The 46,853-nt window shown below is 69.3% G+C and carries 40 protein-coding genes and 1 pseudogene; 28 read left to right on the forward strand and 13 right to left on the reverse strand.

Annotation, left to right across the window (positions count from 1 at the left end; genetic code table 11):
• Window positions 1-389 precede the first annotated feature (389 nt).
• The 4 genes from ACZ5CR_RS18465 (at window position 390) to ACZ5CR_RS18480 (ending at window position 7,455) form a co-directional block, all read left to right on the forward strand.
• Window positions 390-1,553 (forward strand): ATP-grasp domain-containing protein, encoded by a 1,164-nt coding sequence (locus ACZ5CR_RS18465; protein ID WP_468858603.1) that lies wholly within the window; start codon window positions 390-392, stop codon window positions 1,551-1,553.
• Window positions 1,554-1,752: 199 nt separating this feature from the next.
• Complete coding sequence (locus ACZ5CR_RS18470; protein ID WP_468858606.1) at window positions 1,753-4,491, forward strand: alpha/beta fold hydrolase; 2,739 nt, start codon at window positions 1,753-1,755, stop codon at window positions 4,489-4,491.
• A gap of 14 nt (window positions 4,492-4,505) precedes the next feature.
• A complete protein-coding gene (locus tag ACZ5CR_RS18475; protein ID WP_468858608.1) occupies window positions 4,506-5,480 on the forward strand; it encodes an NAD-dependent epimerase/dehydratase family protein in 975 nt (324 codons plus the stop codon).
• A 1-nt stretch (window position 5,481) separates the two neighbouring features.
• Window positions 5,482-7,455, forward strand: coding sequence for an aminotransferase class I/II-fold pyridoxal phosphate-dependent enzyme (locus ACZ5CR_RS18480; protein ID WP_468858611.1), 1,974 nt, complete (start codon window positions 5,482-5,484; stop codon window positions 7,453-7,455).
• 10 nt (window positions 7,456-7,465) lie between these two features.
• Here the strand turns inward: ACZ5CR_RS18480 and ACZ5CR_RS18485 are convergent, their stop codons facing one another.
• Entirely contained in the window at window positions 7,466-7,912 is a 447-nt protein-coding gene (locus tag ACZ5CR_RS18485; protein WP_468858614.1) for a cupin domain-containing protein, read from the reverse strand.
• Window positions 7,913-8,051: 139 nt separating this feature from the next.
• Between ACZ5CR_RS18485 and ACZ5CR_RS18490 the strand changes: the two genes are divergently transcribed.
• From ACZ5CR_RS18490 to ACZ5CR_RS18500, 3 genes are all read left to right on the forward strand, one after another.
• Window positions 8,052-9,833: a carbamoyltransferase family protein gene (locus tag ACZ5CR_RS18490; protein ID WP_468858616.1), complete on the forward strand. Its 1,782-nt coding sequence runs from the start codon at window positions 8,052-8,054 to the stop codon at window positions 9,831-9,833.
• Window positions 9,834-9,994: 161 nt separating this feature from the next.
• On the forward strand, window positions 9,995-11,473 hold the full coding sequence (locus ACZ5CR_RS18495; protein ID WP_468858619.1) for an esterase: 1,479 nt from the start codon (window positions 9,995-9,997) through the stop codon (window positions 11,471-11,473).
• A gap of 121 nt (window positions 11,474-11,594) precedes the next feature.
• Window positions 11,595-12,404, forward strand: a complete 810-nt coding sequence (locus ACZ5CR_RS18500; RefSeq protein ID WP_468858621.1) for an SDR family NAD(P)-dependent oxidoreductase — start codon at window positions 11,595-11,597, stop codon at window positions 12,402-12,404.
• Window positions 12,405-12,437: 33 nt separating this feature from the next.
• Here the strand turns inward: ACZ5CR_RS18500 and ACZ5CR_RS18505 are convergent, their stop codons facing one another.
• A complete protein-coding gene (locus tag ACZ5CR_RS18505; protein WP_468858624.1) occupies window positions 12,438-13,547 on the reverse strand; it encodes a hypothetical protein in 1,110 nt (369 codons plus the stop codon).
• A 257-nt stretch (window positions 13,548-13,804) separates the two neighbouring features.
• Between ACZ5CR_RS18505 and ACZ5CR_RS18510 the strand changes: the two genes are divergently transcribed.
• Complete coding sequence (locus ACZ5CR_RS18510; RefSeq protein WP_468858626.1) at window positions 13,805-14,158, forward strand: winged helix-turn-helix transcriptional regulator; 354 nt, start codon at window positions 13,805-13,807, stop codon at window positions 14,156-14,158.
• Window positions 14,159-14,186: 28 nt separating this feature from the next.
• Here the strand turns inward: ACZ5CR_RS18510 and ACZ5CR_RS18515 are convergent, their stop codons facing one another.
• Window positions 14,187-14,726, reverse strand: a complete 540-nt coding sequence (locus ACZ5CR_RS18515; protein ID WP_468858629.1) for a GNAT family N-acetyltransferase — start codon at window positions 14,724-14,726, stop codon at window positions 14,187-14,189.
• Window positions 14,727-14,794: 68 nt separating this feature from the next.
• Window positions 14,795-14,989: a hypothetical protein gene (locus ACZ5CR_RS18520; protein WP_468858632.1), complete on the reverse strand. Its 195-nt coding sequence runs from the start codon at window positions 14,987-14,989 to the stop codon at window positions 14,795-14,797.
• Window positions 14,990-15,174: 185 nt separating this feature from the next.
• Here ACZ5CR_RS18520 and ACZ5CR_RS18525 point away from each other — a divergent pair, with 185 nt between their 5' ends.
• Genes ACZ5CR_RS18525 through ACZ5CR_RS18535 form a run of 3 tightly spaced genes read left to right on the forward strand, consistent with a single transcriptional unit; the run spans window position 15,175 to window position 16,147 of the window.
• Window positions 15,175-15,453 (forward strand): hypothetical protein, encoded by a 279-nt coding sequence (locus ACZ5CR_RS18525; RefSeq protein WP_468858635.1) that lies wholly within the window; start codon window positions 15,175-15,177, stop codon window positions 15,451-15,453.
• Window positions 15,450-15,995 carry an MFS transporter gene (locus tag ACZ5CR_RS18530; RefSeq protein WP_468858637.1) on the forward strand — a complete coding sequence of 182 codons (546 nt, stop codon included), beginning with the start codon at window positions 15,450-15,452 and terminating at the stop codon, window positions 15,993-15,995. The genes ACZ5CR_RS18525 and ACZ5CR_RS18530 overlap by 4 nt, the downstream gene beginning before the upstream one ends.
• Entirely contained in the window at window positions 15,992-16,147 is a 156-nt protein-coding gene (locus ACZ5CR_RS18535) for a hypothetical protein (RefSeq protein ID WP_468858640.1), read from the forward strand. Before ACZ5CR_RS18530 ends, ACZ5CR_RS18535 begins: the two co-directional genes overlap by 4 nt.
• A gap of 61 nt (window positions 16,148-16,208) precedes the next feature.
• On the opposite strand, the gene ACZ5CR_RS18540 is transcribed toward ACZ5CR_RS18535, so the two are convergent.
• The gene (locus ACZ5CR_RS18540) at window positions 16,209-17,276 is read right to left on the reverse strand and encodes a YncE family protein (protein ID WP_468858643.1); all 1,068 of its coding nucleotides are present in this window, start codon (window positions 17,274-17,276) and stop codon (window positions 16,209-16,211) included.
• A gap of 223 nt (window positions 17,277-17,499) precedes the next feature.
• Between ACZ5CR_RS18540 and ACZ5CR_RS18545 the strand changes: the two genes are divergently transcribed.
• Together ACZ5CR_RS18545 and ACZ5CR_RS18550 are read left to right on the forward strand one after the other, a co-directional pair.
• Window positions 17,500-18,348 carry a class I SAM-dependent methyltransferase gene (locus tag ACZ5CR_RS18545; RefSeq protein ID WP_468858646.1) on the forward strand — a complete coding sequence of 283 codons (849 nt, stop codon included), beginning with the start codon at window positions 17,500-17,502 and terminating at the stop codon, window positions 18,346-18,348.
• A 182-nt stretch (window positions 18,349-18,530) separates the two neighbouring features.
• Complete coding sequence (locus ACZ5CR_RS18550) at window positions 18,531-19,634, forward strand: hypothetical protein (RefSeq protein ID WP_468858647.1); 1,104 nt, start codon at window positions 18,531-18,533, stop codon at window positions 19,632-19,634.
• Window positions 19,635-19,652: 18 nt separating this feature from the next.
• Here the strand turns inward: ACZ5CR_RS18550 and ACZ5CR_RS18555 are convergent, their stop codons facing one another.
• Together ACZ5CR_RS18555 and ACZ5CR_RS18560 are read right to left on the reverse strand one after the other, a co-directional pair.
• Window positions 19,653-20,549 (reverse strand): aldo/keto reductase, encoded by an 897-nt coding sequence (locus tag ACZ5CR_RS18555; protein ID WP_468858825.1) that lies wholly within the window; start codon window positions 20,547-20,549, stop codon window positions 19,653-19,655.
• A gap of 176 nt (window positions 20,550-20,725) precedes the next feature.
• A complete protein-coding gene (locus ACZ5CR_RS18560; protein ID WP_468858649.1) occupies window positions 20,726-21,760 on the reverse strand; it encodes a LacI family DNA-binding transcriptional regulator in 1,035 nt (344 codons plus the stop codon).
• 332 nt (window positions 21,761-22,092) lie between these two features.
• On the opposite strand from ACZ5CR_RS18560, the gene ACZ5CR_RS18565 reads away from it, so the two are divergent.
• The 7 genes and pseudogenes from ACZ5CR_RS18565 to pulA all read left to right on the forward strand — a co-directional run bounded on the left by ACZ5CR_RS18565 (window position 22,093) and on the right by pulA (window position 32,676).
• Entirely contained in the window at window positions 22,093-23,364 is a 1,272-nt protein-coding gene (locus ACZ5CR_RS18565; protein WP_468858651.1) for an extracellular solute-binding protein, read from the forward strand.
• Window positions 23,365-24,375: a carbohydrate ABC transporter permease gene (locus ACZ5CR_RS18570; RefSeq protein WP_468858654.1), complete on the forward strand. Its 1,011-nt coding sequence runs from the start codon at window positions 23,365-23,367 to the stop codon at window positions 24,373-24,375.
• Window positions 24,372-25,277, forward strand: a complete 906-nt coding sequence (locus ACZ5CR_RS18575) for a sugar ABC transporter permease (RefSeq protein ID WP_468858657.1) — start codon at window positions 24,372-24,374, stop codon at window positions 25,275-25,277. The genes ACZ5CR_RS18570 and ACZ5CR_RS18575 overlap by 4 nt, the downstream gene beginning before the upstream one ends.
• A 44-nt stretch (window positions 25,278-25,321) precedes the next feature.
• Window positions 25,322-26,971 (forward strand): glycoside hydrolase family 13 protein, encoded by a 1,650-nt coding sequence (locus tag ACZ5CR_RS18580; RefSeq protein WP_468858659.1) that lies wholly within the window; start codon window positions 25,322-25,324, stop codon window positions 26,969-26,971.
• Entirely contained in the window at window positions 26,959-28,044 is a 1,086-nt protein-coding gene (locus ACZ5CR_RS18585) for a LacI family DNA-binding transcriptional regulator (RefSeq protein WP_468858661.1), read from the forward strand. Before ACZ5CR_RS18580 ends, ACZ5CR_RS18585 begins: the two co-directional genes overlap by 13 nt.
• A 395-nt stretch (window positions 28,045-28,439) precedes the next feature.
• A pseudogene (locus ACZ5CR_RS18590) lies at window positions 28,440-29,837 on the forward strand (alpha-amylase); the annotation flags it as partial.
• A gap of 130 nt (window positions 29,838-29,967) precedes the next feature.
• Window positions 29,968-32,676 carry a pullulanase-type alpha-1,6-glucosidase gene (pulA, locus tag ACZ5CR_RS18595; protein WP_468858664.1) on the forward strand — a complete coding sequence of 903 codons (2,709 nt, stop codon included), beginning with the start codon at window positions 29,968-29,970 and terminating at the stop codon, window positions 32,674-32,676.
• Between the two features lie 72 nt (window positions 32,677-32,748).
• Here pulA and ACZ5CR_RS18600 read toward each other — a convergent pair whose 3' ends face one another.
• On the reverse strand, window positions 32,749-33,168 hold the full coding sequence (locus ACZ5CR_RS18600; protein ID WP_468858666.1) for a GNAT family N-acetyltransferase: 420 nt from the start codon (window positions 33,166-33,168) through the stop codon (window positions 32,749-32,751).
• Between the two features lie 245 nt (window positions 33,169-33,413).
• Between ACZ5CR_RS18600 and ACZ5CR_RS18605 the strand changes: the two genes are divergently transcribed.
• Window positions 33,414-34,292 (forward strand): MEDS domain-containing protein, encoded by an 879-nt coding sequence (locus tag ACZ5CR_RS18605; protein ID WP_468858668.1) that lies wholly within the window; start codon window positions 33,414-33,416, stop codon window positions 34,290-34,292.
• Window positions 34,292-34,714 carry an ATP-binding protein gene (locus ACZ5CR_RS18610; RefSeq protein ID WP_468858671.1) on the forward strand — a complete coding sequence of 141 codons (423 nt, stop codon included), beginning with the start codon at window positions 34,292-34,294 and terminating at the stop codon, window positions 34,712-34,714. The genes ACZ5CR_RS18605 and ACZ5CR_RS18610 overlap by 1 nt, the downstream gene beginning before the upstream one ends.
• A 22-nt stretch (window positions 34,715-34,736) precedes the next feature.
• On the opposite strand, the gene ACZ5CR_RS18615 is transcribed toward ACZ5CR_RS18610, so the two are convergent.
• Complete coding sequence (locus tag ACZ5CR_RS18615) at window positions 34,737-35,423, reverse strand: class I SAM-dependent methyltransferase (protein WP_468858674.1); 687 nt, start codon at window positions 35,421-35,423, stop codon at window positions 34,737-34,739.
• 83 nt (window positions 35,424-35,506) lie between these two features.
• On the opposite strand from ACZ5CR_RS18615, the gene ACZ5CR_RS18620 reads away from it, so the two are divergent.
• The 3 genes from ACZ5CR_RS18620 to ACZ5CR_RS18630 all read left to right on the forward strand — a co-directional run bounded on the left by ACZ5CR_RS18620 (window position 35,507) and on the right by ACZ5CR_RS18630 (window position 39,474).
• On the forward strand, window positions 35,507-36,127 hold the full coding sequence (locus ACZ5CR_RS18620) for a helix-turn-helix domain-containing protein (RefSeq protein ID WP_468858677.1): 621 nt from the start codon (window positions 35,507-35,509) through the stop codon (window positions 36,125-36,127).
• 131 nt (window positions 36,128-36,258) lie between these two features.
• Window positions 36,259-37,428, forward strand: coding sequence for a damage-control phosphatase ARMT1 family protein (locus tag ACZ5CR_RS18625; RefSeq protein WP_468858679.1), 1,170 nt, complete (start codon window positions 36,259-36,261; stop codon window positions 37,426-37,428).
• A gap of 375 nt (window positions 37,429-37,803) precedes the next feature.
• Window positions 37,804-39,474 (forward strand): ABC-F family ATP-binding cassette domain-containing protein, encoded by a 1,671-nt coding sequence (locus tag ACZ5CR_RS18630; RefSeq protein ID WP_468858681.1) that lies wholly within the window; start codon window positions 37,804-37,806, stop codon window positions 39,472-39,474.
• Window positions 39,475-39,571: 97 nt separating this feature from the next.
• On the opposite strand, the gene ACZ5CR_RS18635 is transcribed toward ACZ5CR_RS18630, so the two are convergent.
• From ACZ5CR_RS18635 to ACZ5CR_RS18645, 3 genes are all read right to left on the reverse strand, one after another.
• On the reverse strand, window positions 39,572-40,024 hold the full coding sequence (locus ACZ5CR_RS18635; RefSeq protein ID WP_468858684.1) for an RDD family protein: 453 nt from the start codon (window positions 40,022-40,024) through the stop codon (window positions 39,572-39,574).
• Window positions 40,025-40,066: 42 nt separating this feature from the next.
• The gene (locus ACZ5CR_RS18640; RefSeq protein WP_468858686.1) at window positions 40,067-40,627 is read right to left on the reverse strand and encodes a DoxX family protein; all 561 of its coding nucleotides are present in this window, start codon (window positions 40,625-40,627) and stop codon (window positions 40,067-40,069) included.
• A gap of 84 nt (window positions 40,628-40,711) precedes the next feature.
• A complete protein-coding gene (locus ACZ5CR_RS18645; RefSeq protein ID WP_468858688.1) occupies window positions 40,712-41,101 on the reverse strand; it encodes a hypothetical protein in 390 nt (129 codons plus the stop codon).
• A gap of 479 nt (window positions 41,102-41,580) precedes the next feature.
• Between ACZ5CR_RS18645 and ACZ5CR_RS18650 the strand changes: the two genes are divergently transcribed.
• A complete protein-coding gene (locus ACZ5CR_RS18650; RefSeq protein WP_468858691.1) occupies window positions 41,581-42,849 on the forward strand; it encodes an aspartate aminotransferase type Ic in 1,269 nt (422 codons plus the stop codon).
• 137 nt (window positions 42,850-42,986) lie between these two features.
• Here ACZ5CR_RS18650 and ACZ5CR_RS18655 read toward each other — a convergent pair whose 3' ends face one another.
• A complete protein-coding gene (locus tag ACZ5CR_RS18655) occupies window positions 42,987-43,586 on the reverse strand; it encodes a GNAT family N-acetyltransferase (protein WP_468858693.1) in 600 nt (199 codons plus the stop codon).
• 320 nt (window positions 43,587-43,906) lie between these two features.
• Between ACZ5CR_RS18655 and ACZ5CR_RS18660 the strand changes: the two genes are divergently transcribed.
• Both ACZ5CR_RS18660 and ACZ5CR_RS18665 read left to right on the forward strand, forming a co-directional pair.
• Complete coding sequence (locus ACZ5CR_RS18660) at window positions 43,907-45,019, forward strand: LacI family DNA-binding transcriptional regulator (RefSeq protein WP_468858695.1); 1,113 nt, start codon at window positions 43,907-43,909, stop codon at window positions 45,017-45,019.
• 80 nt (window positions 45,020-45,099) lie between these two features.
• On the forward strand, window positions 45,100-46,710 hold the full coding sequence (locus ACZ5CR_RS18665) for an FAD-dependent oxidoreductase (RefSeq protein ID WP_468858697.1): 1,611 nt from the start codon (window positions 45,100-45,102) through the stop codon (window positions 46,708-46,710).
• Window positions 46,711-46,853: the final 143 nt, after the last annotated feature.

Raw genomic sequence — 46,853 nt, forward strand, 5'->3', positions numbered from 1 at the left:
TTCCATGCCCGGGGAACGGGGACCCGTGAGCGGACCAAGGAAACCCCTCCCGAACAACGGAAAGGGGAGAGCCGACGGGGGGGGGTGGCGGCCCCCCCCCCCCGCTCCGTTACGCCCGAACCGCTTCGCCCTTCTTGTCTCATCTTGCATATGCGGTGTCAAATGGCCCCTGTCTTCCTGTACGGGACGAATTCATGGCGAATGGCGAATGCAGCTCACCGAGCGGGATCGGCAAGAGCCCTTCCATGCCTATTCGGCTAAAGCTTTACTTGTGATTTAAATCACATGCAATCGAGCAAATGATCATGATTGGTCATGTCCACACGCCTGTATCTCGTGTGGCACGATGCACCGAGTTGGTTGGCTAGCTTTAATACGGGGAGACAAGCATGCCGACGATGATTGTTATCGGATACAGGGACGACCTCGATCAGGCGCTCCAGCGTCGAGGACTGGATCCTTGCTATATCGTGCAGGCGCCCATGAGCGCGCCCGATGGGCGACGCTTCAAGCGTGTCGCCGACATTGAGAACGTCCACGAAGTATTGAGGGCGGTGCTCGCTGCCCGTGTCGATGATGTGGCAGGAGTGCTCACCGTCCATGAAATGGGTGTGTTCGGCGCCGCTTATCTGCGGCAGCAGTTGAACCTCCCCGGGAACTCCGACTCGAAGTCCGCCCTTTATTTCCGGGACAAGTACCTTCAGAAGAGTGCGTTGCCGTCGCGCATCAAGCGGGCGCACTGCAGATACGTATCGAAGGACACGTCGTTCCTGGAACTTTCCGGGGAGCTGGGGGACGTATTCGTCGTCAAGCCGGCGACCGGGGCAGGCTCGCTGCGTACGAACATCGTCCGTTCCGCGGAAGACTACGCGCGGGCCCTGGAACTGTTCCCGGGGCAGTCGGATGTCGCGATCGTCGCAGAGTCGTTCGTCGACGCCCCCGAGGTCTACATGGACGGCATCTGGAGGAGCGGCCGTCTTCAGTGGTCGTCCATGAGCAGTAACCACATCGCGCCGCTCAGCGCTGTACAGGGCGGCATCCTGTCCGCGCACATCCTGGACCGGCGGCTGCATCCGGAACTGTTCGAGGAGGCCGAGGGGCTCGCCGGGCAGGTGCTCGAGAGCCTCGGCGCACCCGACTGCGTATTCCATATGGAAGCGTTCGCGCAGGAATCCGGACTGACCTTCGGCGAGCTCGCCATCCGGCTCCCAGGGGCACTGTCCCCACAGGTCAACAAATTGACGTTCGGCGTCGACCTCTTCGACGTGGAGATCAGCCTGGCGCTCGGGGAAGAGCCGACCCATCCTCTGGGCAGCGGCGCGCCCGACCGCTTCTACGGATACATTCTGCTGCGCCGCTCGAGCGACGGCACATTGACGCAGAAGGATTTCGAGCGCAACTTCTCCTTCGACGAGATCGAATATCCTTCGTCGCCTGATGCGTCGATCGGCCCTTACGGCCGTTTCGGGCAGGCGATCGTGTCCGACCCCGACGAACTGAAGCTGCAGAAGACGATCGACGAAATCGTGCGATTCAACGAGTTCGGCGGTTGACGCGAGCCGCGCTTCTGTGAGCGGTTTCTGCGAGAACGTCTGAATCTGCGAAAACTTCTGAATCTGCGAGAAATTGCGGGATCGGCACATACCTCCGGGCGCCAGGCTGCGCCCGGCGGCCTGATCCGGCTGCATTCTCGGACATTCCCAGCCATGGTGCTTCTCTTTGGATTTTCTCTGACCGGAGGTCGTCACACCTATGCCGGATCAACGTCATGCCTCGACACTCCCGCAGTTGCTCGAGCGTGCGGCTCAGGACACATCGCGAGGCATCACTTTCATCGGCGGCTCGTTCCTCTCGTACGCCGAGTTGCGGGAGTGCGCCTGCCGGATCGCTCAGGGGCTGCGCGACTACGGCACTTCCCCGGGTGAGCGGGTGCTGATCTCCGCCCACGATCCTGAGAATTTCTTCCGCGCGTTCTGGGGGTGCGTCCTGGCCGGTGTCGTGCCCTGCCCGGTCGCACCACCCGCCGACCCTTCCCGGTGGCGTGCGCAGCTCGAGCACCTGCGCACGCTCTTGGGCGACCCCCTGGTCATCGTCTCCAAGGAGTCCCACGGCGATCTGCCCGATGTCGGCCTGCATGCCTTGACGGTCGAGGAGTTGAGCCACGCCTCGGCCGAGCACGGTCAGCTCCCTGCCGCCGCCCCGGACGATCTCGCCGTACTGATGCTCACCTCCGGGTCCACCGGATCGAGCAAGGCGGTCAGGCTCACGCACGCCAACCTCCTCGCGGCGCAGGCCGGGAAGGCGGGGGCCCTGGCTCTGGGGCCCGACGACACATCGCTGAACTGGATATCGGCCGACCACATAGCCGCCATCGAGGCGAACCTGCTGCCGATGTTCAACGGCGCCGATCAGGTCATGGCGACCCCGGCCACGGTGCTCGCGGACCCCGTCGAGTTCCTCAGGCTGCTCGCGGCCCACCGGGTGAGAGTGACGTTCACGCCCAACTTCCTGTTCGGGCAGCTCAATCAGGCTCTCGCTCAACGTCCCGTCCCCCCGGACGAGTTGGACCTATCGCAGGTGCGGCACATCATCTCCGGCGGCGAGGCCACCGTCACCGGGACCGTGCGGGCATTCCTGGATGGTCTCTCTGTATACGGACTGCGCCGCGATGTGATCGTGCCCGCGTTCGGAATGACCGAGACGTGCGCGGGCAGCGTGTTCAACCGTGAATTCGCCACCCGTGACCTGGAAACGGAGTTCCCTCCGCTGGGCCGTCCCGTGCGAGGGCTGCACATCCGCGTCGTGGACGGCAATGGCGAGGTGCTTGCCTCCACCGACCGGCCCACGACAGGCGAGTCGGGTGAGGTGCAGCTGCGCGGCACCATGGTCACCGACGGGTATTTCGGCAATGACGAGGCCACCGCCCAGGCGTTCACCCCCGATGGCTGGTTCCGCACCGGCGACTTGGGATGTCTCGACTCCGAGGGCCGGTTGACGCTGGTCGGCCGGACCAAGGACTCCGTCATCGTCAACGGTGTCAACTACTACAGCCACGACCTGGAAGCGGTCCTCGACGAGCTGGACGGGGTGAAGCGGGGACAGGTCGCCGCCTTCCCGATCCGACCCGACGGCGCCGACTCCGAACAGCTCGCCGTCGCGTTCGTCCCCGCGGGTGATCCGGCCGACGACTCCGCCGTGTACCGGGCCCTCGTGGCGATCCGCAGCTCCACGGTGATGCACTGGGGATTCCGGCCCCAGCTGATCCTCCCCGTCGCCGAGGCGGAGATCCCTCGCGGAAACCTCGGCAAGATCCAGCGGTCGCGGCTGCGCGCGGCCGTCGAGAACGGCGGCCTGGATGAGGCCGTCCGCCGTTCGGACGAGGTGAGCACCCGCTTCCTCGGCGAGTACGTGGCGCCTGAGGGCGAAGTCCAGATTGCTCTGGCCGACATCTACGCGCGCGTACTGAACACCGAGAAAGTACCGACGACCGCCAGCTTCTTCGATCTGGGTGGAACCTCGCTGGACGTGCTGCGGCTCAAACTGGAGATACAGACCGAGTTCGGCATCGACGACGTACCGATGTCCACGCTCCTCCAGGCCCCGAGCGTGCGCGCGTTGGCCGGCCGCCTGACCGCCGCACGGAACGCCGACGGAGACTCCGCCTACGACCCGCTCGTGCCACTCCAGGTCACCGGGGACGGAACGCCGTTGTTCTGCGTCCATCCCGGCCTGGGGGAGGTGCTCGTGTTCGTCAATCTCGCCAAGTACTTCACCGGCGAGCGGCCCTTCTACGCGTTGCGGGCACGCGGCTTCGGGCGGGGCGAGAGCCACTTCGAGTCGTTCGACGACATGGTCACCACCTACGTGGAGGCGATCCGGCGGACCCAGCCCAGCGGCCCTTACGCCGTGGCGGGGTACTCCTACGGCGGGGCGGTCGCCTTCGAGATCGCCAAACGCCTCGAGGCGGAAGGCGACGAGGTCAAGTTCGTGGGCGTCTTCAACCTGCCGCCGAGCATCTCCGGGCGCATGAACGAGATCACGTTCACCGACGGCGCGATCAACCTGGCGCTGTTCCTGGAGTTGATCGCCGCCGCGGACGTCGAAGGGCTTACCGCCACCCTGCGCCCCCTGCCCGAAGCCGACCAACTGGCCTATCTCGTCGACCACGCTCCGAAGCGCCGCCTCATCGAACTGGACCTCACCGTCGAGCAGTTCACCACCTGGGTGCACCTGGCCCAGAGCATGGTGCACCTGGGCCGCACCTACGAACCCTCGGGGTCGGTCGACGACGTACGCGTCTTCTACTGCACTCCGCTCAAGGGCACCAAACAGGAGTGGCTGGACAACCAACTGCGCCACTGGGACGACTTCACGCGAGGTCCCAACCAGTACATCGAGGTCGACGGGGAGCACTACACCCTCATGAGCCCGCAGCACGTGCAGAACTTCCAGGCAACTCTTCGGCAGGAACTGACCCGAGCGCTCGGCTAAGGACGGACACAGGAATGCACGGCAAGAAGATTCTCGTCACGGGTGGGACCGGGCAGGTCGCGATGCCCGTGGCCGAAGCGCTCGCCCAGGACAACGAGGTGTGGTGTCTGGGCCGGTTCGGTGACCCGGCCGCCCGCAAGGCCATCGAGGAAATGGGTGCGCACACCTTCACCTGGGACATGGCCACCGACGAACTGGCGGACCTGCCGGGCGACTTCACCCACGTACTGCACTCGGCGGTGCACCGGGGTGACGGCCAGGACTTCGCGGAGACCGCACGGATCAACGCAGCGGGCACCGCACGGCTGATGACGCACTGCGCGGCCGCCGAAGCCTTCTTGTACGTGTCGTCAGGAGTGGTCTACAACCGGGCCGACAGCACCCATCGGTACCGCGAGAGCGACGCCGTGGGCGGGGCGGTGCCATGGCTGCCGACGTACCCGGTCGGCAAGCTCGCCGCCGAAGGGGTGGCCCGGGGGCTGGCCGAGGCGCTCGGGCTGCCGACGGTGATAGCCCGGCTCAACATCGCCTACGGCCCGTACGGCCACGGCGGCGTGCCCATGATCCTGTTCAAGCAGATGCGCAAGGGGCAGCCCTGCGCGGTGCCGCGGCAGGGGCAGAACTACTGCAACCTGCTGCACACCGACGACCTCGTCCGGCAGGTGCCGCTGTTGTGGAGTGCGGCGGGGACGCCCGCGCGGGTGGTGAACTGGGGCGGTGACGAGGAGGTCGGCATGACCGACCTCCTGGAGTACATGTCCGCGCTCACCGGTGTTCCGGTCCAGCTGGACCGCAGCGACTACAGCCGAGAGACGGCGATCTTCGATCACGACGTGCGCCGGGGGCTGATCGGCGACTGCTCCGTCAACTGGAGAACCGGCATCGCCCGCACCTTGGGCGAACTGTTCGAGGAGTACCGCGACCGCATCGACGCGTACGTGGAGGCGGACGTCGACGAGCTCGCGGCGGAACGAGGAGTGGAGCACTAGCATGCGCAGGCCCACAGACGCAGAAGCGCTTCAGCGGATGCTGAGCGCCGCCCTCGGTTCCCGCGAACCAGTGAGCTCTCTGGCCCAACTCGGCCGAGACGAGGACGCGTTCGCCGCGCTGGATCCCGCGGTGCTCCAGCGTCCCACCCTGGTCGGCGGCGGCGCCCTGTACAACCCGACGAGCCCCGCTCCCACCGCCCGCTCGGTCGATGAGCTGGTGCGTCGCGCGCGGACGCTCGGCATACCCCAGATCCTCGTGCCCAACGTCCGCCGCACCGACGACCCCCGTGCGCTGCGGGCAGCCGGCTTCGTGCCCCTCGCCGCCGGAGCCGAGAGCGTCGTCCGCCTGACGGGGGACGTCGACGAAATCCTGCGTGCCCGAATCGGTGGCGGTCGGCAACGCGCCCTGCGCCGCTGTCACGACGACGTCTCCCGTGAACTCACCTGGGAGCGGATCCGCCTGAGCGAGCTCGCCGGGGCGTCTTGGGCGCGAGACGCCTTCGTGGAACTCCACCGGCGCCGGGCGGAACGCCACGACGGCGGCCACAACCCGTACAGTGCCCAGGCGCTCGACGCGCTGGCGGACGGCGTGCTGGCGGACCGTACGGAGATCATCGTGCGCCGCCGAGGAGACACCGCCGTCCAGGTCGCCCTCACGGCCAGGTCTCACAACGGCCGGGGGCTCTACCACCTGACACAGGCCATCGACCAGGACGATCCGGCAGCGGAGAACGACCTCCACGCAGCGGCCCTGTACGGGCTGTACGCCGACGCCCGGCGTTCCGGCCTCCACTGGGTCCATCTCGGCCCGGGGGAGACCGACGGCAAGCGTCAGCTCGGAGCCGACCTGTTCGTCCCCCTCGACCACTGGCTGCGTGCCGAAGGCCTGACAGCCCTGGCTCCGGAAGAAACGGAGGCAGAGCAGAGACTCTCGAGTTTCGCGGCTCCTCCCGTCACGACCGTGCCGGTGCCGGGCCCGGCACGCTCCCGCCACCAACCGCGGTTCGACACCATCGACCTGTCGAGCAACACCAACCCGTTCCTGGGCGCCGGGGGCCACTACCCCCATCTCGACACGACCGAGCTCGCCGAGACGTACCTGGACACGATCTCGAAGCTGCCAGGACACGAGGGCACCGGCGCACTGACCGCGGATCATCTGCTGTTCTCCAGCGGATCGGTCGACGGCGTCATGCTGCTCCTGGCGGCGCTGGCCTCGCCCGATGAGAGCGTGTGCGTGACACCTCCCACCTTCCCGCTCTACGCCCACTTCGCCCGCCTGCTGCGCCTGCCTCTGGTCGAGGTGCCCCTGGGCGGCGATGACCTGTCCGAGCTCGACACGGACCGGATCCTGGCGGCCGATCCGCGGGTGACCATCCTGTGCGACCCGAACAATCCCGTGGGTACCCGGCTCGATCCGGCGCAGGTGCGGGCCCTCGTCACCGGTACGCGGGGTCTCGTCGTGATCGACGAGGCGTATGTCGAGTTCAGCGAGAAACCCTCGTACGCCGGTCTTGTCGCCGAGCACGACAACCTCATCGTGCTCAGAACCCTCTCGAAGGCGTGGGGGCTCGCCGGCGCCCGCTGCGGGATCGCCCTGGCGCAGCCAGGCATCATCGACGCACTGCGGCGGGTGCAGGTGCCCTTCGGGTTCACCGACGCGTCGCAGAGCGCCGTACGGGACCGGCTGACGAACGCGCGGCGAGCCCTCGCCAGCATCCGGCACATCCGGTCCGAGCGCGACCGGATGGCGCGGCTGCTTGCCGATCACCCCACGGTGGAGCGGGTGTTCCCCTCAGAGGCCAACTTCCTGCTCGTCCGGCTCCACAAGCACGAGCGCGTCATGGAGCAGCTGCACGACGCGGGGATCATGGTCGCCGACGTCGGTTTCCTGATCCCCGCCACCTGCCGTATCTCCATCGGCAATCGGCGTGCGAACGATGCACTGCTCGCCGCGCTTTCGGATGCGGTGTGAACCGGTTTGGTCAGGATCCTGTGATGCCGTCCAGCTGAAGAGGTTCGTTCGCCCCGTCCTTCAATTCGACCACCACGAACGACAGAACTTCGTCGCCAATATTCTTCAGGTCATGGAGGTGGAAACGCCCGTCGGCGAAACTGAAATGCTGGGTATGCCCGCGGACGTACGCTATCTCGCGACTGCTGCCGTCACTCGCGTGTTGGCGGGCTCTGCCGTCGGTGAGGGCTGTCCAGGAATAGTCGAGTATGTGCCGGTGAACGGGAATGCGCTCTCCGGGCTTGAGGTGCGTCTCCCAGACGCGGACCGAATCCGTCTCTTTCACAAGGGACTGGCCGATGCGGCCGTTGTGGGTGTTGCTCTCGAATTCCTGGTGCAGCGGAGGACTCCAGCGATCAAATCCTTCGGCTACGACCGTGCTGTTCAGAGGGGTGACGGGGGACGAATTGTGGCCCACGGAGCGGATCCTTTCGGTCACTGGTGTGCGTCGCAGGCACCCTATCTGAAATGCGCGCGGACCAAGTAGCCTGCCGGGCACCGCAATTGCCACGTTGCCGTAGTTTCCGTAGTTGTCGCGTTGAGGAGGATGAAGGCCTGTGATCGTGCTCGGTTACAACGGATTCACCAGGGGTGCGGAGCTTTTCGGGCGTCTCTACGGGGCGACCGGCGTCGGTCGCAATCTCCTGGTGGGGCACGATGCCGCGGCGGCTCTGACCATTGACGGCGAGGTGGTCGCCGCCGTCGAGGAGGAACAGCTGAGCCGGGTCAAGAAGACTTCCGACTTCCCGGCGAACGCGATCACATGGTGCCTGGACTCCGCCGGTGTCGAACTCGGCCAGGTCGACGTCTTCGCATTCCCCTGGCGCTTTTCACCGACGGTGGCCGAGGAGACGATCGCGCAGATATGCGATGCCGAGATGCCGGTCGTGGCGAAGTTCGACGCTCTGCGGCGCACGGGTGAGCTCTACACCGGCATGCTCAGCCGCGAAGCGGTGTACGGCGACTTCGTCCAGCGCACCGGCTACGCGCTGGACCCCAACAAGCTCGTCCTGGTGCCCCATCACCTGGCCCATCTCATGTGCGGCGCCTATCTGGCCGGGGGCGGTGACGCGGCCTTCCTGGTGAGCGACGGCAGGGCCGAGACCCTCTCCTCCGTCATGGGTGAGCTGCGCGACGGCGTGGTGCGCCTCTTCGACGAGAGCACCGTCGGCATGGCCGACTCGCTCGGCGTGGCCTACGGCAGGATCACCCGCTATCTGGGGTTCGTCCCCAACAACGACGAGTACAAGGTGATGGGCCTCGCCGCCTACGGCCCGCCGCCGCGGCACAACCCCCTGCTCGAACGCGTGGTGCGCCTGCACGAGAACGGCTCGTACACCCTCTCCGTCCCCAGCGACATCGGCGCCTACTACGCGCTGTTCGACGAGCTGTTCGGCGGCGACAGCGAGAAGCGCGAGGAGTTCGACTTCCGGGCCAAGGTGGCCGGTCTCGCGCAGCACATGGTCGAGGCCGTCACCGCTCATCAGCTGCGGGCGCTGACCGCCGCCTCCAGCCTGGACAACCTGCTCTTCGAGGGCGGCCTGGCGCTCAACTGCGTCGCCAACACGAAGATGTTGGAGCGCTCGTCGTTCACCGGCATGGAGGTCAGCTTCGGGGCCAGCGACCCGGGTGTCGCCATCGGCGCGGCCGTGTACACCGCCGGTCTCAGGAACCGGCCCGCCGACGCCGTCACCACGCCCTACCTCGGACCCTCGTACGACGAGCGGCAGATCCTCGACACGCTGGGAGAGTACGCGGACCGCGTCGAGTGGCAGGAGGAGGCCGACACCGCTTCGGTCGCCGACAGGGCGGCGGAGCTGCTGGCCGAGAAGAACGTGGTGGGCTGGTTCCAGGGCCGCGCCGAGTTCGGACCGCGCGCCCTGGGGAACCGCAGCATCCTGGCCAACCCGGCCTTCCCCGACATCAAGGACATCATCAACATCCGCGTCAAACACCGTGAGCCCTTCCGCCCGTTCGCGCCGGTCGTGCTCGAATCCGAGGCTCCCCGCGTCTTCGAGATGGGCAAGAAGACCTCGTCCCCGTACATGACGTTCGTCTTCCCGGTGCGCAAGGAGTACCAGGAGCGGATCCCCGGCGCCTGCCACGTGGACGGCACGGCGCGGGTCCAGACGGTCGACGAGCGGCAGAACCCCGCGCTCGCACGGTTGTTGCGCGCCTTCACGGCGCGGACGGACGTGCCCTGTCTCCTCAACACCTCCTTCAACGTGGCGGGTGAGCCCATCGTCTGCTCGCCGCGTGACGCGCTGGAGTGCTTCCTCGCCACCGAGATCGACCATCTGGTCATCGACCGGTTCGTGGTCACCAAGAAGGGCCGCTGAGCCCTGGGAGGCAGCAGTTCCGGACAGAAAGAACCACGGAAACGAAGGACGCGTACAACCCTTGTGCCCCATCCGGTGTCGAACAGGGCGCCGGACAAGGAACGGGCCCTTTCCGGACACCCTCGCGCTTGCCCGGCCACCTTCCTTCACAGGAGCCGCTCGTGCGCAAGAACCGTTCGGCCGCCCTCACCGCGGCCGCATTTCTCCTTCTGACCGGGGCAGGCATCGCCGCTGCCCCCTTCGCTGTCGCCGGCACCCCTGGGGGGACGCACGCCGACGACCGCAACAGCGACTTCAACGGCGACGGATACGAAGACGTGCTGGTCGGAGCCCCCGGGGCGACGGTCAGCGGCCAGAAGGGCGCCGGTCTCGTCACGGCCCAGTACGGCTCGTCCAGAGGCATAGGCACCACCTCTGTCGACAGGTTCAGCCAGTCGACGGCGGGCGTCGCGGGCGCCGCGGAGGCGGGCGACGGCTTCGGGACGGCCGTCGCCACCGGTGACCTGGACGGCGACGGCTTCGACGACGCGATCGTCGGCATCCCCGGCGAGGACATCGGCGACACGGCGGACACCGGTGGCGTCGCGATCCTGTGGGGCTCCAAGCAGGGCCTCAGCGGTGCCGACAGCGACTGGCTGGAAACCCAGGAGCCCACCAAGGGCGAGAAGTTCGGCCTGAGTCTCGCCGCGGCGCACTTCACCGGTGAGACGCCGGGCGACGTCCTCGCCGTACTGGACCGTGACGACCTGGAACTCTTCGCGTACGACGCCGCACCGCAGGCAGACGGACAGGCACCGCTGCGGCGGCAGGCCACCGAGCGTCTCTCCGCGGCGGCCGCCGGACGCGACATCGTGCCGAAGTCGCTCACCACCGGCGACTACGACGACAACGGATTCGCCGATCTCGTGGTATCCGGCGTGACCGTGGGCGACGAGCCTGGGCACGGCTGGTCCGCGTACTTCTCGGGGAACGCCGACGGCCTCGCGTACGAGCACGATCTGCGCGGCGGCCCCGTCGCGGCGTCCGGCGACATCGACCACGACGGATACGACGACCTGGTGACCGGCGAGCCCAACTCCCCGGACGACGGGGGCGAAACGCAGACCGGTGGCCTGGTGGGCGTCCGCTACGGCGACCCGGACGGCCTCAAGGACGAGGCCAAGTGGTGGACACAGGACAGTGCGGGCGTGCCCGGCACCGCCGAGCGTGGTGACGGCTGGGGCGCCGATCTCTCCGTGGCGGACACGGACGGCGACGGCTATGCGGACGTTGCCATCGGGGCGCCCGGCGAGGACATCGGGACGGTCGCGGACGCCGGAGCGGTCTGGGTGCTGCGCGGCGCGGGCACCGGCCTCACGGCGACCGGCGCCAAGTCCTGGGACCAGGACTCCGCGGACATCCCCGGTGTGCCCGAGAAGGGTGACAAGTGGGGTGCCCAGGTGCGCCTGACGGACCCGAACCGCGACGGCCGCTTCGGTCTCCTGGCCGCGGCGCCCGGTGAGAACGCCGGTGACGGAACGGTATGGGTCCTGTCCGCGGGGGCGAGCGGCATCACCGCGTCGGGGTCCTGGACGTACGGCGCGGAGTCGCTCGGCGCGCCGGGCAAGGCCGCGGCGTTCGGCGCGGCGATCGACGAGTAGGAACCGGCGGCCTCCGGCGGGCCTTCCGGCAAGCTGTCCGAACGTGGTCGTGAGCGGCCCGCGGTTGTCTACGTATGATCGCGGCGATGTGCTCACGACTGCGTTCGGAGGCTGAACAGGCATGCCAGAGAGTCGCGTTGTCATCGTCACGGGCGGCGGAACGGGCATCGGCGCCGCCACGGCCCGGCAACTGAGCAAGAGCGGGCACCACGTCGTCATCTCCGGGCGGCGCCCCGAGCCGCTGCGCCGCGTCGCCGAGGAGACCGGTGCGCTGGCCCATCCCGCCGACGCGGGGGATCCCGCGCAGGTCGCCGGGCTCGTCGATGCGGCCGTGAAAGCCTACGGCCGCGTCGACGGTCTCGTACTCAACGCCGGGGCCGGGCGCAGCGGAGCCGTCGGTGACCTCTCCGACGAGGACTGGGACACCGTCCTTCGAACCAACCTCACTGGTCCCTTCCAGCTGATGCGGGCCGCGCTTCCCCATCTCCTGGAGGCGCGCGGCTCGGTGGTCGCGGTCGCCTCGGTCGCCGCGCTGCGCAACGGCGTGGCCAACGCCGCGTACGCCACGTCCAAAGCGGCGCTTCTCCAGCTGTGCCGCTCCCTCGCCGTCGACTACGGCAAGTCCGGCCTTCGCGCCAACACCGTGTGCCCCAGCTGGGTGCGGACCGAGATGGCCGACCGGCGGATGACCCGGTTCGCCGATGAGGCCCGGCTGGGGGACGGCGGTGCCGACGCGGCGTACGAGGAAGCGACGCGGCTCGTCCCGGCGGGGCGGCCGGGAGAGCCGGAGGAGGTCGCCGAGGCGATCACCTGGCTGCTCTCGCCCGCCGCCTCCTTCGTCAACGGCGCGGTGCTCACCGTGGACGGCGGCGTGACGGCGGTGGACCCGGGAACCTCCGCGTTCGACTTCAGCATCGCACCGCGCGCCTGAGAGCCAGGGTCCAGGGCCGGGAGAACCAGTGGCTCAGCCGAAGCGCTCCACGCGGAGCTGGGCGGGTGGGTACGGCGAGAAGGAGGTCGTGCCCACCGACCAGTAGCCGCCGTCCGTGCCGGGGATCGGGGCGATGGCCTCGGGCAGATAGGCGGTAGGCGTCTCTGGGCCGCGTTCACTGATCCAGGCCGTGCCGTCCCAGCGCAGGTAGTGTGCGCGCTTCTGGTCCCAGAAGTCCCAGCCGGAGATCCGGTCGGGCCGACCCGTGGCGTCGCCCGTGATGCCGCTCAGGAGACCGACGGTGAAGGGGGACTGGACCGCGTTCCACTGGACGCCGTCCCAGCGCTGCAGCACGACGCCGGGCGGTTTGCCGGGCGGTCCGCCCACGCCGTACGCGTATCCGGTGAGCCAGATGTCGTCGTGCGCGACCGGGAGCAGACCGGTCACCGAGGCGCGGATGCCGAGCGCGCGGGGCACCACCGTCCAGGCGCCGTCCCAGCGGGCGATGATGTCGCCGAAGACCCACACCTCACCGTCGGGGGTCACATGAACGCCGGACGGCGTGGGCGCGGCCTCGTCCGGCAGTGGTCGGCACCAGCGCCATGTCTTGCCGTTGCCGTGCATCAGTCCGGCGCGGTCACCGTGCCGGCCCGACACCCAGAACCGGCCGCCGGGAGCGGACGCGACACCGGTCAGCCGCGTCCCCGGTTCGCCCCGGCCGGGAAACGCGGCCTCGCGCCAGGTCGTGCCGTTCCAGGAGAGGAGCTGGTCCTGCCCCGCGGTGTTCGTGCCGATGGCCCAGGCCGCGCCGCCCGGATCGGCGGCGACCGCACGCAGGCCACCGGTGTACGTCAGGTGGGAGAGGTCGGTCAGTGACCAGGCCGAGCCGTTCCAGCTGAGGGCGAGCGGGGTGCCGACGGTGCCTCCGTAGCGCCCCTGCTCGCCCACGGCCCAGGCGCGTCCGGAGCTCGCGGCGGCGACCGCGAGCAGCTGGGCGGCTTCCTGCCCGGCCGGGGCGGTGACCTGCTGCCAGGCCGCGGCGGCGGCATCGGGCCGTGCGGTGGCGGCGCCGGCCAAGGGCACGGGGAGGGTCAACCCGGCCCCGGTGATGGCCAGTCCACGGACAAAGGCGCGTCTTCGCATGGAGGGGAACCCTTCTCTAGGTCCTGCTCGAAGTCCTGCTTGAGGTCTTTTCGGCGGCAACACCCTGAACCGGGGGAGGTGAGCCGTCAATGCACGCGGATGCGCAATTCGTGGTGGACTCTCCGAAGCCGGCGACAGAGACTCGATGCCCGGAGAAGAGCTACTTCCCTGAAGGGGGACACATGAGCGCCGACTCGGCTCGGACGAGGCTCTCGACGGCGGTCGGCGCATCAGTGAATGCGCAGGTGAGAGCGCCGGTGAGTCCGCAGGTCTGCCCTGTCGGTCCGGTCGTCGACATCGTGTTCAGCCGCTGGACCACGGCGATCCTGTGGACGCTCCATGAGTACGGCTGTCTGCGCTTCGTGGAACTGCAACGCGGTATCGCCGGCATCACGCCCAAGGTCCTGACGCAGCGGCTGCGCCAGCTGGAACGTGACGGCCTGGTGGTCCGCACGTACTACCTCGAGGTGCCGCCGCGGGCGGAGTACGAGATCAGTGAACTCGGGCGCAGCCTGGGGCCGTTGTTCGCGACGCTCGCGGAGTGGTCCACGGACAACCTGGACAAGGTGGAGCGGGCCCGGACGGATTTCGACGGCGACGGCGGGAGCTGACTTCGACGATCAGGATCAGGGCCTGAGCTCAGCCCGCCGGGCGGTCGATCCGGTAGAGGTAATGGGCGCGGTCGTCGAGGGGGTTGTCGGGTTCGAGCGACACTTCGGCGACCCGTCGCAGCCCCGCCTTCTCCAGGACGCGCCAGGACGCGGGGTTGCCCACGTGTACGGGGACGAGCACCGCTGTGGCCTGGGGACGGTCGGCCCACGTGGCTCGGACGATCGCCTGGATCATGCGGGTGCCGAGCCCCTGGCCGACCCGCCGGGGATCACCGATCAGGTAGTCGATGGTCATGGCGCCCCGGGGGATCTCCACCTGGCCCGCCAACTCATCTCCGTACTCGGGGTAGTCGGCGAAGCTTGAGCGCTGGACCAGGCCGAACGGTTCGCCGTCGAGCAGCATGAGCAGGTCCTCCGACGGCTCCTCCCCACGGGCCGCCTGGCCGAAGTCGCGTGCCACCGCGGCGGGTGAGGTCTCGTGGTTCCACCAGCGCGCGACGTGCGGCTGTTCCAGCCATCGCCGCAGCAGGGGGAAGTCCGGTTCGTCGAGTCGACGCCAGCTGATCATGGGACACCTCGGGGGAGTGGTACGCATTGTCCAGATTTCCAGACGTCCTGATTTCTAGATTGCCTCACTCAACCCCCGTACGTGGCCTCGGACTCGCCGAGCACCGCGGCGAAGTCCGTGGCGAGCCGGGCCGCGTCCGTCACCTCCAGAGTGGCTGTGGTGATCCGTACGGCGGTGGGCGTGGCGATACGGAAGCGCGCCCCCGCGGCCACCCACCAGCCGCGCGAGCGCAACCCGTTGACCACCGCGGACTCGTCCCGCACCGGGGCCCACACGTTGATCCCGCTCGCGCCGCGCGCCGCGATCCCATGCCGCGTGAGCTCGCCGATCAGTGCGTCGCGCCGCTCGGTGTATGTGCGTTCGGCCCGACCGACAAGGGGCGCGCGCCGAGGGATCGGCCATCGTGCGTTCGACCGTCTCCTGCAGTACGTGACTGACCCACCCCGAAGTGAGCAGCAGCCGCCTGGGCGGCTTGGGAGCCGTCGGCATCGCGGGGGCGCCGCTCGCGGGCCGCCTCGCCGACCGCTTCCCCGTCACCCGCGTCATCATCGGCACCCAACTCCAGCAGGCCGTCGCCCTGTTGGCGCTTCTTACGACGGACAACCTCTCCCTGCTCCTGCTGTGCTCGTCCGTCAACAGCCTCGCCGACTGCGGCGCCAATGTCCTCACCAAGCTGTACGCCGCCCGTATCGCGGGCCCGGAGCGCACCAGGTACCAAGAGCCGTGACGCGCTCCGTCTCGAACGCGGGATGGGCCATCGGCGGCCTGTCCGGCGCACTCGCCCTCGCCGTCGGCACCACCTATGCCTACCAGGCCCTGCTCATCGGCAACGTGGTCAGCTTCATCGCCGCCTCGGTCCTCACCCTGCGCTGCGCGGAACCGCCGTCGCCCTCTTGGGTGGTCACCGACTCCACGGCCCCCGCGCCCCCTGTTCTTCCGTCCAGCCCGTGGCGAGACCGCCCCTACTTGCTGTTCACCGCCACCGAGGCGGCGCTCTTCCTCGACGACGCGGTGATCCAGGTCGGCATGCCGCTGTGGATCGTCCACGCCACCGACGTCCCGCACGGCCTCGCGCCGCTGCTCATGGTCCTCAACTGCGTGCTCGTCGTCTGCTGCCAGGTCCCGCTGTCGCGCTTCGGGGGTACGCCGGACGGGGCCCGCGCACTCCTCGTCCCCCTGGCCGCCTGCTTCGTCGTCGGCTGCGCCGCCATGACGGCCTGTCGTCGTCCGCCCAGCGCAGCGGGGGACCGCTCCTGGTCACCGCCGTGATCGCCGCGGGCCCCCTCGCCTGGCCGCTGCTCGGCGCGGGCGTGGTCGTGACGGTCGCGGCGCAGAGTCGTCTCGTACGCGAGCGGCTGCGGCCTGAGAAGGCGTACCGCCCGCCACGGTTGCGTGGCGGGCGGTACGCGGGGAGGTATTGAGCGTCTGCGGCTTCAGTGGCCGACGTCTCAGCGGCCGCGATGCCTCAGCGGCCGCGATGCCTCAGCGACCGACGCGGATGCGGTGCGCCTGGTCCTGGCCCTCGGGTCCGGTGCCGGACTTGTCGACCACGAACGCCGTACCGCCCGTCACCTGGACGTGGTTGGGGTTGGCGCCGGTGGTCAGTGTTTCGACGACGGCGCCCTTGGCGGGGTCGACGACCGAGACGGTGCCGGGGGTCCGGTTGGCGACCAGGACGCTGCCCGAACGCCGGTCGGTAGCGACGGACAGGGCGCCCGCGCCGGTCGGCACGGACTTGGTGACGGCGCCCTTTTTGAGGTCGACGACCGAGAGGCCACCCGCGGCCTGGTCGGCGGTGTAGGCGGTGCGGCCGTCCTTGGAGAGCGCGATGGAGATCGGGCCGTCGCCGGTCGGGATGAGGCGGGGGCTCGCGCCCTTCGGGGTGATCTCGATGATCTGGTCGCCATTGAGGTCGGCGGCGTAGGCGGCGCCGGTCCGCGCGTTCACGGCGAGGCCGGTCGGACTCGATCCCTCGACCGTGACGCGCTTCTTCTCCTTGAAGGTGCGGGTGTCGAAGGCGACGACGGTGCCGTCGCCGAAGCCGCTCGCCCACGCCGTGTTGTGCTTGGCGTCCACGACGATCTCGCGGGCGTGGTTCACGCCGGGCAGCGAGGCGAGGTGCTTGCCGGTGCGCTGGTCGTAGACGGCGACGGAGTTGTCGCGGGTGTTCGTCGTCCAGACGGTGTTGTGCTCGTCGTCGACGGCGATTCCGTAGACGGCCTCGACGGCGCCGGTCTCGGCGTTGGTGACCGGAGGCGTGTAGCTGGCCTTCACCTTCAGCGTGCGCGGGTCGACCTTCAGCAGGCTGGAGGCGGTGACGGGCGGCCGGCCCACCGCGGAGGTGGCCCACAGCACGTTGTTCCGCTCGGAGTACGCGGACTGGTAGAGCCCCTTCACGAGCGGCGCCGACTCGACGGTCGAGCCGGACGCTTTGCCGGAGGCCTGTCCGGGCTGCGCGGACGCCGTACCGGTCAGGGCCAGCGCGCTGCCGGCGGCGAGGGCCACGGCGACTGCGGCGGTACGGCGGATGCGGCAGGTGAGTGAGGTCATGCTGCGTCAATCTCCTTGACTGAGGCGCCTCCAAGAGAGGCGATCACTCGATAACTTAGCTTAGCCTAACCTAAGTCACACACCTCACGTCATGTGGCGCCCGCCACACGCGACTCCAGGGACTCTAGGCGGAACGGTGAGGCAAACCCCCACCGCCATAAGCCAGTTGGCCGGATGTGACCGCGGTCGATGATCGGCGAGGCTCCTCCCATAGGCTGGCGCGGTGACTGATGAGCAGGAGCGGGTGCGGCCGTCGGGAGTGTGGGCCACGGCGGTGGGCGTGGCCAGGGTGCGGGCGCTGGAGACCGAGCGGCAGAACGCGCCGTTCCGCGACCCGCTGGCGCAGGCCTTCGCCACCGCCGGTGGGCTGTGGCCCTCCTCGCCGCCGCCCGATGACGAGGCCGCGCGACGCCGTCGGCTGGCCGTGTCGTTCTCCATCGCCATCAGGACGAAGTTCCTCGACGACCTGTTGCAGCAGGCCTCCGCGTCCGGGGTCCGGCAGGTCGTGCTGCTCGGCGCAGGCATGGACAGCCGGGCCTTCCGGATGGACTGGCCCGAGGGCACGCGGCTGTTCGAGGTCGACACCGCCGCGCCACTGGACTTCAAGGCTTCGGTACTGCGCCAGGAGCGGGCCGTCGCACGCTGCGAGCGGATCACCGTCGCGGCGGATCTGCGGGAGGACTGGCCGGGCGCGTTGGCCGCCGCTGGGCACGACCCGGCCGTGCCGACCGCGTGGATCGCCGAAGGACTACTGATCTATCTGCCCGAGGACGCGGTGGAGCTGCTGTTGGCCCGGATCAGCACGCAGTCGGCGGCAGGCAGTCGGATGGGGCTGACATTGGGCTCGCGCGGCGTGATCGAGCGCTTCGGCGCGGACGCCGCGCCGGGGTCGGCGGCGTCCATGTGGGTCTCGGAGATGCCCGACGACCCGGTGGGCTGGCTGGTCGGGCACGGCTGGGAGGCCGAAAGCCACACCCTGCGCGAGCGCGCTGCCGCCTACGGCCGCCCGATCAGCACCCCGCCGCAGCGCGAGGAGCGGCCCGGCGGACTGATCTCGGCGGTCCGCCGGTAGAGCGCCTCCCGGTTGCCCAGACGATCGAATCCGAGGGGGCCTGATGAGTGGAGCAGGTCGAGCTCCTGCGCAAACGAGTCCGGTCCGACCTCGACCGCGGGCTTGGTCACGGCGTCGATCATCACCACCGGGAAGAGCGAGATCGCACCCGGCGTGATCAACATCCCTCTACGCTGCCTGACATGGGCGGGATAGATGTGGCCAACGGAGTAGTCGGCGCCGTGCTGGGGATGCTGTTCGCGGTGCTCTTCCAGCAGCCGTTGCAGAACGGCTGGTACCGGCTGCGCACGCGCTCCACGCGCGCGGTGCGCGGCCTGAGGCAGCGTGAGGAGTCAAGCCCCGCCTGGAGAACCTTCTCGCTGGGCCCGCTCCACACATCGGCGCTGATCGTGGAAGGGGACGGCGAGTCGTCCATCCCCGCCGAGGCCATCTACGCCCAGGTCCTCGACGAGGAGATCGAGCTGCCTTCCGACATGGTCGCCTGGCGTGCCGAGATCGAGGAGGAGAGCGAACGGCTGCGCGCGGAGGGCCGGACGCCGCTGTGGAACGGTCCTCGCTACGCCGTCGAATCCTTCGACGTCTCACGGACCGCGCTCGACGAACAGCCGGAAGTGCACCTGCGGTTGCGCCCGACGGACTACTACACCTTCCTGGCCGCCCAGCAACTGGACCGCCGACTGGCCGACGGGACCACACCCCGCTCCCGCCATCTCGACCCGGACGACCCCCTCCGTGCCCCCGCGTTCCTGCAGTGCAGTTTCGCGGTCAACATCGCGGTGGTGACCGCCGACGACATGCTGGTCGTCAGCCAGCGCAGTGACCGCGTACGGATGGCGCCGGGAGTGTGGAACTCGTCCGTCAACGAGGGCATGTCCCGGCACATCGACTCGTCCGGCAGGAGCGCCCCCGACCTGCACGCCGTGGCCCGCCGTGGCATGCGCGAGGAACTCTCCATCGAGCCGCACGAGTACTCCATCGAACTGCTCGCCTTCGTGCTCGACATCGACAAGCGCCACTGGAGCGCCCACTTCTACGCCCGGCTGAAGGACTTGACCGGCGAGGGACTGCAGGCGCGTATGAGCAGGGGAGTCGCGGACAGGTGGGAGCACCAGACCATCGACTACGTGCCGTTCCGACCCGCGACCGTGATCAAGTACGTACTGCGTGCCGACCGCGTCCACCGGTGGGCCCCGCTGGCCCCGGCGCTCTTCCATCTCGCCCTGGTGCACGTCTACAGCCGCACGCCGGTCGAGAGGGTGGGGGCGCAGATCGTCCGGCGGCTGTAGGAGCGGCTGTAGGAACGGCTAGGGCAGCGGGCCGCCGCGGGCGGTGACCCACAGGTCGTACCACTCCTCGTGGGTGAGGTCGGGTTCGCGGTGCACGGCATCCCGGCAGAGGCGGATGCGCTCGGGGCGGCTGGTGCCGACGACCGGTGCGATCCGCGCCGGGTGCCGCTGGAGCCACCACAGCAGGATGGTTTCCGGTGTTGTCCCCTTGCGGGCGGCGAGGTCGGCGACGAGGCGTGCGGTCGGTGAGTCGCCGCCGTCGGTGAAGCGGCCCCGGGCGAGAGCTCCCCAGGCCTGGAGCTGGATCCCGTTGGCGCCGCAGTATTCCAGCGTCCCGTGCGGGAAGCCGTTGCCCGCCGCGGCCGGGGTGTTCACGAGCACGCCCGCCTCGACCCAGTCGCGCCTCTCCAGGCTCATCTCCAGCTGGTTCGCGACCAGTGGTACGTCGAGATGCGTCCGCAGGTGCTCGATCTGCGCCGCGCTCATGTTCGACACCCCGAAGCGTCTCACCAGGCCCTGCCCGTGCAGTGAGACCAGGGCCTTCGCTATCTCCTCCGGTCCCGTCAGCGGATCCGGCCGGTGCAGGAGCAGTACGTCGATCACGTCGGTGCGGAGCCGGGTGAGGCTCTCCTCGACGCGCCGGACGATGCTCGGCCCCCGCAGGTCGTACAGACCGGGCCTCTCACCGTCCGCGAGGCGGATGCCGCACTTGGTCTGCACAACGATGCGCTCGCGCAGTCCGGACGCCCTGGCGAGCACCTCCCCGAAGACCGCCTCGGACTTGCCGTGCCGATAGATGTCGGCCTGGTCGAACACCGTGATGCCGACGTCGAGCGCCGCCTCCACCGCGGCCTCGGCCTCGGAGATGTCCTCGGCGGTGTACGGCGTGGTGTCCCAGGTGCCGCCGAGTCCCATGCACCCGTACAGCACACGGCTGGCGTGTACGTCGGTCTGTGATGCCATGTCTCCTCCTGCGCTTCCGTGTGCGTGGTGACCCGGCCATCGTCCCTCAGGGCCGTGACTCGGCTGCCGGGGTGAGGAGTTGGCCCCTGCCGATGACGTCGATCTCGACGGGCGGCGGCTGCTCCGGCCTAGGCAGAGTGCTGTTGCGGCCTGCCGGAGGCGGTCGATTCGCGGACCACCAGTTCCGGCATGAAGACGAACTCGCTGTGCGGGGCCGGGGTTTTGCCGATCTCCTCCAGGAGGGTGCGGACCGAGGCCTGGCCCATCGCCTGGACCGGCTGGCGGATGGTGGTCAGCGGGGGATCGGTGAACGCGATGAGCGGGGAGTCGTCGTAGCCGACCACCGAGATGTCCCGCGGCACCTCCAAGCCCCGTTCCCTGGCGGCCCGGACGGCGCCGAGCGCCATCATGTCGCTGGCGCACACGATCGCCGTGCAGCCCCGGCCGATCAGCGTGCCCGCCGCGGCCTGACCGCCCTCCAGGGTGTAGAGGGAGTGCTCGATGAGCTGCTCGGAGTCCGCGGGCGACATCCCGAGGCGTTCGCGCATGCCGATCTGGAAGCCCTCGATCTTGCGCAGCACGGGCACGAAGCGCTTGGGACCCACCGCGAGCCCGATGCGGGTGTGGCCGAGCGAGGCGAGGTGAGTGACGGCGAGGCGGGCCGCGGCCCGGTCGTCCGTGGAGACGAAGGGGGCCTGCACCTTGGGGGAGAAGCCGTTGACGAGGACGAAGGGAACGCCCTTGCCGCGCAGTACTTCGTACCGCTCCATGTCGGCGGTGGTGTCGGCGTGCAGTCCTGAGACGAAGATGATCCCGGAGACGCCGCGGTCCACCAGCATCTCGGTGAGCTCGTCCTCGGTGGAGCCGCCGGGCGTCTGGGTGGCAAGGACCGGCGTGTAGCCCTGACGGGTCAGGGCCTGGGCGATGACCTGGGCGAGCGCGGGGAAGATCGGGTTGTCCAGCTCGGGTGTGATCAGGCCGACCAGGCCGGCGCTGCTGCGCTGCCGCAGCCGCGTGGGACGTTCGAATCCGAGCATGTCCAGGGCGGCGAGGACGGATTCGCGGGTGGTCGCCGCCACACCGGGCTTGCCGTTGAGCACGCGGCTGACGGTGGCTTCGCTCACCCCCGCCTGCGCTGCGATGTCGACGAGCCGTGCGGTCATGCAGGGACTGTATCGGTGATCGGCCGGATTGCACACCGGTTGAAAGCTTGCAGAAAGTTCTGCTCCTGCAAGGAGCTTGCGGGGGAGTCGGGAGTGGGGGAGGGCAATCGCCACTTCAGGGGCCTGTCAAGCGCAGCAAAGGCAACCGTAAGGACACACGGTGGTAACGATCAGCAGGCCTTGCAGAAATTTCTCGCAAGGTCTTTCGGGCGCTTTTCAATCCTGTTACGTTCCGTGGCAACCCGGCGCCGCGTCGAGTGCGGCTTCGTTGGAGGCAGCTCAGTTGAGGGGTCTCGCCTCCCCTTGTTCCGGGATCAGTTGAAGGAGTTCACATGCGGCGTGGCATAGCGGCCACCGCACTGGTCGGGGCCCTGGCTCTGACAGCGGCAGCGTGCGGTGGGGATGACGGTGACAGCGGCAGCAAGGGTTCGGGCAAGCTGTCCGGGACCGTCACTTTCTGGGACACCTCGAACGACGCGGAGAAGGGGACCTACGAGAAGCTGGCCAAGGGCTTCGAGAAGCTCCACCCGGACGTCAAGGTCAACTACGTCAGCGTCGCGTTCGGCGAGGCCAACGCCAAGTTCAAGAACGCCGCGGGCGGCAACTCCGGCGCTCCCGACGTGATGCGCACCGAGGTCGCCTGGGTCGCGGACTTCGCCAACCTGGGCTACCTCGCCCCGCTCGAGGGCACCCCCGCCCTCGACAAGGCGGACGACTACCTCCCGCAGGCCGCGGCAAGCACCAAGTTCAAGGGCAAGACCTACGCCGCCCCGCAGACCATCGACACCCTGGCGCTCTTCTACAACAAGAAGATGCTCAAGGAAGCCGGTGTGGAGGCGCCCAAGACCTTCGACGAGGTGAAGACCGCCGCGAAGAAGATCAAGTCGAAGTCCGGCAAGACCGGCCTCTACCTGCGCGGCGACGACCCGTACTACTACCTCCCGTACCTCTACGGCGAGGGCGGCGACCTCCTCGACACCAAGAACAAGAAGGTCACCGTCGACGGCCCCCAGGGCGCCGCGGCCTTCAAGGTGATGAAGGACCTGGTCGACTCCAAGGCGGCCACCACCGACGCGAGCGACGGCTACAACAACCAGCTGAACGCCTTCAAGGACGGCGACGTCGCGATGGCGCTCGACGGCCCCTGGTCCATCGAAGGCGCACTGCAGGGCAAGGAGTTCAAGGGCGACAAGGCCAACCTCGGCATCGCCCCGGTGCCCGGCGGCAGCGACCGCCAGGCCTCCCCGCAGGGCGGCTGGAACCTCGCCGCCTACGCCGGGTCCAAGAACCTCGACGCGAGCTACGAGTTCATCAAGTACATGAGCTCGGCCAAGGTGCAGCAGCAGACCACCGAGAAGCTGAGCCTGCTGCCCACCCGTACCTCGGTGTACGACGTGAAGTCCGTCAAGGACAACCAGATGGTGCAGTTCTTCAAGCCGGCCGTGGACAAGTCGGTGGAGCGGCCGTGGATCCCGCAGGCCAACGCCCTGTTCGAGCCGATCCGGCTGCAGATGGAGAAGGTGCTCAGCGGCAAGGCCTCGCCCGACGACGGGGCGAAGGGTGTCGGCGACGCCTACCGCAAGCTCCTGAAGGACTACAAGTAAATGGCTGTTGACAGCAGCCAGTCATTGGCCGCGACCGCGGACGCCCACAGCGTCCGCGGCCGCGGCCCGCGGACCGGCAAGACACCAGGACGGCTGCGCAGGTCGCTGTCCACCCACTGGTACGCCTGGGCCATGGTCGCCCCCGTGGTGGCCGTGATCGGCGTGATCATCGGATACCCGCTGGTGCGGGGCCTCTACCTCTCGACGACCGACGCCAACGAGGCGAACGTCGAGCGCAGCATCGGTATGAACCACATCCCGGCGACCTACAAGTCCGTCGGTCTGGACAACTACACCGCGATCCTCTCCGACAGCGTCTTCTGGGACAGGCTCACCTGGACCATCGTCTGGACCGTCTCCTGCGTAGCGATCTCCTTCGCCCTCGGCCTCGCCCTGGCGAACATGCTCAACCGCAAGCTGGCGGGGCGCTCCCTCTACCGGATGGCGCTGATCCTGCCCTGGGCGGTGCCCGCCTTCGTCTCCGTCTTCACCTGGCGCCTGCTCTTCAACGAGAAGAACGGCATCCTCAACAAGATCCTCGCCGGTGGCGGCATCGACGCCATCCCGTGGCTCAACGACCCCACCTGGGCCAAGCTCTCGGTGATCACGGTCAACGTCTGGCTCGGCGTCCCGTTCATGCTGGTCGCCATGCTCGGCGGCCTCCAGTCCATTCCCGGGGAGCTCTACGAGGCCGCGGAGATGGACGGCGCGAACGCCTGGCAGCGCTTCCGGCACATCACCCTGCCGGGGCTGCGGACCGTCAGCAGCACCGTCATCCTGATCAGCGGCATCTGGACCTTCAACATGTTCCCGGTGATCTTCCTGCTCACCCGGGGCGGTCCGGGAGACTCCACCGAGATCCTGGTGACGTACGCCTACCGGCTGTCGTTCGTCGTGAGCCCGCGCGACTTCGCGAGCTCCGCCGCCTGGGGCGTCGTCATTCTGCTGCTCCTTTCGCTCTTCGCGGTCGTCTACCGCCGCGCGCTCCGCAAGCAGGGAGAAGTGTGGTGACCACCATGACCGACGGGAAGAGCCCGTCCCCGGCCGGGCCGAAGTCCCGGAACCTGCCCAAGGCGAAGGTCAGGGAGCGCGGCGAACGCGGGCCGCTGGCCTCGGTCGCGCTCCATGCGGGCCTGCTGCTCGCCTGCGCCACCGCCGTGCTTCCGCCGCTGTGGCTGCTCATCACCTCGTTCAAGCCGACGAGCGAGGCGTTCTCCACCGACCTGGTCAAGGACTTCACGTTCCGCAATTACGACCACGTCGTCAACGACACCGAGTTCCTGAGCTGGCTCGGCAACTCCCTGGTCGTCGTGGGACTGACCACGGTGATCGGCGTCTTCATCTCCGCGACCACCGGCTACGCCGTCAGCCGCTTCAGGTTCCCCGGCATGCGGTCGCTGATGTGGCTCCTCCTGATCACCCAGATGTTCCCCGTCGCGGTGCTCATCGTGCCGCTCTACAACCTCCTGGCGAGCCTCGGCCTGCTCAACCAGCCCGTCGGCCTGGTCGTCACCTATCTGACGATCGCCGTGCCGTTCTGCGCCTGGATGATGAAGGGGTACTTCGACACGATCCCGGTGGAGATCGACGAAGCCGGGCGAGTGGACGGACTCAACCCGTTCGGCACCTTCTGGCGGCTGATCGTGCCGCTGGCCAAGCCCGGTCTCGCCGTCACCGGCTTCTACAGCTTCATCACCGGCTGGGCCGAAGTCGCCTACGCATCCGCCTTCATGACCGGCGAGGAGAACCTCACCCTGGCGGGCGGCCTGCAGACCTTCGTCAATCAGTACACCAGCGACTGGGGCTCGCTCACCGCATCGGCCGTGATCGTCGCGGTGCCCGCTGCGGTGATCTTCGGCTTCGTCCAGCGCCACCTCGTCTCCGGCCTCACGGCCGGCGCGACGAAGTCCTGACACGGCACCCCCCCCTCGTACCCGATCTCGATCTCAGGGAAGACATGACCCAGCATCTCGCTGCCCCTGCCGCCCCCGCCTCCGGCAGCCACACGGACTGGTGGCGCGGCGCGGTGATCTACCAGGTCTATCCGCGCAGCTTCGCCGACGGCGACGGTGACGGAATGGGCGACCTGGACGGCATCCGTGCCCGCCTTCCCTACCTCAGGGACCTGGGCGTCGACGCCGTATGGCTGAGCCCCTTCTACTCCTCGCCGCAGGCCGACGCGGGCTACGACGTGGCCGACTACCGCACGATCGACCCCATGTTCGGCAGCCTCCTCGACGCCGACGCCCTGCTGCGCGACGCCCGTGAGCTGGGCCTGCGCATCATCGTCGACCTGGTGCCCAACCACTCGTCGGACCGGCACGACTGGTTCCAGCGCGCTCTGCGCGAGGGCCCTGGCTCGCCCCTGCGCGAGCGCTACCACTTCCGCCCCGGCAAGGGCGAGAACGGCGAACTGCCGCCCAACGACTGGGAGTCCGTCTTCGGCGGCCCGGCCTGGACGCGGACGCCGGACGGCGAGTGGTACCTGCATCTCTTCGCCCCCGAGCAGCCCGACTTCAACTGGGAACACCCCGCCGTCCACGACGAGTTCCGCTCCATCCTGCGCTTCTGGCTCGACATGGGCATCGACGGCTTCCGCGTGGACGTCGCCCACGGTCTGGTCAAGGCCGACGGCCTGCCCGACATCGGCCGCAGCGACCAGCTCAAGCTGCTCGGCAACGACGTCATGCCGTTCTTCGACCAGGACGGCGTGCACGAGATCTACCGCAGCTGGCGCAAGGTCCTCACCGAGTACGCGGGCGAGCGCATCCTCGTCGCCGAGGCATGGACCCCCACCGTCGAGCGCGCCGCAGCCTACGTACGCCCGGACGAGATGCACCAGGCCTTCAACTTCCAGTACCTGGGCACCCACTGGGACGCCGCGGAGCTGCGCGAGGTCATCGATGTGTCGCTCGCCGCGATGCGGCCCGTCGGCGCCCCTGCCACCTGGGTGCTCTCCAACCACGACGTCACCCGCCACGCCACCCGGTTCGCCAACCCGCCCGGGCTCGGCACCCAGCTGCGCACCGCCGGTGACCGCGAGCTCGGCCTGCGGCGCGCCCGCGCCGCCTCGCTCCTCATGCTGGCGCTGCCCGGATCCGCGTACGTCTACCAGGGCGAGGAGCTCGGTCTGCCGGACGTCACCGAGCTGCCCGACGAGGTGCGCCAGGATCCCTCGTTCGTCAGGGCGAGCGGGCAGGACGGGTTCCGCGACGGCTGCCGGGTGCCGATCCCGTGGACCATTGACGGCTCCAGTCACGGATTCGGCTCGGGCGGCAGCTGGCTGCCGCAGCCGGCGGGCTGGGGCGAGCTGAGCGTCGAGGCGCAGACCGGAGACCCGGCGTCGACTCTGGAGCTGTACCGCAGTGCGCTCGCCGTGCGCCGCGCGCAGCCCGGGCTCGGTGCGGGCGACTCGCTGGAGTGGCTGGAGGCTCCAGATGGCGTTCTCGCCTTCCGTCGCGAGGACTTCGTGTGCACGGCCAACACCACCGGCGCGGCGGTACGGATTCCGGCCCCCGGCCGGATCCTCCTTGCCAACGCCGAGGTGGAGACGGTGGACGGCAAGGTCGAGCTGCCCGCCGACACCACCGTCTGGTGGGCGGTGTGACCCTTTCCCTGCCGCGGTCCGCCGACCGGGGAGACGGGAGAGACCGGTCGGACCGGGGCGCCCCGCGGCTCGCGGACATCGCGGCCCAGTCCGGCGTCAGCGAGGCCACCGCGAGCCGGGTGCTCAACGGCAAGCCGGGGGTGGCGGCGAGCACCAGGCGCCGGGTGCTCGCCGCCCTGGACGTGCTCGGCTACGAGCGGCCCACCCGGCTCAAGCCGCGCAGCGCCGGTCTGGTCGGACTGGTCATCCCCGAGCTCAGCAACCCGATCTTCCCCGCCTTCGCACAGGTCGTCGAGCAGGTCCTGTCAGGGCACGGCTACACGCCGATGCTGTGCACCCAGATGCCGGACGGCGCCAGCGAGGACGAGCTGGTGGAGCAGTTGGAGGAGCGCCGGGTCAGCGGCATCGTCTTCCTCTCCGGACTGCACGCCGACACCACGGCCGACCCCACCCGGTATCTGGAACTGCACGCCCGCGGAGTGCCGTTCGTCCTGATCAACGGCTACAACGAGCACATCCCGGTGTCCTTCGTCTCGCCCGACGACCGCGCTGCCTCGCGGATGGCGGTACGTCACCTCGTCGACCTCGGCCACCGGCGGATCGGTCTGGCCATCGGCCCCACCCGCTACGTCCCCTCGCTGCGCAAGGCGGAGGGGTTCACGGCGGCGGTGCACGCGCTGCTCGGCCTGGAACAGGGGGAGGCCGAACAGCTCGTGCAGCGCACGCTGTTCACGGTCGAGGGCGGGCACGCGGCGGCGAGCGCCCTGCTCGACCAGGGGTGCACGGCGATGGTCTGCGGCAGCGACATGATGGCGCTCGGCGCCGTCCGGGCGGCGCGTGAGCGCGGCCTCTCGGTGCCCGGCGACGTCTCGGTGGTCGGCTTCGACGACTCGCCTTTGATCGCGTTCACGGACCCGCCGCTGACCACGGTGCGCCAGCCGGTGCAGGCGATGGCGAGCGCCGCCGTGGGCGCGCTCGTCGAGGAGCTGCACGGAAATCCCGTACAGCACACGGAGTTCGTCTTCCAGCCAGAGCTGGTGGTGCGCGGTTCCACGGCGCGGCCGCGGCGCTGAGAGGGAGTCCCCCGGAGCCGCCCTGTTCGGGCAGCGGGGTCATGGTGTGGCTCCGGGGCCTCCCCGTCCCGTGACCCCGGCCCGAACGGCCGGGCGCGTGGGGCCCGTTGTCCGGGTCCCCCGGCCGCCCGGACCGGAGTCGTGGTTGAACGTAACACCGTCGCAATGTCTTGCGAAAGGTTTTGCGGCGCATGAAGTACCGGGATTCCGCATCTGAGGCGAGAGTGTGCGCGGAGGGTTGACCGGGGTTCCCGGGGGTCGTACGGTCTCGACCGAAAACGGCGTTGAAATGTTTCTGCAACATCCTTCAACGGCCTTACGGGCACGGCGCGTTGCCGGACAAGGTCACACCTGACTCATGCAAAGGTCACACCTCACTCATGCAGGAGGCCCTCATGGCTGGCCGAAAGACCAGAGTCCGCAGACCCGTCGCCGCCGCTCTCGCCCTGGTGGCGGGTGCCGCGGGCGGCATCGTCGCCGGAGCCCCGCAGGCGCAGGCCGCCCCGCCCGGCGCCAAGGACGTCACCGCCGTGCTCTTCGAGTGGAAGTTCGACTCGGTGGCCAAGGCATGCACACAGCAGCTCGGCCCCGACGGCTACGGCTACGTGCAGGTCTCCCCGCCCCAGGAACGTATCCAGGGTGAGGCGTGGTGGGCCGCCTACCAGCCCGTGAGCTACAAGATCGGCACCCGGCTCGGCGACCGGACCGCGTTCAAGAACATGGTCGACACCTGCCACGCGGCCGGAGTGAAGGTCGTCGCCGACGCGGTGATCAACCACATGTCGAACGCCTCCGGCACCGGCTCGGCTGGATCGTCCTTCACCAAGTACGACTACCCGGGCACGTACTCGGGCGCCGACATGGACAACTGCCGTTCGGACATCAGCAACTACCAGGACCGCTGGAACGTCCAGAACTGCGAACTGGGTGGCCTCGCCGACCTCGACACCGGTGAGGAATACGTCCGGGGGAGGATCGCCGGCTACCTGAACGACCTGCTCTCGCTCGGCGTCGACGGCTTCCGGGTCGACGCGGCCAAGCACATCGCCGTGGACGACCTGAAGAACATCAAGTCGCGGCTGACCAACCCCGGCGTCTACCTCAAGCAGGAGACGATCTACGGGGCGGGCGAGGCGGTCTCCCCGAGCGAGTACACCGCCACCGGCGACGCCCAGGAGTTCCGCTACGGCTGGGATCTGAAGCGCGTCTTCAACAACGAGAAGCTCGCCTACCTGAAGAACTTCGGTGAGGGCTGGGGCTACCTGCCCAGCGGTTCGGCCGCCGTCTTCGTCGCCAACCACGACACCGAGCGGCACGGCCAGACCCTCAACTACAAGGACGGCGCGAACTACACCCTCGCCCACGTCTTCATGCTGGCCCTGCCTTACGGCGCGCCGGACGTGCACTCCGGCTACGAGTTCAGCAGCACCGACGCGGGATCGCCCAACGGCGGCCAGGTGAACGCCTGCTACAGCGACGGCTGGAAGTGCCAGCACGCCTGGCCCGAGATCAAGAGCATGGTCAAGTTCCGCAACACGGCGCGCGGCACCGCGATGACCAACTGGTGGGACAACGGCAACAACGCCATCGCTTTCGGCCGCGGGGACAAGGCGTACGTGGCGATCAACCACGAGGGCTCCGCGGTCAACCGGACCTTCCAGACGTCCCTCGCCCCGGGCAGCTACTGCGACGTCCAGAGCGGCAGGAGCGTCACCGTCAACGGCTCGGGTCAGTTCACGGCGACCGTGGCGCCCAACACCGCACTGGCCCTGCACACCGGGGCCAGGAGCTGCTGAGCGCTGATCGCCCTGCATGACAGGCCGCCCGGCCTTCGCTTCCCCGCCGCCGGGCGGCTCTGCTCCCGTACCCCCCCACGCTTTCACCCCCGTATTTCCCGTCATTCATCCGCAAGGAGAACCACCCTTGACCGGCTCCCCGCGTCGCACCGCTGCGATCACGGCCCTCGCCCTGCTCGCCGCGGTCGCACCCCTGACGTCCTCGGCCACCGCCGCGCCCCGAGCACCGGCCGCCGCCGACGCGCCCGCCGCCGAGCTCGACCTGTCCATGTCCAAGGCGCAGTGGATGGACAAGAACACCGTCGCCTGGGACGTCCAAGGCGCGGCCACGTCACAGGAGCTGGTGTATGCCCGTGACGGGCAGCTGACGGTCAAGGACGGCGAACTCGTTGGTGAGGGGCGGCGGATCCGCCTCACCCCGGCCGCGGGCGGGCTCACCGAAGCCCAGCGGAAGAAGTACCCGCACCTGAAGGAGTACGCGGCCTTCACCGTCGACCCGCGCGACCGCGACCTGGTCCGCCGTGCCCTCACCGGCCAGATCATCGGGGTCCGCGAAGACGCCGACGGCACCCTGCTCACCACCACCGGAGTCCAGACGCAGGGCATCCTCGACGACCTCTACAGCGCCACCGCCACCAAGGCAGCCCTCGGCCCGCAGTTCCGCCACGGCCGCCCCACGCTTGCCCTGTGGGCTCCCACCGCCCAGTCCGTCAGTCTCGAACTCGACGGCAAGCGCGTGGCCATGCGGCGCGACGACGCCAGCGGCGTATGGTCCGTCACCGGTGACAAGAGTTGGTCGGGCAAGCAGTACCGCTACGTCGTGAAGGTATGGGCGCCCAGCGTCCAGAAGGTCGTCACCAACAAGGTCACCGACCCCTACTCCACCGCGCTCACCGCGGACTCGGAGCGCAGCATCGCCGTCGACCTCGACGACCCGAAGCTCGCGCCCAAGGGCTGGGAGCGGCTGAAGAAGCCGAAGGCGACGCCCCTGCGCGACGCGCAGATCCAGGAACTGCACATCCGCGACTTCTCCGTCGAGGACCGCACGGCGCGCCACCCCGGCACGTACCTGGCCTTCACCGACACGGCGTCCGACGGCATGAAGCACCTGCGCGAGCTGGCCGAGGCAGGCACCTCCTACGTCCACCTGCTGCCCGCCTTCGACATCGGCACCATCCCCGAGCGCGCCGCCGACCAGGCCACGCCCGACTGCGACCTGACGGCGCACGCCCCGGACTCCGACGAGCAGCAGGCCTGCGTCACCAAGACCGCCGCGAAGGACGCCTACAACTGGGGCTACGACCCGCTGCACTACACCGTGCCCGAGGGCAGCTATGCGAGCGACCCCGCCGGGACCCGCCGTACGGTCGAGTTCAGGGAGATGGTCCAGGGCCTCAACGGCTCAGGCCTCCGCACCGTGATGGACGTCGTCTACAACCACACCGTCGCCAGCGGCCAGGCCGACAAGTCGGTCCTCGACAAGATCGTGCCCGGCTACTACCAGCGACTGATGGACGACGGCACGGTGGCCACCTCCACCTGCTGCGCCAACACCGCACCCGAGAACGCCATGATGGGCAAGCTCGTGGTCGACTCCCTGGTCACCTGGGCCAAGGAGTACAAGGTCGACGGCTTCCGCTTCGACCTGATGGGACACCACCCCAAGGCCAACATCCTGGCCGCCCGCGAGGCCCTGGACGCGCTGACCCTCAAGAAGGACGGCGTCGACGGGAAGAAGATCGTCCTCTACGGAGAGGGCTGGAACTTCGGCGAGATCGCGGACGACGCCCGCTTCGTCCAGGCCACCCAGAAGAACATGGCGGGCACGGGCATCGCCACCTTCTCCGACCGTGGCCGCGACGCGGTGCGCGGCGGCGGCCCATTCGACGAGGACCCCGGCGTCCAGGGCTTCGCCAGCGGCCTGTTCACGGACCCCAACGCGTCGAAGGCCAACGGCACCCCGGCCGAGCAGAAGGCGCGGCTCCTGCACTACCAGGACCTGCTCAAGGTGGCCCTGACCGGCAATCTCGCCGGGTACACGTTCACCGACTCCGCCGGAAAGCAGGTCAAGGGCTCCGAGGTCGACTACAACGGAGCCCCGGCCGGATACGCGGCAGCCCCCGGCGACGCCCTCTCCTACAGCGACGCCCACGACAACGAATCGCTGTACGACGCGCTCGCCTTCAAGCTCCCCGCGGACACCACGGCCGCCGAGCGCTCCCGCATGCAGGTGCTCGCGATGGCGACCTCCACCCTGGCCCAGGGCCCTTCCCTCTCCCAGGCGGGCAGCGACCTGCTGCGCTCCAAGTCCCTCGACCGCAACTCCTACGACAGCGGCGACTGGTTCAACGCCCTGCACTGGAACTGCCAGGACGGCAACGGCTTCGGCCGCGGTCTGCCCCCGGCCGCCGACAACAAGGACAAGTGGCCCTACGGAAAGCCCCTGTTGACGTCCGCTTCCCTGACTCCGGGCTGCGCGGAGATCAACGGCACATCGGCCGCCTACCAGGACCTTGTCAAGCTGCGCGCGAGCGAGCCCGCGTTCTCCCTGGCCACGGCAGGACGGGTCCAGTCACAGCTCTCCTACCCGCTCTCCGGCACATCCGCCGAGACCCCCGGAGTGATCACCATGGAGGTCGGGAACCTCGTGGTCGTCCTCAACGCGACCCCGGACGCGCGGAAGCAGCGCGTCACGGCCCTGAAGAACACCGCGTATAAGCTCCATCCCGTCCAGGCGAAGGGCGCCGACCCGGTGGTCAAGTCGGCCTCGTACGAGAGGAGTTCAGGTACCTTCAGCGTCCCCGCCCGCACGGTAGCCGTCTTCGAGCGGGGCTGAACCAGGGGCCTGGCTTCCCGCCGCGGCCGGGGCTGTGCCTCCGAGACCACCAGGGCCCTGAAGGCGATGCCTTCAGGGCCCCTGTCTCTCGAGAGGCAGGTGGATCAACCCTGCTTCCGTCGGCCGGAAGCCACAGGCGTCGAAATAGAACCCTCGCAGCCCGGGCGCGAAGTCGACGTGCAGCCATTCGCAGCCCGCCACGCGCGCGTGTTCCGCCGCCAGACGGACGACCGACGTCGCGATACCGCGATGCTGGTGTGAACCCCGGGTCTTCGTGTCGATCAGGAAGGCGTGGTCTCCGCCGTCCCACGCCACGTTCACGAATCCGACAAGGACGCCCTCGCCGTCACGGGCTCCCACCCAGCCCAGGCTGTGCTCCCTGACCTTGTTCCACCAACCGCCGACAGCATCGCCGCCGTGCGACCGGACGAGGTCGACCAACTCCTCGTCACTGATGGGGTCGCGCCATGCGTAAGTGATCGCTCCGCTCATGCCGCCAGGGTCGCCGACCGTCCCTGGCAGGACAACACATTAACGAGCGGGTAGCTCAAGACCGTCGGGTATTGCGCACAGATTCAGTACGGAACGGATCAGGTTCACGCACTCTCGATCGCCGAAAGGCGCCGCGGTATCTGCTAACTGTCACTATCTGCGGGGCCGCGCCGCCGTGGGGTACGGACCGCTAGCGTATGCCCCGCACTTGTACCCGTCAGGCCATTCGGCCTCGGAGGTGAGAGATGGCGGATACCGGCTCGGCGTCGGTCGGCACGATCCCGGTTCAGCACCTCCGGGCGGGCGACCACGCTTTCGTCAGTTACGCCGACGACGACGCGGGCCGCGACGTAGTGTCCGCGTTCGCGTGGGCGGGGCTCGTGAAGCGCGAGAAGGTGATGGTCTTCGCCGCTCCGCACATGGAGGCGGAAGAGGTGTGGAACCGGCTTGACGCCCCGGGAGCCCTGCTGGGGGCCGCTCGCGAACACGGGCAGCTGGTGCTCAGCAGTATGCGCGCCCTCATCAAGCCCCAGGACGCGTTCACCCCTGGCCGCCAGTGGGAGCGCATCACAGAGGAGACCGACAGAGCCCTGGCCGAGGGCTACAGCGGGCTGCGCACCTACATCGACATGCACTGGGTGGGTGACTTGGGTGCCGATGTCGACGTGATGATGCACCGCGAATCCAACGCCCAGCATCTGTTCACCGACCGCCCGTACACCGAGATCTGTGCCTACGACAGCCGTTGGTTCGACCCTGGTGTCCTCACGGCCATGAACAAGGCGCATCCCTGCAGGCTGCTGCCCCGCCTGGGCGCTCTGCACGTGGAACATGCGGATGGCGTCGTGCAGTTGGTCGGCGAGGCGGACCTTGCCACCAGGGAGCAATTCATCGGCGGTGTGCGCGAGGGGCTTCGACGCGGCGAGGAATCCCGGCTCCTCACGGTGGATCTGTCCGGCCTCGTCTTCCTCGGTGTCGCGTGTGCGGTGGACCTGCTGCGGCTGGTTCTTGAGCATGCGCACGGCCCGGTCCAAGTCGACTGTCCACCGACATCGGCCCGCATACTTCACAGAGCTGGCGCGGATCAAGTGTCCCACCTGGTGATCAACGAGGTGGCCCGCTGATGACGACAGAGTCCGGGTCCCGCGAGGTCCCTCCCGTCACCCTGCTGGAATCACCCTTCAACCAGGACGACCTGCCCCGGCTTCGGATGCTCGTCGAACAGTTCGCAGACCACCAAGGGCTGAACGAACCACGGCGCAGCGAATTCATCGTGGCCCTGGACGCCGTGGCGGTGAACGCGGTCGAGCACGCGGGCGGTGGCGGCACGCTGGTCCTGCAGCGCAGCAACGGCCATCTGGCCTGCCACATCCACGACGCGGGCCCCGGCTTCAGCGCCGATGTCGTCCCTGAGGTTGCTCCCGGCCTCGCCGACGACACGGGCGGGCGGGGGCTGTGGCTCGCCGGCCTGCTCACCGACGAACTCACCATTGCGGCGGGCCCCAACGGGGCCATGGTGACGCTGGCCGTGCGGCTGCCCCAATAGCGGTGTGCACGCCCCAGCCCTCTCAGGTGCGGCGCCGCAGTTCGACGGTGTAGTTGGTCCGGGTGGATGGCCCTCCGTCGGGCGCCGTCAGGGAGTGTTCGTGCGTGTCGCAGACGAGTACGTCCCACTGTCCGGTCGGCAGGTCGAGAGAGGCCAGGACCTTCTGAGGGCTCGGGAAGTCCACCCCGGGGTGCGGTTCGGTATCCCAGGCGGGGAAGCCCATGTGGCCCACGATCAGGAGAGTGCCGCCCCGCGCGACGGCCGCTGCGGCGTTCCGCAGGATCTCCTCGCGCGGCATCTCGTGGAGGGAGTGCAGGAACTGGGCGGAGACCAGATCGTAGCTGCCGGCCGGGAACGACGTACCGAGATCGTGGTACCGCCATTCGACGCGGTCGGCGACCTGCGCCTGAGCCGCGTGCTCGGCCGCACGGCGCAGGGCGACCCGGGAGATGTCGGTGGCGGTGACGCGCCAGCCCTGCCGCGCGAGCCAGATCGCGTCTCCCCCCTCCCCGCAGCCCAGGTCCAGCGCGCTGCCCGGCGTCAGGCCTTCGGTCTCGCGGACGAGTGCGGCATTGGGCTCCCCGCTCCACAGACGGCCGCTTTGGCCGTAGCGCTCGTCCCAGAATGCCTCGGCCGAATCGGAGGCGGTGTGAGTGTTGTCGGTGCCGGTGCCGGTGCCGGTGCCGGTGTCGGTCTTCTGGTCGCTCATGCGGGCTCCTTCTGCTCTGCGGCAACCCTGCGCCCGGCCATGGCAGCTTGACAAAGATATTTGCCGCAACGGCAAATAGGGGGATGAGCGACGACGCCGATCTCACGGATGTACTGACCTCCGTCGGTCCGCGGCTGCGGGCACTGCGGAAGGCGCGGGGAGCCACCCTGGCCCGGCTGAGCGAGGAGACGGGGATCTCCCTGAGCACGCTCTCGCGCCTCGAGGCCGGACAGCGCGAGCCGACCTTGAAGCTCCTGCTGCCACTGGCCAGGGCGTACGGCGTACCGCTCGACGAACTGGTCGGTGCTCCCCAGACGGGCGACCCGCGCATCCACCCGCGGCCCTTCATGCGACACGGCAACACCTGGGTCCCGCTGACCCGGTACCTCGGCGGAATGCACGCCTACAAGCAAGTCATGCCGGTCGCCAAGAACGGCACCCGGCAGACCACGCGCCCCGAGCAGGGCATGCACGAGGGCTACGAGTGGCTCTACGTCCTCTCCGGTCGCCTGCTCCTTGCCCTGGGCGACCACGACCTCGTCCTCACCGCGGGCGAAGCCGCCGAGTTCGACACCCGCACCCCGCACGGTTTCGCCAACGCCGGTGACATCCCCGTCGAATTCCTCGCCCTGTACGGGGCACAGGGCGAGCGCATGCACGTACGGGTCAGGCCGGGCGGTGGAGACGAAGGGGGCGGGGCGTAGCTCGCTCGTCCCCACGCGCTCGACTGTCCCCACGCGCCCGACTGCCTCGACGCGTTCGACTGTCTCCACGTGTCCGCCTGTCTCCACGTGTCCGGTCATCCTGCGAAGTCAGTCGGTGAGAACCTTTGGACATGCCAGAAGCAGTCGACGCCCTCGTCATCCTGAGCAACGCACCCGGTTCCTTCCCCCGGAGCGTGCTCGCCGAGCGGCATCCGGCGCTGATCAAAAAGGTGCGGGACGCCTTCCCCTACGGGCCGCGCCAGCATCGCGCCCTCGACGCCCTGCTGACGCAGGCCACGGAGGGGGTGATCGAACCACTGGGCCCCGAAGCACACGACGGCCATCTGTGGGAGGCCTGGGCGCGCGAGTACTTCGGCCTGACCTGGTTCGACGCGCCGTTCCTCTTGGCCGAGAGCTACTTCTACCGCCAACTCCTCGCAGCTGTCGGGTACTTCGAGGCCGGTCCCTGGCAGGGTATCGATCCGTTCCGCCCGTTCAAGCAGGCGGAGCTCCACACCGGGGAGGCCGACGAGGAGTTGGCCGCGCTCGATGGTCTCGCTGTGCGGCCCGTCGACGAGCAGCGTCAGGCGCTGCTGCTCGGCTCCCTGTGGGGCAACCGCGCGGACCTGGGATTCGCCGTGGGCGGCGGCTCGGCCGGGGCCGCCGACTCGCGCCTCGTCGCGGACGACTCCGCGCTGCTGTGGTCCCTGCTGCCCGAGGGCGGGGCCGCCACGCTGTGCCTGGTCGCGGACAACGCCGGACGAGAGCTCCTGCCCGACCTCATCCTCATCGACCACCTCCTGCGGCATCAACGCGCCGAGCGGGTCTTTCTGCACGTCAAGCCGTACCCGTACTACGTCTCGGACGCCATGACCGCCGACGTGATCGACTGCCTGCGCCACCTGAACGGCGCGCGGGGCGCCGCGGCGGAGGTGGGGGAGCGCCTGTGGTCCGCCATGGGCACCGGCCGTCTCGCCGTCCGCAGCCACACCTTCTCCTGCGCCCCGCTGCCGTACGCGCGGATGCCCGACGACCTGCGCCAGGAGTTCGCAGAGGCCGACGTGACCGTGATGAAGGGTGACCTGAACTACCGGCGCCTGGTCGGCGACCAGCTGTGGCCCGCCACCACACCGTTCGAGGAACGCACCGCGTACTTCCCCGGCCCGGTGGCCGCACTGCGGACGCTGAAGTCCGACGTGATCGTCGGACTCGACGCGCGGACCGAGGCGGCACTCGTCGCCGAGCACGGCCAGGGATGGCGGACCAGCGGCACCCACGCGCTGATCCAGGCGCGTCCGTGACCTGAAGGACGCGGTGACTGAAAGACGCGGTGACCTGAGAGACGGGGCGACCTGAGAGGAGGCGGTGACCTGAAAAGCTTTGCCTTTCACCCTCGCGGTCGTTATCGTTTCGAACTGTCCTGTTGTCTCCGATAGAGGTGGACGTTGCGCATCTGAGGTTCGCGATCATCGCGCCGTACGGCCTTTCGCCGTACGCCCGTCACGCCGCAGCCGGCCTTGCCGTGCTGCCCGTGACCCCGCGTGGATGCGACCTCGGTGCATGAGCCGTCCCTCGATCTCCCGGACCGCCGCACCTCTCTCTTTCCCGGTCGGTCGCCGCGTGGTGCTCGCGTACGACGCCCCCTGCCCGCCGCGCCTGCGACTGCGAGATTCCTCATGTCTGTACCCACCACACCCACCACGCCCAGCGCCTCCCTGACCTGCTCCGCCCTGTCGTTCCAGTGGCCGGACGGCACGAGCGTCTTCGACGGCCTCTCCGTCAGCGTCGGCCGGGGCCGCACCGGCCTTGTCGGCGCCAACGGCACGGGCAAGTCCACTTTGCTGCGTCTGCTTGCCGGGCAGCTGCACCCGTCCCAGGGCTCGGTGACCGTCGGCGGCAGCCTCGCCTACCTGCCGCAGGACATCACCCTCGACACGGCCCTGCGCGTCGACCAGGCCCTCGGTGTCGCCGAGCGGCGTGACGCGTTGCGTGCCATCGAGTCCGGCGACGTACGCGAACAGCACTTCGAGACGATCGGCGACGACTGGGACGTCGAGGAGAGGGCCCTGGCCATGCTGGGGTCGCTCGGACTCGGCGGCGTCGAACTCGACCGCACCGTGGGTCAGATGTCCGGCGGGGAGACCGTTCTGCTGCGCCTTGCCGCGCTGCTCCTCGAGCGCCCGGACGTCCTTCTGCTCGACGAGCCGACCAACAACCTCGACCTGTTCGCGCGGCGCCGACTCTACGAGGCCGTCGACTCCTGGCGCTCCGGTGTCCTGGTCGTGGTCAGCCACGACCTCGAACTCCTCGAGCGCGTCGACCGCATCGCCGAACTGCGCGCCGGGTCGGTGAGTTGGTACGGCGGCGGCTGGTCCGCCTACGAGGAGGCCCTTGCCACCGAGCAGGAAGCGGCAGGGCGGATGCTGCGCACCGCCGAGGCCGACGTACGCCGCCAGAAGCGCGAACTGGAGGAAACCCAGGTCAAGGTGGCCCGCCGCCAGCGGCACAGCAAGAAGATGGACGCCCAGCGGCGCGCACCGCGCATCGTCGCTGGCGAGAAGAAGCGATCCGCGCAGGAGTCGGGGGACAAGCTCCGCGGCCTGCACGAGGAGCGGCTCAGCGAGGCGCGCGAGCGGCGTGAGGAAGCCGCGGACGCGATCCGCAACGACGCCGAGATCCGCGTCAGCCTCCCGCACACCGCCGTGCCCGCGGGTCGCACGGTGCTGACCCTGACCGAACTACGCCCCCAGTTCGGCAAGTTGAAGGAGGGCGATCTGCATGTGCAGGGGCCCGAGCGGATCGCCCTCGTCGGGCGCAACGGCGCGGGCAAGACGACGCTGCTGCGCACCCTCACCGGGGAGTTGGCCCCGCTGTCGGGCGAGGTGAGGACGTCCGTGCCGCTGCGGTTCCTGCCGCAGCGCCTTGATGTGCTCGACGACGGTCTCAGCGTCGCGGCGAACGTCTCCCGTCTGGCCCCCGGGCTCACCGACAACCACATCCGCTCCCAGCTCGCGCGCTTCCTGTTCAAGGGGGCGCGCGCCGAACAACTGGCGGGCACCCTCTCGGGAGGCGAGCGTTTCCGCGCCGCGCTCGCGGCGATGATGCTCGCCGCCCCGGCCCCTCAGCTCTTGATGCTGGACGAGCCGACCAACAACCTCGACCTGGCGAGCGTGCGCCAACTGACCGGCGCACTCGAGTCGTACGAGGGTGCGCTCCTGATCGCCAGCCACGACCTGACCTTCTTGGAGTCGGTCGGCATCACCCGCTGGGTGCTCGTCGCAGAGGAGCTCCAGGAGACCACCGCGGAGGAGGTACGTGACCTCCTGGCGGCGCCGCAGGCGGACTGAGCGGCGGCAGGGGGCCGGAGGCCGAAAGCCGCCCGAGTCGGGAACGGGCTGATCGGGAACGGGCTGATCGGGAACGGGCTGATCGGGAACGGACTGATCAGGAAAGGACTGTCCGGCGCACCAGGCGCAGCCCCACCGCGTCCTGTTGCTCCACGTCGCTGTCCGTCGCCAGATGGAGAGGAACGAAGAGGACCATCCAGTAGAAGCCGAACAGCCAGCGGCCGACGAGCCGGAGGAGACCGGCGCGTCGGCCGTCGGTGGCCCGGACCACGCGCAGACCCGTGATCACTTTTCCGAGGCTGGCCCTGGACGCCAAGGTGAGCAGGACATGGTTGACGAAGGAGACTCCGACGGCCACGCCGAGTGCAGTGCCCCAGACGGTGGGGGACTGCACCCGGAGTTCGACCACTCCGTCGCTCACCCGCACTCCGGCCGCCGCGCCGGCCGCGAGACCGCACACCAGGGCGATGAGCGCGTCGATGACCGCAGAGGTGGCCTTGCGCGCCGGAGTGGGGGCCACCTCACGGGCGGGGCTGTACTGCTGCTGCATGGCAGCACGCTACTGGCCCGGCTCGGCCGACCGTCCAGGGGGTCAGTTGTGCAGGGCCACCAGGACGATCGCGGCCGAGACGGCGCCGAGTGCCAGGGCGGCGACGCCGTGGGAGAGCCGGTGGGCGCGCGGGACGGGCAGGAGGTGGTCGACGGCGAACCTGCCGGGGCCCGCCAGCGCCAGGCTCACGGCGGCTACGAGCAGAATCAGGTCGTACTCGATGCCGGAGGGGTTGAAGAAGCCGTTGCCCCACTTCATGGCGATGGCGTTGAGCATGATCCCGAGGATGCCCGCCCCGGCGAGCGGGGTGAGCAGACCGATGGCAAGGCCCAGACCGCAGAACGTCTCGGTCAGACCGGCGATCGTGGCCATGGCCTTGGGGGCGGAGTATCCGTCGCTCGCGAAGAACCCGGCGGTGCCGTCGAGACCGCCGCCGTTGAACCAGCCGAAGAGCTTCTGGGTGCCGTGGACGGCCATGGTCAGGCCGATCGCGCAGCGCAGCAGCAGGAGCCCGATGTCAGTGCCGGGGTGCGAGGGGGCGAGCGGGGAGCCGGGGCCGCCCCGAGTGGTGGTGGACATGCCGGTGGAGGTGAAAAGGGACATGCGGATCTCTCCTGTTGGTCGATGAGGGGTCATGCGGTGATGCCGACCGGTCCTGTCGGCGGGGTGCGGGTGGAGAGATCCCGTCTACGTTCTGATGACCTGGGTTCTGTAGAGGTCGACGGACGTCGCGTCCGGCGGAGAGGCGACCGGCGGTGCGGGTGAGTCGTACCGCGGCCCGTACGACGTGGATGCGGCGTCGAAGGTGGGCGAGCCGGTCCGCTCGGGAGCGGGCAACGCCCCGCGCGGGCTCGTGTTCTCGCCCTCGTGGCAGCCACGGCCGCCGTCGCGCGCTCGGTCACGGCCGCTGTCACGGCTGTCCGCGTGCGGGGCGAGTGAAGCGACGGTGGTATCCGAAGCGACGGCACTGTCCGAAAGACCGTCGAGGCCGAACAGGGGGACGAGGAAGAGGAAGGCCATGACGAGCAGGGCGGTGCGCACCGTACCGCCCTGGGGTCGTGTTTCCCGTGTGGCCATGTCCGACTGATGGTAGAGCAGTGGTGCGCTCACGGACGAAGTCGACGTGATTCCCCGGTGCGTGGGCGATGCTGGACGCGTACTCCTTCCGCCCTGCGAGAAGACCGAGCTGATCGAGGCCGTCCGCCGCACCGCCTCCGCGGTGAACAGGACCTCCGCCGACCTGATGGGCGAAGGTGTCGCGCTGTGGACGGCGGATGAGGCCCCCGAGGCGCTGGCTCTCATGTCATCGGTTGCCGATGACGAGTCGCACCGCTGCTTCATGCCGGGCTGGGGGATCAGGGCCCACAGCTCAGGTCGAGCTGGCCAAACCGCACGGGATCTTGTGGGCGGCGTCGCTCCTCGGAAAGTGACGAGCGCCACCTGCCCGGCAATGGGCAGGTCATCGCTTTGTATCCTCGGCGGGCAGTGCCGATGCCCCCGTCGCCGGCCGAGGCAGCTGACAGGCCCCGGCAGCGCCGACAACGTAAGGACACATCATGACCACCGAGCTGAGCCCCGACTCCCTGACCGGGCTCCTTGAGCAGGCCCGCCAGGACTACCAGGACCTCGCAGGGCGCGGGCTCTCGCTCGACCTCACGCGTGGCAAGCCGGCGCCGGAGCAGCTCGACCTCTCCGCGGAGCTGCTGAGTCTGCCGGGCGGGCGGCACACCTCCGCCGACGGCACGGACGTACGCAACTACGGCGGTCTGCAGGGTCTGGCGGAGCTCCGGGAGATCTTCGCGGACGTGCTCCAGGTACCGGCCGGGCAGCTCCTCGCGCTCGGCAACTCCAGCCTCGAGCTGATGCACGACTGTCTGGTGCACGCGCTGCTGAGTGTGGTGCCGGGTGGCGAGTCGCGCTGGGTGGACCAGGAGCGGATCGCTTTCCTGTGCCCGGTTCCGGGATACGACCGGCATTTCGGGCTCTGTGAGCGCTTCGGGATCGACATGATCCCGGTCCCGATGACCGCCGATGGCCCGGACATGGACGCCGTGGAGCGGCTCGTCGCCGAGAACCCGAAGATCAAGGGCATCTGGTGCGTCCCGAAGTACAGCAACCCCGACGGCGTCTCCTACAGCGATGAGACTGTCGCCCGCCTTGCCTCGATGCAGGCCGCTGCGCCCGACTTCCGGATCTTCTGGGACAACGCGTACGCCGCCCACCACCTCACCGACGAACCCGCCGAGATAGCCGACCTGCTCACCGCCTGCGCGGACGCGGGGAACGAGGACCGTGTCTTCGTCTTCGGCTCCACCTCGAAGATCACCGCGGCGGGTGCGGGCGTCGCCTTCTTCGGCTCGTCGCCCGCGAACCTCAAGTGGCTGCTCGCCAAGAACGCCAAGCGGTCGATCGGCCCGGACAAGATCAACCAGCTGCGGCACGTGATGTTCCTGCGGGACGCCGACGGGGTGCGGGCCCACATGGAGCGCCAGCGCGCCCTGCTCCAGCCGAAGTTCGAGGCGGTGGCCCGCATCCTGGAGGCGGAGCTCGGCGGCACCGGCCTCGCCCGGTGGACCGACCCCAAGGGCGGCTACTTCGTCACCCTCGAAGTGACCGACGGCTGCGCCAAGGAGGTCGTACGCCGTGCCGCCGAAGCGGGCATCGTACTGACCCCGGCCGGCGCCACCCACCCGCACGGCAACGACCCGCGCGACGCCACCATCCGCATCGCACCCAGCTACCCGAGCCTCGCCGAACTCGAGCAGGCCATCGAGGGCCTCGCGGTGTGCGTACGGCTCGTGGGGTACGAGCAGCGGGTTCGCTAGAGCCCGTGGGCCTCATGCCGATGCGGCCGGGAGGGGCGACGGGGGAGGGGTGACAGAGGAGGGGCGGCGTCCGTCGGCGTGATCGACCGGTGGTGCGGGCGCCGCCGACTCTCTGTGCGAGCTCCGGCCTCCAGGGACTAGCCCCTGGTCGAGGAGTCATGGGCGCTGTCGGGCAGAACCTCGGGCCCGTCGAGGATCATCTCGCGCTCCACCTTGGAGGGGTCGCCCTTCATGGGGGCGGTCACCCCGGAGCGTACGAATCCGTACCGCCGGTAGAAGCTCTCGGCCCGTGCGTTGTCCTCGTGGACGTACAGGCGCACCCGCGCCACGTCCGGCACCGCCCGTGCCCACCCGACGGCCGCCTCGAAGAGCGCGTCGGTCACCCCGCTTCCGCGGTACTCGGGGCGGACGAAGACACCGACGACATGGGCCTGGCGCTGCTGAACGCTCACGCCGAACGCATCGTCGCTGCCCGCCTCCTCGATGAGTACGGTCACTGTGCCGCTCCACGCCCCGCCCGGGCCCTCCGCCACGAACTGGCGCACCCGCGTCCCGCCGGCCGACCCCTTGGCCCGTTCCTCCCAGAAGGAGTCCGGCTGCGCGGCGGCCTGTTCGTACGTGTCGAGGAAGGCGATCGGAGCCGCCGGATCCTGCAGTGCCAGGAGGCGTAGTTCTTTCACCTCGGGCCACTCATCGGCGCGTATGGGACGGACGGCATGGCGTGAGACCTGGTTCATGACGCCGCACCCTACGGGACCGTCGTGCCGGAGCGCTTCGGTATTTCCCCAGGTCCGCGCGCCGGAGGCGGCGCTTGAGGAGCGTCGCGGCTCACTCCTCGTCCTCGTCTTCCATGAGCCTGGAGCCCGTTTCCTGACCTCGCACATCCCCTACCGATCCGGTGGCGAGGCGTGAGGGTGGGGCGTCTGTGGCTCTTCGGGGGTGGTCGAGAAGCAGGGAAAGAAACTTCGTTCACCCTCTTGACCGGTCGTTCCCGTGCCGCGCACAGTACTCGTTAATGCGCATGACTAATACGCATTAACGATGCGGAGGGGCAGTGGTGGACGAACCCAGGAAGCGGGCCGCACGAGGCCGGGCGCCCGCCTCGGTAGGGCGCACCGGGCGTCCGCGTCAGGCCGAGGTCGCCCGGCTCGCGGGAGTCTCGCAGGCCACGGTCTCGCTGGTGCTCGCCGGTAAGAAGCAGGGCATCGCCATCTCCGACGAGACCCGGCAGAAAGTGCTCGACGCCGCCGGCAGCCTGGGCTACGTACCGGACCCGGCGGCCAGGCGGCTCGCGGCGGCGCGCAACGGCCTGCTCGGAGTGTTCAGCTTCACGGCCACCTTCCCCACGGACGTACAGCACTCGTACTACCCGTTCCTGGTGGGCGTGGAGCAGGAAGCCGCCGCCCAGGGATATGACCTGGTGCTCTTCACCGGGTCGAGTCGCGGCGGCGCGGGGGCCGGTGCGCCGCACGCGCTGAACAGGGCGCGCCTCGCCGACGGGTGTCTCTTCCTGGGCCGCCACGCCCCGGTGGACGAACTGCGCAGGCTCGTGGACGACGGGTTCCCCGTGGTCCACCTGGGGCGCAGGGACGAACCGGAGGGCCTGGCCTGGGTCGGTGCCGACTACGTCAGCGCCAGCCGCGAAGTCGTCCACCGGCTCGCCGCTCTCGGGCACCGTCGCGTCATCCTCGTACGCGAGGACGATGACGCGCCCGCCTCCGCCGACCGTGAACGGGGCTTCCTGGAGGGGCTGAAGAGCGCGGGCCTGCCTTGCGGTCCCGATGCCGTCTTCCGCCGCGCCGATCCGGAACAGGCGCTCGGGGCGGAACAACTGAGGCAGTGGGTGGCGCAGGGCGTCACCGCCGTGGTGGCCGAGGAGACCGACAGCGGTGCGGCCTGGCGAGCGCTGAGCACGGCTGCCCGCGACGCCGGTCTGCACTGCCCCGGCGACCTCTCCCTCGCCCTGCTCGGCAGCCCGCCCCCCGATCTCGCCGGCGAGCCGCAACCCACCGGATTCGACATCCCCCGTGCGCAGTTGGGCGCGGCGGCCGTGCGCCTGCTCGCCACCCTCGTCGCAGGCGAGGACGCCCCCGACCCGCTGGTGGCCTGCACCTTCCGGCCCGGCGCCACCACAGGGCCGCCGCCCAAGGCGCTTGAGGAGATCGCATGACGGCGGCCGTGAGCAGCCGCGCCCCACCTGGCCGTGTGCCCCCGCAGCACGACCACGTACAGCACCGCACAAGGAGAACCGTGATCCCTGAACCGGACATCCTCATCGTCGGCGGCGGCCTGGGCGGCGTCGCCGCGGCGCTCGCCGCCTGCCGGGCCGGCCGGACCGTCGTCCTCACCGAGGAGACCGACTGGATCGGTGGCCAGCTGACCTCCCAGGCCGTTCCGCCGGACGAGCACCCCTGGGTGGAGCAGTTCGGCACGACCGCTTCGTACCGCAAGCTGCGCGAGTCCATCAGGGACTACTACCGCCAGTGGTATCCGCTCCGGTCGGAGGCGTCGTCCCTGACCAACCTCAATCCGGGCGCCGGTCGCGTCAGCAAGCTCTGCCACGAGCCCCGCGTCGCCCTCGCCGTCATGGAGGGCATGCTCGCGCCTCATCTCGCGTCGGGGCGACTGACTCTGCTCACCGAGCACTGGGCCGTCGCCGCCGAGTCGGACAACGATGTCATCACCTCCGTGACCCTGGAGAACCTGCGCGACGGCGACCGCACCACGCTCCACGCCCGGTACGTCATCGACGCCACCGAGACCGGCGAACTCCTCGAACTCGGCGGCGTCGAGCACGCCATCGGTGCCGAGTCACGCGCCGAGTTCGGCGAGCCGCACGCACCCCAGGAGGCACAGCCCCTCAACCAGCAGGGCATCACCGTCTGCTTCGCGCTCTCCCACCACGAGGGCGAGAACCACGTCATCGAGCGCCCCGTCGACTACGACTTCTGGCGCTCCTACCAGCCCGACTTCTGGCCGGGCCCGCTCCTCGGCTTCCTCGCCCCCGACCCGCGTTCGCTCGAAGCCGTTCCCCGTACGTTCGTGCCGAACCCGGAGATCGACCCGCTCGCCGTCAACGCCGACCAGAGCGCCGACGCGGGTGACAAGGAACTGTGGGGCTTCCGCCGCATCCTTGCCCGCAAGCTGCACCGGCCGGGAGCCTTCGATTCCGACATCACCCTGGTCAACTGGCCCCTCAACGACTACTGGTTGAAGCCGCTGATCGGAGGCGGCGAGGAGACCTCTGTGCAGGCGCTCGCGCAGGCGCGGCAGTTGTCGCTCTCGGTCCTGTACTGGCTCCAGACCGAGGCGCCCCGCGAGGACGGCGGCACCGGCTTCCCCGGTCTGCGCCTTCGCCCCGACATCACGGGCACGGCGGACGGCCTGGCCAAGGCCCCTTACGTGCGGGAGTCGCGGCGGATCAAGGCCGTCACCACCGTCACCGAGCAGGACGTCGCGATCGACGTCGTAGGGCCTTACGGAAGGACCGCCTACCGGGACTCCGTGGGCGTCGGCAACTACCGGATCGACCTGCACCCCTCCACCGGCGGCGACAACTACATCGACATCGGCTCCGTGCCGTTCGAGATACCGCTCGGCGCCCTCGTGCCCCGCCGCGTCCGCAATCTCCTCCCGGCGGGCAAGAACATCGGCACCACCCACATCACCAACGGCTGCTACCGCCTCCACCCCGTGGAGTGGAACATCGGCGAGGTCGCCGGCGCCCTGGCCGCGCACTGCGTGTCCGAAGGCGTCGAACCCCACCAGGTCCAGGCCGAGGACAAGCGGTTCGACGAGTTCGCCCGGCTGCTCGACCGAGACGGCGTGCAGCGCCACTGGCCCGACGTACGCGGCTACTGAGAGCCGATCGCTCTCAAAGTGCCGGGTGGGACAGCTCCACCTGTCCCACCCGGGCCCCCCGCGCCCCACCAAACCGCCCAAGGAGGTTCCCCCACCCGGACACCCCCCTCCCCCCCGTCTGGATCTAAGTTGGGGGGAACCTT

It is taken from the genome of Streptomyces sp. NPDC031274 (assembly GCF_055570235.1).

Bases quoted from the DNA above. Each gene is read 5' to 3' on its own strand.
- ACZ5CR_RS18655 (WP_468858693.1), bottom strand. From the start codon at position 43,586: ATGAACCAGGTCTCACGCCATGCCGTCCGTCCCATACGCGCCGATGAG.
- ACZ5CR_RS18505 (WP_468858624.1), bottom strand. From the start codon at position 13,547: ATGCGAAGACGCGCCTTTGTCCGTGGACTGGCCATCACCGGGGCCGGG.
- ACZ5CR_RS18615 (WP_468858674.1), bottom strand. From the start codon at position 35,423: ATGAGCGACCAGAAGACCGACACCGGCACCGGCACCGGCACCGGCACC.
- ACZ5CR_RS18630 (WP_468858681.1), top strand. From the start codon at position 37,804: ATGTCTGTACCCACCACACCCACCACGCCCAGCGCCTCCCTGACCTGC.
- ACZ5CR_RS18645 (WP_468858688.1), bottom strand. From the start codon at position 41,101: ATGGCCACACGGGAAACACGACCCCAGGGCGGTACGGTGCGCACCGCC.
- ACZ5CR_RS18635 (WP_468858684.1), bottom strand. From the start codon at position 40,024: ATGCAGCAGCAGTACAGCCCCGCCCGTGAGGTGGCCCCCACTCCGGCG.
- ACZ5CR_RS18480 (WP_468858611.1), top strand. From the start codon at position 5,482: ATGCGCAGGCCCACAGACGCAGAAGCGCTTCAGCGGATGCTGAGCGCC.
- ACZ5CR_RS18620 (WP_468858677.1), top strand. From the start codon at position 35,507: ATGAGCGACGACGCCGATCTCACGGATGTACTGACCTCCGTCGGTCCG.
- ACZ5CR_RS18625 (WP_468858679.1), top strand. From the start codon at position 36,259: ATGCCAGAAGCAGTCGACGCCCTCGTCATCCTGAGCAACGCACCCGGT.
- ACZ5CR_RS18500 (WP_468858621.1), top strand. From the start codon at position 11,595: ATGCCAGAGAGTCGCGTTGTCATCGTCACGGGCGGCGGAACGGGCATC.
- ACZ5CR_RS18600 (WP_468858666.1), bottom strand. From the start codon at position 33,168: ATGAGCGGAGCGATCACTTACGCATGGCGCGACCCCATCAGTGACGAG.
- ACZ5CR_RS18605 (WP_468858668.1), top strand. From the start codon at position 33,414: ATGGCGGATACCGGCTCGGCGTCGGTCGGCACGATCCCGGTTCAGCAC.
- ACZ5CR_RS18650 (WP_468858691.1), top strand. From the start codon at position 41,581: ATGACCACCGAGCTGAGCCCCGACTCCCTGACCGGGCTCCTTGAGCAG.
- ACZ5CR_RS18560 (WP_468858649.1), bottom strand. From the start codon at position 21,760: ATGACCGCACGGCTCGTCGACATCGCAGCGCAGGCGGGGGTGAGCGAA.
- ACZ5CR_RS18640 (WP_468858686.1), bottom strand. From the start codon at position 40,627: ATGTCCCTTTTCACCTCCACCGGCATGTCCACCACCACTCGGGGCGGC.
- ACZ5CR_RS18465 (WP_468858603.1), top strand. From the start codon at position 390: ATGCCGACGATGATTGTTATCGGATACAGGGACGACCTCGATCAGGCG.
- ACZ5CR_RS18470 (WP_468858606.1), top strand. From the start codon at position 1,753: ATGCCGGATCAACGTCATGCCTCGACACTCCCGCAGTTGCTCGAGCGT.
- ACZ5CR_RS18515 (WP_468858629.1), bottom strand. From the start codon at position 14,726: ATGATCAGCTGGCGTCGACTCGACGAACCGGACTTCCCCCTGCTGCGG.
- ACZ5CR_RS18540 (WP_468858643.1), bottom strand. From the start codon at position 17,276: ATGACCTCACTCACCTGCCGCATCCGCCGTACCGCCGCAGTCGCCGTG.
- ACZ5CR_RS18550 (WP_468858647.1), top strand. From the start codon at position 18,531: ATGGGCGGGATAGATGTGGCCAACGGAGTAGTCGGCGCCGTGCTGGGG.
- ACZ5CR_RS18580 (WP_468858659.1), top strand. From the start codon at position 25,322: ATGACCCAGCATCTCGCTGCCCCTGCCGCCCCCGCCTCCGGCAGCCAC.
- ACZ5CR_RS18475 (WP_468858608.1), top strand. From the start codon at position 4,506: ATGCACGGCAAGAAGATTCTCGTCACGGGTGGGACCGGGCAGGTCGCG.
- ACZ5CR_RS18565 (WP_468858651.1), top strand. From the start codon at position 22,093: ATGCGGCGTGGCATAGCGGCCACCGCACTGGTCGGGGCCCTGGCTCTG.
- ACZ5CR_RS18555 (WP_468858825.1), bottom strand. From the start codon at position 20,549: ATGGGACTCGGCGGCACCTGGGACACCACGCCGTACACCGCCGAGGAC.
- ACZ5CR_RS18610 (WP_468858671.1), top strand. From the start codon at position 34,292: ATGACGACAGAGTCCGGGTCCCGCGAGGTCCCTCCCGTCACCCTGCTG.
- ACZ5CR_RS18570 (WP_468858654.1), top strand. From the start codon at position 23,365: ATGGCTGTTGACAGCAGCCAGTCATTGGCCGCGACCGCGGACGCCCAC.